Genomic DNA, 56,247 nt, shown 5'->3' with positions numbered 1-56,247 from the left:
CGGGCCGGATGTTCGTTTCACGGCGTCGATCTCGAAGCGGAGCACAACGCGATTCGCGGGGTGGTCTTCGCAGGTTTTTCGCTTCACCGAATGCGATCCGACAATGTAGAAAAATTTACCGTCGGTTGCGGCGCCCTCAGCGTCAAACTCCTCTGATGCGACGGGCAAAGAAAAAGGCCCGTCCGGCGTCAAATGTCCCTCGGTCAAGCGGACGAAAGCCGCCTCGCGTCCTTCGTCCGTCACGATGAGACAAAAATCCGGCGCACTGGGGACGCAAACAATGCCGCTGATGTTGGCTCGCTCCTTAGCCGTCGAAAACGTTGGCGGGGAAACACTCCAGGGAATAGGCGATTCCGGTGCGACGCGGTCTGCGGCGAAGGCAGCTGAGCAAAGCCAAGCGGCGGTCGCGGCAATTTGGTGGGCGGCGGCAATCATCGAACTCTCCAATAATGATGCAAAACTACCGCAAGACCAACCTACGCGCAGGAAGATATGTCGTCCACATGCAAGTGGGCGCCCTGCGTGGCGCCTGCGTTGCGAGGTCGCTAAACTGGCGCCGATGAAACACGCCGCGCCCCCTTTCTCGCCAAATCCGGATGACAAGGCGTCGGCGCGCGCGACTCCGATGATCGCGCAATATATCGAGATCAAGGCGGCCAACGCCGATTGCCTGCTCTTCTACCGCATGGGCGACTTCTACGAGTTGTTTTTCGAGGACGCGCAAACGGCGTCGCGCGCGCTGGGCATCATGCTCACCAAACGCGGAAAACATCTCGGCGAAGATATTCCGATGTGCGGCGTGCCGGTGGAGCGCGCCAATGATTATCTGCAAAAGCTCATTGCGCTCGGACACCGCGTCGCCGTCTGCGAGCAGATCGAAGATCCGGCAGAAGCGAAAAAACGTGGCGCAAAATCCGTCGTGCGGCGCGACGTCGTGCGGCTCGTTACGCCAGGCACGATCACCGAAGAGACGCTGCTCGATCCGGCGAAGCCCAACGCTTTTTTGGCGGTGGCGCGTTTGCGCGGCGAAGACGGCCGATGGCGCTATGGGCTTGCGAGCGTCGATATTTCGACGGGCGCGTTCACGGTTTGCGAATGCGAAGAAAATGGGCTTGGGGCCGAGATCGCGCGTCTGGAGCCGCGGGAAATCGTCGCGGCCGATACGCTATGCAGGCAGCCTTCGCTTTCAGCGCTCTTCGAGGCCGCCGGCGTTCCCGTCGCGCCGATCGGTCGTGAGATTGGCGACGGCGCCGACGCCGCGCGACGGCTGATGAATTTTTACGCCGTCGCGACGCTTGAGGGCTTCGGCGCATTGAGCGAGCCCGAACTCGCCGCCGCCGCAACCGCGATCCTTTATGTCGAGCGCACGCAAAAGGGACAGCGCCCGGCGCTCTCGCGTCCAACGAGCTTGCGCGAACTGACGACGCTCGAAATCGACGCGGCGACGCGCGCCAATCTCGAACTTACGCGGACGCTTTCCGGCGCGCGCGAGGGCTCGCTGCTGTCGGTCGTCGATCTCGCCGTCACGCCAGCCGGCGCGAGGCTTTTAGCGGAGCGAATTGCCGCGCCTTTGACGGACCCGCGAGCCATCATAGCGCGGCTCGACGCCGTCGACTTCTTCCTTGAAAGATCGGATTTTCGCGGCGCGCTTCGCGCGAAGCTTGCACGCGCCCCGGACCTTTCCCGCGCGCTGTCGCGCCTTTCATTAGAGCGAGGAGGACCGCGCGATCTCGCAAGCGTCGGCGTCGCGCTCGACACGGCGCGGGATATTGCCGGTCTCTTTGCTAAGTTCGATCTCCCACCGGAGATCGCGGCGGAAACGGAAGCGCTTTCTCAAGCCGATGCTGCGCTCGCCGGCCGGATAGCCGCGAGCTTGAGAGACAGCCTGCCGCTCGACAAGCGCAATGGCGATTTCATTCGTGAGGGCAGAGACGCCGAGTTGGACGAAGCGAGACGCCTTCGCGATGAAAGTCGCAAGGTGATCGCTGAGCTGCAAGGACGCTACGCCGAGCTCACTGATACGAAGCTGAAGATCAAGCACAATAATTTTCTCGGATTCTTTCTCGAAGTCTCACTGGCGCAGGGCGAGAAGCTGCTGCGGCCGCCGTTTGACGCGACCTTCACGCATCGCCAGACAATGGCTGACGCGATGCGCTTTTCCACGCGCGAACTCGTCGAGCTCGAAGCCAAGATCGCTTCGGCTGCCGACCGCGCGTTAGCGCGGGAATTGGCGATCTTCGATGCGCTGTCAGCCGAGGTTTGCGCGCAGGCCGAAGACTTGCGGCGCCTCGCCGAGGCTTTCGCGCGGCTCGACTTGTATGTCGCGCTTGCCGAAGTCGCGGACAAGCGCGGCTGGACGCGCCCAATGATCGACGCTTCGCTCGATTTTGAGATCGTCGGCGGGCGTCATCCGGTGGTCGAAGCCTCGTTACAATCGCAGGGCAAGGCCTTTGCTGCGAACGATTGTGATCTCGGCGGAACCGATGGCGGACGGATCGCGGTCGTCACGGGCCCGAATATGGCGGGCAAGTCGACCTATCTGCGTCAGAACGCGCTCATTGCGCTCCTGGCGCAGACCGGCTCTTATGTTCCCGCGCAGTCCGCCCACATCGGCGTCATCGACAGGCTATTCTCTCGAGTCGGCGCTTCGGATGATCTCGCCCGTGGTCGCTCGACCTTCATGGTCGAGATGGTCGAAACCGCGGCGATCTTGAACTGCGCGACGCCGCGCTCGCTCGTTATTCTCGATGAAATCGGGCGCGGCACGGCGACATTCGACGGGCTGTCGATCGCCTGGGCGACGATCGAACATCTACATGAAGTCAATCGCTCGCGCGCGATCTTCGCCACGCATTTCCATGAACTGACGCAGCTCGCGAAGAGACTGCCGCGCCTCGTCAATCTGACGATGAAGGTGACGGATCACGCCGGCGATATCGTGTTTTTGCACGAAGTGATCAAAGGCGCCGCGGACCGCTCCTACGGCGTGCATGTCGCGCAACTCGCGGGACTTCCAGCAAGCGTCGTCGCCCGCGCGCACGCCATCCTCGCAGAATTGGAAGCGGCTGATCGTCGCGCGCCGGTCGAAACATTGATCGACGATCTCCCGCTCTTTGCACGCGTCGCCGAGGCGCCGGCGCCGACGGACGCGTTGCGCGACGCGCTCAAAGAGATCGATCCGGATCAGATGTCGCCGCGTGAAGCGCTCGCGGCGCTTTATGAATTGAAGAAGAAACTTTGAAAGCGTCGCTTGCGCTTCGAAACGAAGCATAGAGGCTCGTGACTAAGTCGCAGACTGCGACGCCTTCGAAGACACACAATCCATCAATGAGTTCGTTGCGCTCTTTCGTCGACGCCAAGCGCGTCGAACGAAAGGCAAGGATCGTCTGCGCGCGGCGCTGTCTGCGGCATTGCTAGGCGTGTCCGCCTTCTATCAGGGACGGCGCAATTAAAACTACTCTGACGTGGAGAATGAAGCATGATTCTCGTGTTGGTCTTTGTGGGCGTCGCTTTGGCGACCTTTGGCGTGCTCTCATTGCTCGACGTGCAGTTTAGAGCAAGCAAAGTGACGGCGGTGACCGCCTTTCTTGGCGGGATGGGGATGGTCGTCGGCGCTGAAGCCGGATTAATCGGCTCCAGTTCATCGTTTTACAAAGCGCAACAAATACAGACGTCGGCCTGCGAATTGGACGGCGAGTCGGCATATCCCGAAAATCGCCGCTTCGATGCAAATCAGCTTATTCGCAAATACATTCTGGGTTGCATGGCGCGGTCGGGCTATGCCTGGACGACCGATCACGAGCATTGCAAGGAAGCGCCGCTCGCGACAAATCCTTTATGCTATCTACCGACCGGTCTTTTTGATCGTGCGGTGACGAGAGTCCAGGTTGCCTTCGAATGAGACAGGCGATGGCGTTCTCTCACCGCTAGGGAACGTAACGCGCGAAGATGAATTGCGTGTCGCCATAGCGGCGTTCGTCTTCGCGCACGAAAGATGGCGGCAAATCGATGTGCGCCTTGGCGCTTTCTTCGATGACGACGATCGCGCCCGGCGCAAGCCATCCGCCGTCAACAAGCGCGATGAGCGCGGGCGTCGCGAGATCTTTGCCGTAGGGCGGATCGAGGAAGGCGAGCGAAAATTGTTCGCTCGGCGGCGCCGCGCCGAGCTTGGTGGCGTCGCGGCGAAAGATGCGCGTGACGCCGCCCAGCCCAAGAGCTTCGATGTTTGCGCGCAATAAGGCGCGCGCCTCTGTTCCGTCGTCGACGAAAAGCACGCGGGCCGCGCCGCGCGACAAGGCCTCAAGTCCGAGCGCGCCAGCGCCGGCAAAAAGGTCGATGACATTCGCGCCGGTAACCGCGTCGTTGAAGCGATGCGCGAGAATATCGAAGACGGATTCGCGCAGGCGTTCGGAGGTTGGTCGGATCGCCTGCGAACGCGGTCCGAAGAGCGCCCGACCGCGCAGGGCGCCGCCGACAATCCGCATGGCCTAGGCGCCGCGTGGTTTGCGTGGTCCTTTGCGCGGCGCGCCGGCCCCGCCTCGAGCAGGACCGGTTCGGGGCGTCTTGCGCGGACCCGTCGAGGCGTCGCCTTTGCGCTGCGATCGCGCCCCGTCTTCGCCGCGGGAGGCTCGTGGTCCACTTGATTTGTTGTGTGCGGAAAATTTGTGTTTGCTGCGCGTCTTGTCGAATTTCGGCTCGTGGCCCTGACGCTCGGCGCCGTCGCGACCGGCGGCGCGATCGCGACGTGGCGAAGCGCTTTCGAAATGCGCAGCTTCATGATGGGCGCCGAGATCACGCGGTTTGCCGCGGTCCGAGCGTCGTTCGAATCTTTGCTCGTGACGCGGCGCTTCTTCGCCCCGCGTAGTTTGGCGTCGGCGCGTTGGGCGCTCGCTGCGCGGCTCTTCCCACTGCGGCGGCGAGCGACGCGCTTGCGTCGGCTGCCGCTCGTCTCGTCTCGTCTCGTCGCGCACGAAACGCTCTCCGCGTGTAGGGCGTTCGCCGCGCATCGATTCGAAGCGTCGCGCATTGCGCGATAAGCTCTCTTCTTGCGCCTTGCGTTGAACCGGCGTCACGCGTTCGACGGCGACGGCGCGGCCCTTGCGGTCGGCGACGGCGCCGCGCGTGACGCGCGCGCGCGGTCCGACATCGCGCCCTTCATCACGTTCCTTGCGCAGAGTCGAGAAATGTTTGCGCGAGCGCTTCTCGGCGCGCTCGCGAATCTCCTGCTGTTCCGCCGGCGTCTTCTCGCGCAGCGGCGCGGCGAAATCGGCGCCGGCGAGCTCGGCGAGCGATTTGCCCAATTGTTCTCGGAGCGTTTTAAGCCGAACCTCCTCGACCACGCCTTCCGCGAGATCGCCGAGCTGGAAGGGACCGTAGGACACGCGAATGAGTCGCGTCACATCGAGCCCCAGATGCGCCATGACGCGCTTGATCTCGCGGTTCTTGCCCTCAGTGAGGCTCATCGCAATCCAGGCGTTTGCCCCTTGCGTGCGTTCGAGCCGCGCCTCGATTGGCGCATAATTGACGCCCTCGATCGTCACGCCGTGGCGCAGTGAATCGAGCTGCGCCTGATCGATCGCGCCATGCGCCCGCACGCGATATCGCCGCGTCCAACCGGTCGCTGGCAATTCAAGCGTGCGCGCCAGGCCGCCGTCATTCGTGAGCAGCAGGAGCCCTTCAGTATTGATATCGAGCCGACCGACGCTGACGAGCCGCGGCAGATCTGTATGGCGTTCCTCGAGATAAGAGAACACGGTGGGACGGCCTTCTTCGTCGCGCGCCGTGGTGACAAAGCCCGCAGGCTTATGGAAGAGAAAGAGCCGCGTGCGCTCGCGCGCCTGCATCGGCGCGCCGTCGATCGTGATCTTGTCGCTCTCACGCACATTGAATGCTGGGCTTGTCAGCGCGCGACCATTGACGGCGACGCGCCCTTCAGCGATCCAGCGCTCGGCGTCGCGGCGCGAACAGACTCCGGCGCGCGCCATGACCTTGGCGATTCGATCGCCTTCGAAAGCTTTGTCATGGGGCGCGGGCTCAGGCGCGGCGCCGCGCTTCTTGGCGGGATATTTGGCGCGCGCGCTTTCGGAGTCGCGCGAGGCGGGCTTGTCAAAGCGAGGTTTGTCAAAGCGAGGCTTATCCGAGCGCGGCTTTGCTGGTCTTGCGTCTTCGCGCCCGACGGCATGAAGCGCCGGAGTTTCCCTGGCGCGGCGGCGTAAGGGCCGGTCGCCGCCGGCGGAGCCGGAGCGGGTATTTCGGTTCTTTTCGGTCATGGGTTCTGATAGCAGGCAGAAAGCGCCCTTTGAAGCGCGATCGCTTAAGAGATGGGTATGAACGCCGACGATCCTTTCAGCGCCGCCTTCGAGCAGGCGCGCGCTGCGGCGGCTGCGGGCGAAGTCCCGGTGGGCGCAGCGCTTGCGCGCAATGGCGAGGTCATCGCGGCCGCGGGCAACCGAACGTTGCGCGACCGCGACCCGACCGCGCACGCCGAGATGCTCGTCATTCGCGACGCCTGCGCCGCGATCGGCTCTGAGCGCCTGGTCGAATGCGATCTCTATGTGACGCTCGAGCCCTGCGCCATGTGCGCGGCCGCGATCAGCTTCGCGCGCATCCGGCGGCTCTATTATGCGGCGAGCGATCCGAAGGGCGGGGCGGTCGAACACGGGCCGCGGTTCTTCTCGCAGCCGACATGCCATCATCGGCCCGAAGTCTATGGCGGCATTCGCGAGAGCGAAGCGGCGCAGCTCTTGCGCGAATTCTTTCAGGCGCGACGCTAGCGCGCCGCGAAAAAGTGGAATCCGGTTTTTTGCTCAAAGCGCGCTCTGATTTAAGGGATGGAGCAGGATTCACGTTTGAAGCGGATCGCGTCTTCGATCCGCTTCAAACGATCCTGCTCCGAGCTTCTAGCCGCAGCGCCGCCTGCGCCAGCCCGTGGCGCAGCGTGTCGCGGCAGGCGTCGCCGGCGGCGAAAATGCGCGACGCTTTGAAGAGGTCAAGCGCGAGATATTGATGCACTTCAGGACGGATCAGAACGTCGGGCGGGCGCTCGGCGATCATGCGCGAGCTGATCGCGTTCATCATGATCTGGCTCGCAACGATCATCGTCTCGAAGGCGGAAGGCGCTCCCTTGCCGGTCTCGACGCCAAAATTGCCGGAGACGTCGACGGCGATGACGATGTCGGCAAGGCCCCAGAGATGATCATAGGGGAGCGGATTAACCAGTCCGCCATCGACGAAATAGCCATGATCGCTTGCGGCGGCGCGCACGACGCCCGGGATCGCCATCGAGCCCGCCACGGCGGGACGCAATGGCCCCGTGGCGAAAACCGCCTCGACGCGCCGGCGAAAGTCCGTCGCGATGACCTGCAGAGGAATGCCCAACTCTTCGAAACGCTCTGGCATGCCGTGAGGCCAAAAGGCCTGAAGAAAGCGCTCGCCATCGAACAGCAGCGGATGTGCGACGCGGGAAAGAAGGCGCTTACGTCCGCGGGCTCGCGCGTGAAGCAGCCGACGCGCCAGCCCGATGCGGTTCTTAAGAATGGCCTGGGTGTGGGCGCGCAGTTCCACGCCCGAGAAGCCTGCGGCATAGGCGGCGCCGATGATCGCGCCAATCGACGCCCCGGCGATCGCGACCGGGCGCACGCCCATTTCGTCCAGCGCTTCAAGCACGCAAATATGCGCGAGTCCGCGGGCGCCGCCGCCGCCGAGCGCAAGCGCGACGGTCTTCCCGCGGTAGAGACTCACAGAAATTCCTCCAGGACGGCGAGCGTCTCCGCGGGCGCTTCCTCCATCGGATAAAGGCCGGAGTCAACGCGCGCTTCGACGACATCGTCGCCCCATTCGCGCCACGCGGCGATAAGCGGACCGTTCGCGGGAAAAGTTACGTCGCCCGAAACGATAAGCGTCGGCATAGCGAGTTTGTCGCCATTTGCTTTATTGTCCGCAAGATGCTCGCGATCGATGGTCGCCCCGGCGCGAAAATCTTCGCAGAAGGCGTGAATGCGCGCTGGGTCGTTGAAGGCCTGGCGATAGGCGGCGAGGGCGTCTGCCCCGAATGCCTCGAGCGATTTCGCCTTTGTAGCGTTCATCAGCGCGTCATCGAGAAAGCCGATCGGATCGAGGCCGATCAGCTCTTCAGGCTTCGGCGCCTCAGATGCGAAGAAACGCGCCCGTCCGACGCGCTGCAAATCTCCGTCGCCGAAAGCATCATCGATCGGCGCGATATTGATGAGCGCAATCCGATCCAGCCGGCCAGGTTGATCGAGCGCGAGCCGCTGGCCGACGCGCGCGCCTCTGTCGTGACCAACGAGCGAGAAGCGCACATGCCCGAGCGACTCCATGACCGCGACAATATCGCCGGCCATTTCACGTTTCGTATAATTCTCGCCCTTTTCGCTCTCGGGAACGGCCGACCAGCCATAGCCGCGCAGATCCATCGCAACGACAGTAAAGCGTTTGGCGAGCGCCGGCGCGATCTTATGCCAGGCGACGTGCGTCTCGCCGAACCCGTGCAACAGAACCACGGGTCGGCCCTCGCCACGGACACGGGCGAAAATCTTTCCTGCCGGCGCGTCGATCCAATGCGAAGCGAAACCCGGGAACAGATGCGCGTGATCGGACATTCGTTACAACCATCTCCTCTAAAGCGAGCGTGTCTACGCGAACGTTATACAGTATCACCGTCGACGTCCTCGAAATATATATCGCTGATCGTCAAGGGACTATGTCACGAAGATCGCGCCTCTTGTTTGCTTGAAAAGGAAGCTGAAGCGCTCCAATGTTGAGTAAGGTCAAAAAATTTTTGAAGCAATACGCGCAACGAGGGAGAGAGACATGGCAAGCCAGATCGTCAATGAAGTCGTCGCCGCGAACAACGCTTATGCCGGCAGTTTCGGAAAGAAGAGCGAACTTGCGCTGCCGCCGGCGCGCGGTTTCGCGATCCTGACCTGTATGGACGCGCGTCTTGATCCCGCGAAATACGCGGGTCTCTCGGAAGGCGACGCGCATGTGATCCGCAACGCCGGCGGGCGCGCATCTGACGACGCGATTCGTTCGCTCGTGATTTCGCACAAGCTGCTCGGGACCAAGGAGTGGTTCGTCATTCACCACACAAATTGCGGCATGGAGCTTTTTTGCGATGAGGTCATGAGCGAGTTGTTGGACGACAATCTCGCGACGGCGAGTTTCGACGGCAAGAACTGGTCGAATCCGCAACATGGCGGCGGCTGCTCAGCCGGCCACTTCGTCAAGTGGCATACGATCAAAAATCAGGAGGAAAGCGTCGCGCAGGACGTCGCGCGCATCCGTTCGCATCCGCTCGTGCCGAAGAATATCCCGATCTACGGCTACATCTATGATGTGAAGACCGGCAAGATCAACGAGGTCGCGGAAGCGACGAAAGTTGGTAAGGCGGCGTAACGCGTCAGTTTTTCCCTGGATCCCCGATCGCGCTTCGCGCGTCGGGGATGACAGAATGCGTCGCGCAATGCCTTCACTGCGCGATTTCTATTCCACCGCGCCGCCGCGGGCGCGCCAGCCGCCGGTGCCCGGGGCGTAGTGGCAGACATCCTTCCGTCCTACGCTTTGCGCTTGCGCCAGGGCCTTGGCCGAACGCCCGCCCGCCTGACAAATAAGGACAACGTCGCCCTTCGGAAGCTTCGTCGGATCGAAACTCGAGAGCGGCATGTTCTTGGCGCCCGGCACATGGCCGGCGCCATATTCATGCGGCTCGCGCACATCGACGATGGCGCAGGATTTGTCCGCCACGATTCGGCAGAAATCTTCGTGCTCGATCGTTGGCGCCGCGCCGCCGCCAGCAAGTTTCGACAAGAGAGAGCCCAGGGTCATTTTCGTTCCTTTCTTCTCAGGCTTGCTTTTCGGCGTCGAACTGGGCGAAGGCGGCGAGCGCGTGGCTCGCATACATCACCGATGGTCCGGCGCCCATGTAGATGCTCATGGCGAGCGTCTCCATCACCTCCTCGCGCGTCGCGCCGCGCTGCGACGCGGCCTTGGCGTGGAAAGCGATGCAATCGTCGCAGCGCACCGCGACGCTGACCGCGAGCGCGATCAGTTCCTTTGTCTTTGCGTCGAGCGCGCCTTGCGCCCCCGCGGACATCGCCATCGCCGAAAAGGCTTTCATCACTTCCGGCGAGCCGCCGCGTAATTCCCTTATGTCGGCGGAGAGCTTCTTGGCGAGCGCCGCCCAGTCTTCAATCATCAGGCTCTCCTTGGGATTTCATCATCGCGCAAGACGACGTAGATCGCGGGAATGACAAGCAGGGTCAGCGCCGTCGACGAGGCGAGGCCAAAGACGAGCGAAATGGCGAGCCCCTGAAAGATCGGGTCCGTGAGGATAAAGGCCGCGCCGATGATGGCCGCCGCGGCGGTGAGGAAAATCGGCTTGAAGCGGACGGCGCCCGCTTCGATCAGCGCAGCGCGCAAGCTCATCCCACGCTCCCGCAAATGCCGAATGAAGTCGACGAGCAGGATCGAATTGCGCACGACGATGCCGGCGAGCGCGATGAAGCCGATCATCGAAGTGGCGGTGAAGGCGGCGTTGAACAGGAGATGCCCGATGACGATGCCGACGAGCGTTAGCGGCACCGGCGCAAGAATGACGAGCGGCAGTTTGAACGAGCCGAACTGCGCCACGACGAGGAGATAGATGGCAAGTAGCGCCACCATGAAAGCAGCGCCCATGTCACGGAAAGTGACATAGGTCACTTCCCACTCGCCGTCCCAGAGCAGCGTCGGCTGTGAATCGTCGAGCGGCTGGCCGTGATATTTGATCGTCGGCGGACCAGAAGGCCCCCAATCGATCTTGTCGATCTCGTTTTCGACCGCGAGCATTCCGTAAATTGGCGCTTCGAAACGTCCGGCGACCTCAGCGCTGACCATTTCGGCGAAGCGGCCGTTGTGACGGAAAATCGGATAGGAGCCGAGTTCGCGCGTCGCCTTGACGACGTCGCCGAGCTCGACATTGGCGCCCTGGCGCACCGTGCCGCCGGCGGGCAGCGGCGTCGACAGGATGCGTTCGCTCGTCGTCATCGCCGCGCGCGGCAAGGCGACGGAAATGTCGACGGGCTTGGCGCCGCCGCCCTTTTGCGAAAAGCCGATCTTCACCCCGCCGACCAGAGCCCCGATCGTGTCATAGACGGCGCGTTCCTCGACGCCGTGATATTCGAGCGCTTCCTGGTCGATCTCGAAGCGCAGACGTTCGGCGCGCTGGCCGAAGCTGTCGTCCGTATCGACGACGAAATCGACCGCATCGAAAGCCTTGCGCACTTTCGCCGCAAGATCGCGCCGCGACTGGGCGTCCGGACCGTAGACTTCGGCGAGAAGCGTCGACAGCACCGGCGGACCCGGCGGCACCTCCACGACCTTGATCGCAGTATGCGCGGGCGCCGGCAGGCCTTCGAGCTTCTTTCGAATATCGAGCGCAATCGCATGGCTTGGGCGGCCGCGCTCGCCTTTCGGCTGCAGATTGATGGCGAGATCGCCCATCTCGGGCGCCTTGCGCATGTAGTAGTGACGCACGAGGCCGTTGAAGTTGAAGGGCGCGGCCGTGCCGGCATAGGACTGAACAGAGGTAAGCTCTGGAATGTCCTTCAGCCGCTCGGCCGCAGCCGTCAGCACCCGATCCGTTTCTTCAAGCGAAGCGCCGCGCGGCAGATCGACGACCACCGCGATCTCGGACTTGTTATCGAAGGGCAGGAGCTTCACGCGTACGGTCTTTGTCACGAAGAGCCCCATGGAAAGGAGCGTCGCGACGCCAACGCCTATAAGAAACCGCTGCGAGCGCTTGCGGCCCTGTAGCAAGGGCGTCGCGACGCGCACGTAAAAATTGCCCATTGCGCCGCGTTCATGCGCATGGTCGACGCCGTCGCCGCGCTCCTGCTCGAACCGCTTGCCGGCGATCTTGAGCAGCAGCCACGGCGTAATCGTCATGGCGACAAAGAAGGAGAACACCATCGCGAGCGAAGCGTTTGCGGGGATCGGGCTCATATAGGGGCCCATGAGACCCGAGACGAACATCATCGGCAGCAGCGCCGCGACGATGGTGAGCGTCGCGACAATGGTCGGGTTGCCGACTTCCGCGACAGCCTCGACCGCCGTGTCGATCAGGCTGCGCGAGCCGCGCATATGCCAGTGGCGCACGATATTTTCGACGACGACGATCGCGTCGTCGACGAGAATGCCGATCGAAAAGATGAGCGCGAACAGGCTGACGCGATTGATCGTATAGCCCATCAGCCATGAGGCGAAGAGCGTGAGCAGAATTGTCGTCGGGATAATGACCAAGACGACGACGCCCTCGCGCCAGCCCACCATCACCACGATCAGCGCGACGATCGAGACGGTCGCGAGCGCGAGATGGAACAGCAGCTCATTGGCCTTTTCCGTGGCCGTTTCGCCATAGTCGCGCGTCACCGCGATCTCGATATCCTCGGGGACGATGCGGCCTTTGACGGCCTCGAGCCGACGCATGATCTCATCGGCGACGATGACCGCGTTGGCGCCCCTGCGCTTGGCGATGGCGATGCTGATGGCGGGGCGCTTGTCGAGACCGCCGGCGGCGTTGCGCGTCATCGTCCAGCTGCGCCGGTCTGGCTCGGCGGCGCCGACGCGCACGTCGGCGACGTCCTTCACATAGACCGGCCGCCCGTCTCTTGTGGTGAGCAGCAGCAGGCCGACGTCCGGCACGCCCTGAAGCGTCTGGCCGGCGACGACGGGCACCGCGCGATTGTCTTCGCGAAACGCGCCGACCAGGAAAGAACGATTGGCGTTGGTCAATTTGTCGATGAGCTGGTTGAGCGTTACCCCGTATTGCGACAGGCGTTCGGGATCTGGTTCGACGCGGATCTGATTGGGACTGCCGCCGACGATATAGCTTAGGCCAACGTCATTGACCTTGGTGAGATCGTGCTGCAATTCCTCAGCGACCTGATAGAGGCCGTTGTCGGTCCACCGATCGGCGCGCTCCGGCTTCGCCGAAAGCGTCAGCACGACGATCGCGACGTCGTCGATTCCACGGCCGACGATCAGCGGCTCCGGAATGCCTTTCGGCAGATCGCCGATATTGGCGCGTATCTTTTCGTGGATGCGCACCACCGCATTATCCTGCGGCGTGCCGACGTAAAAGCGCGCGGTGACGACCACATTATCATCGCGCGTCTGAGAATAGACATGCTCGACGCCGTTGACGCCCTTGATGATGTCTTCGAGCGGGCGCGTGATGAGTTCGATCGCGTCTTCCGCCTTATAACCGTTGGCCGACACCATGATGTCGACCATCGGCACGGAGATCTGCGGCTCCTCCTCGCGCGGCAGCGAACGCAGCGCGATCAGCCCGACAAGGATCGAGGCGAGCAGCAGCAGCGGCGTCAGCGGCGAATTGATGAAGGCGCGCGTCAGCGTTCCCGAAATGCCCGGGCGAAACTCTTCGCTCATGGCGTCGAGACCACGTCGCCGTCGTGAAGGCCGGAAAGAATTTCGACGTTGTCGCCGCGCCGCTCGCCAAGCTGCACGACGATTTCTTCGCCGGAGGCAAGGCGGACAAAGTCCACGCCGGCGCGACGATAGACGGCGGCGCGCGGGATGATGATCGTATCGCGCTTGCCCGTCGTGACATAAACGCGCGCGCGTTCGCCGACGAAATAATCGCCCAGTCCCTGGACGTCGACGTCGGCGATGACGCGTCCGCCCTGGATCTCCGGATAGACGATGCGCACGCGCCCCTGCTTGCGCTCGCCGCCCGCTTTCTCATGCAGACCACGCTCGCCAATCTCGACCTTGTCGCCGGCGCGCATGAACCGCGCATGGCGCTCGGGCAATTGCAGGCGCAGAATGTATTTGTCTTCGGCGATGGTCGCGATTGTTTCGCCAGGCATCACCACGCGGCCGACGGAGGCCGGAATAGTGAGCACGCGTCCTGGCCCCGGCGCGCGCACGGAGCCTTCCGCCGCCTGTTGTTCGATCACGCCGCGATCGGAACGCAGCGCCGCCAAATTGCGCTCGCCAACGTCGAGCGCCGTCTTCGCCTGATCGAAAAGCGCCTTTGTGTATACTCCGCGCCGAAACAATTCCTGCGCGCGGTCGAAATCATTCTGCGCCTTGTCGCGTTGCGCCTGCTGCGATTGAATGCGCTGATCAAGCGCCTGCATCTGCAGGAAGAGTTTCTGGTCGACGACCGTGGCGATCTCGGCGCCGCCCGCGACGTCATCGCCCTCTTTGATTTTCAGCGCGCTCACCGTGCCGCCAATGCGGGCCCGCGCCGTCAATTGATGCGCCGGTTCGACTGATGCGACGACCGCCTTGAGGTCCTCGACCGGGGCCACTCGGATCGTGACCTCTCCGGCCTCCGCCGCCGTGCAGAAAGCGAGTGCGGCAAGGAGCGCCGTCGGCGCGAGATGCAAGCAGCCAATTCGTCTCATGCGCCCATTTATATGCAAGAAACGTAAATTAGCAATAGCGAATTTAATGCCTGTGAGATCGTCAGCCCCAAAGCTTGCACCAGCCGCGCGCGCTGACCGGACCGCTCACCACGCCGCAGCCCGACGGCGGGTAGAAATAGGAGCAATTGGCGCAGCTTTGTCCGCCGTTCGGCGCGCCGCGATAATTGGCGGCCGCTTTGCTCGACTTCGCTTGCGCGGCGGTCGTCGCGTTAAGGCCCGCGACGACCGCTCCCAATATCGAGATCAATGAGCGCCGCGTGAGAGCGCGAAAATCAGCCATTCCCTCTCCCATGAAATTCCCTGTCGTGAGGCGCTTCTTTAAATTAGCTATAGCTAATATAGTATGCGAGGCCGTAGGCCAGAATGTGGCATTTCGCTCTCCCGCCGCGGATCGCCGGGCTTGACAATTATATTCAATATTCTTAATTTAGCGATCATGAATGTAAATCTGCTCCAGCTCGCGCCGAAAGCCGCGGAGGCCGAGAGCTTTCTCAAGGCGCTCGCCAACCGGCATCGATTGATGGTGCTATGCCAATTGCACGGGGGCGAGCTGTCGGTGACGAAGCTTCAGGAGGCGATCGGCCTCAGTCAGTCGTCATTATCCCAGCATCTCGCCCGCCTGCGCGAAGACAAGCTCGTCAAGACTCGCCGCGAATCGCAGACGATCTATTATTCCTTGGCCGATGGAAACGTCTCGCGGATTATCGGTCTGCTCTATGAGATGTTTTGCGCCGAGCAGTGCGGCAGGCCAGTTAAACCGCGGGCGCGCGCCAAATCGAGGGAGCTCACGCCATGAGAATTCGCCATGAGCATTGATCGAATCGTCATGGCCTTCGCCGGCTCCATGGTCCTATTGAGTTTGCTGTTGTCACAGTTGGCAAGTCCGTGGTGGCTCTTGCTCGCCGCTTTCGTTGGCGTCAATCTGCTGCAGGCGGCCTTTACGGGCTTTTGCCCGCTGGCGCGCGCGCTGAAGCGGCTCGGCGCCAAACCGGGCGCCGCTTTTTAAATTTCATAGATATTGCTGCGCGCCGAACAGCCGGCGCATTTGTAATGGCAACCTTGGTTCGCTAGCGACGAAGGGCAGACGGTGCTGTCGGATTGGATCGAAGAAACGCCTTCCTTGCGCAGCCTCGACGCCGCGACGAAGACGCTCCTGCGCGAGTCCGCGGTGCGTAAGCAAATACCGCGCGGCGCCGTTCTGTTTCGACCCGGCGATCCATGCGTGCAATTTCCGCTGATCGTCTCCGGCTCAGTACGCGTGCAGCGGGTGACCGAATCGGGGCGCGAGATCGTGCTCTATCGGGTCGGCGCGAATGAAACCTGCATTCTGACCACGGCGTCGCTACTTTCAGACGACGCTTACGCCGCCGAAGGCGTCGCCGAGACGAACGTAATCGCCTATGTCGTCCCCACCGATCGATTCAATGCGCTGATGAACGCTTCCCAAAGCTTTCGAGCGCTGGTGTTCGAGGGTTACAGCAAGCGTCTCGCTAATCTGATGTCCCGTATCGAGGAGATCGTTTGCACGCGCATCAATGTGCGGCTCGCCGAACGTCTTCTCGCCCTTCGCGACGCCGGCGACAAGATCGTCGCGACGCAGCAGGCGCTCGCCGCTGATCTCGGTACGGCGCGCGAAGTCGTCGGCCGCACGCTGAAGGCCTTTGAGCGTTCGGGCTGGGTAAAATTGTCGCGCGGCGGCGCCGAGATCGTCAATCTGGCGGCATTGCGCTCGCTCTGCGACGCGCAGCGTGACTAAGTCGCGGACATGCGCGCCGCGATCACGCATGTCATCGACAACGGCGTAACCGTCAGCGCGAAAACTTTGTGCGCGCAACGCGCGTGGAGGGACGTAAATGGCTCATATCGTTATCATGGGCGCGGGGATCGGCGGCGTCGCCGCCGCGATCGAAGTTCGCGAGGGACTTTCAAAGCAACACCAGGTCACGGTCGTTTCGGATCTTGAGAATTTCCAGTTCACGCCATCCAATCCATGGCTCGCCGTGCAATGGCGCAAGCCTGAGGAGCTCAAGGTGCCGCTCGCGCCGGTGTTCAAGCGAAAGAACATCGGCTTCATTCCCGTCGGCGCGAAGCGCGTTCTGCCCGCCGAGAATCGCCTCGAACTGGAAAATGGCGAGAGCGTCGCTTACGACTATCTCGTCATTGCGACGGGACCGAAGCTCGCTTTCGAGGAACTGCCTGGGCTCGGACCGCATGCCGGACATACGCATTCGATTTGCACGCTGCAGCATGCCGAGCTCGCGTCGAAAGCCTATGAGGAGTTCTGCAAGGATCCCGGCCCGATCATCGTCGGCGCGGCCCCCGGCGTCTCCTGCTTCGGCCCGGCCTATGAATTCGCCATGATTCTTTCCACCGATCTTCGTCGGCGCGGCATAAGGCACAAGGTGCCGATGACCTATGTCACGTCGGAGCCCTATATCGGTCATCTGGGTTTGGGCGGCGTCGGCGATACCAAGGGCATGCTCGAGTCGGCCTTCCGCGATCGCGACATCAAATGGATCGTCAACGCGAAGACGACCGCGATCGAACCCGGCCTACTCAAATGCGCCGAACTCGACGACCAGGGACAGGTCAAGAAAGAGCACGAAGTGCCGTTCAAATTCGCCATGGTGATGCCGGCCTTCAAGGGCGTTGACGCGCTGATGGGAGTCGAGGGGCTGGTCAATCCGCGCGGCTTCGTCATCATCGACAAGAATCAGCGCAATCCGAAATATCCGAATGTCTTCGGCGTCGGGGTCTGCGTCGCCATACCGCCTGTCGAGGCGACGCCGGTCCCGACCGGCACGCCGAAGACTGGCTACATGATCGAGTCGATGGTGACGGCGACGGCGCATAACATCGCCGCGCTCATCGCCGGGCGCGAAGCGAAGGAAGAAGGCACGTGGAATGCAGTTTGCTTGGCGGATTTCGGCGACAAGGGCGTCGCCTTTGTCGCGAAGCCGCAGATTCCGCCGCGTAACGTCAACTGGTCGAGCGAAGGGCGCTGGGTGCATCTTGCGAAGGTCGCTTACGAAAAATACTTCCTTCGCAAGGTTCGCAAGGGACAAAGCGAGCCTGTGTACGAGCGTTACATCATGAAGCTGCTCGGCATCGAACGACTGCGTCGCGCTCTGTCATAACCGGGCGCCCGGGCCATGCAATGCTAGGGATAAGTCGATGCGGACAAGGCCCTTAGGACGCGAGATCGCCATCGCGCTCGCTTTCAAGCTGATGGCGCTCGTCGCGCTCTACCTCATGTTTTTCGGTCCCGCGCATCGAATCAAGGTGACGCCGGCTGAGATGGCGGAGACGCTCTCCGCCGCCGCGCCGCGCTGACATCCTTCGGAGCTCAAAATGTTCGAACTCGACGTCGTCACTCTCTCGCGCCTCCAATTCGCGCTGACGGCGATGTATCACTTCCTGTTCGTGCCGCTGACGCTCGGACTTGCGCTGCTGCTCGCCATCATGGAAAGCGTCTATGTGATGACGGGACGAACCGTCTGGCGTGACGCGACGCAATTCTGGGGCACGCTGTTTGGCATCAACTTCGCCATGGGCGTCGCAACAGGCGTCACCATGGAATTCCAGTTCGGCACCAATTGGGCCTATTACTCGCATTATGTCGGCGACATTTTCGGCGCGCCGCTCGCGATCGAAGGTTTAATGGCCTTCTTCCTCGAGGCGACCTTCGTCGGATTGTTCTTCTTCGGCTGGAAGCGCTTAAGCAAGGTGCAGCATCTCATCGTCACTTGGCTTGTCGCGCTCGGCGCGAATTTCTCGGCGCTATGGATTCTCGTCGCCAACGCCTGGATGCAGAACCCGGTCGGAGCCGCCTTCAATCCGCAGACGATGCGCATGGAGCTCACCTCCTTCATGGAGGTGTTGTTCAATCCCGTCGCGCAGTCGAAATTCGTGCATACGGTCAGCGCCGGCTATGTCACGGGCGCGATGTTCGTGATGTCGATCGGCGCCTATTACGTCTTGAGGCGTCGCCATATCGAGATCGCTCGCCGGTCGCTGACGGTCGCCGCGAGTTTCGGGCTTGCGTCCGCGCTTTCAGTCGTCGTGCTCGGCGACGAGAGCGGCTATACCGCGGGCGAGAACCAGAAGATGAAGATCGCCGCGATCGAGGCGATGTGGGAGACGGAGCCGCCGCCGGCGTCCTTCACGCTCTTCGGCTTTCCCGACCTCAAGAACGAAACGACGAAAGACGAGATCAGAATACCCTGGGTCCTGGGACTGATCGCGACGCGTTCGCTGGATAAGCCCGTCGAGGGCGTGAAGCCGCTGGTTGCGCGCGCGGAAGCGCGCATCCACAACGGCATGGCGGGCTATCAGTGGCTCGCGAAAGAGGGCGGCCATCCGAACGCCGCGGTTCCTACCGAACTCGAATCCTCAATGCGCGACGTTGGCTATTCGCTGCTCGTCAAGCGCATTCGGCCGGACATCGAAAATGCAACCGACGCCCAGATTCACGAAGCGGCGCTGTCGACGATTCCCGACGTGCCAGTGCTGTTCTGGTCGTTCCGCGTCATGGTGGCGCTCGGCTTTTACTTCATCGCGCTTTTCGCTGTCGCCTTCTATCTCTCGAGCCGGCGACGCTGCGGAAAGCCCTGGTTCTTGCGCATGACGATGTATAGCTTGCCGCTGCCCTGGGTCGCCGCCGAACTCGGTTGGATCGTCGCCGAATATGGCCGGCAGCCGTGGATTATCGACGCGACGATGCCGACTTTCCTTGGCGTCTCCAACATCCCCGCATCGAATGTCGCGGCGAGTCTCGCTGCCTTCGTGCTGTTCTACAGCGCGCTGGCCATCATCGATATTGCGCTCATCGTCAAATATGTCTGTATCGGCCCGCGCTCGGAAGAGCCTCAACCTTCGGGCGCGCCCGTGCTTCCCGCATCGGCTCCCGCGCAAACGAGATAGGAAAGGCGAAAGCGATGTTCGACTATATGACGCTTCGCCTCATCTGGTGGGCGCTGCTTGGCGTGCTGCTTGTGGGTTTCGCCATTTTCGACGGCTTCGACATCGGCGTCGCCATGCTGCATCCCTTCGTCGCGCGAAACGACTTGCAGCGGCGCGTGACGTTGAACACGATCGGTCCCGTCTGGGAGGGCAATCAGGTCTGGTTCATCCTCGGGGGTGGCGCCGCTTTTGCCGCCTGGCCGCCGCTCTATGCCGTGTCCTTTTCCGGCTTCTACCTTGCGATGCTGCTGGTGCTGATCGGCCTTATTCTGCGGCCGGTGGCGATCACCTTTCGCGACAAGAGGCCGGAAAGCGGGTGGCGCGAGACCTGGGACTGGTTCTTCTTCATTTCAGGCCTTGTGCCCGCGCTGATCTTTGGCGTCGCCTTCGGCAATCTTCTGCAGGGCGTTCCCTTTCATTTCGACCAGGCGCTGCGCGCGACCTATGACGGCGGGCTCCTCGGCCTGCTCAATCCCTTCGCTCTGCTCTGCGGGCTCGTGAGCGTCGTGATGCTCGCGATGCAAGGCGCAGCGTGGCTGAGCGTGAAGAGCGAGGGAGAGGTCGCCGTCCGCTCCCGGCGATATGGCGCGCTCGCGGCGATCTTGCTTATCCTGCTTATCTCCGCGGCGGGAGCGTGGACCATGCTCGGCGTCGAAGGATATCGCATCGTCGGCGTCATCGACCATGCTGGGCCGTCCAACCCGCTGACGAAGTCCGTGACGCGAGAGGCCGGAGCCTGGCTCGATAATTATCGCGTCTATCCCTGGATGATCACGGCTCCCGTCGCCGCCTACCTCGGAGCGTTCCTTGCGGCGCTCGGCTTTGCGTTCTCGGCGAAAAAGTTTGCGCTTCTCGCCAGCAGCCTTTCCGTCGCGGGCGTCGGCGCCATGGCGGGCTTCAGCATGTTTCCCTTCCTGCTGCCGTCGTCGTCTCACCCGAGCCAGGGCCTAACGGTTTGGGACGCTTCGTCCAGCAAAGCGACGCTCTCTCTTATGCTCCTGGCGGTGATCGTCTTTCTGCCGATCGTCCTCGCCTACACGAGTTGGGTTTACTACGTGCTGCGCGGCGCCGTGAGCGAGGCGGCGATCCGTCGCGGCGACGACTATTATTATTGAGCGGGAGAAAGGCGAAGCATGTGGTATTTTTCCTGGATATTGGGGCTTGGGCTCGCCTGCGCCTTCGCCATCCTCAACGCCATGTGGCTCGAGCTCGACGACGACGACAGGCAAAAATAGACGGCCCGTGTGAGTTAGTCGCTGAGCAACTTCGCGCAAAGCGATAGGCTCGCAACGCTCGCCGCAGGAGGGAAGGAGACCGTCATGGAAGCCAATATCGGAAAGACCGATCGGATCATCCGCATCGTGGCAGGCCTGTTGTTGCTCAGTCTCGTTTTCATCGGTCCGAAGACGCTGTGGGGACTCGTCGGACTCATTCCGTTGGCGACGGCCTTCATCAACTTCTGCCCCGCCTATAAGCTTCTGGGCATGGACACGCTCGGCAAATAACCCGACAAGCAATTCCCTCGCGCACGGGCCACGGCGCGGTAAGATGCGGCCGACGCCAGGCGGCGCCGACCGCAGTTAGACGCTCAGCGGCGAAGCGTACACCTCAGATGAATGAAACGGCGATCACCTTTCACGCCCGCGGCATGCATTGCCACGGGTGTGAGCATGTCATCGAAGCGGCGATCAGAAAGCTCGCTGGCGTGCGCAGCGTCTCGGCAAGCTATCCGACGGAAACGGTCGTCGTCGACTATGACGTCGATACGACGAATTTCGCCGCCATCCGCGACAAAGTCGAGCAGAACGGCTACCGCGTCGTTTTGACCGAAGAGGCGAAGCGCCGGCGCTCGCCCTTTATGAGGCTGACGATCATTGTCGTCGCGCTCGCTGGACTCGCCGCGCTCATTCTTTTCGACACGCGCTGGATCAGCGCTGAGGGCGAGCCCGACATCGCCCAGCATATGAGCCTCGGCCTCCTCTTTCTTTTGGGGTTGCTGACCGGTTTTCATTGCGTCGGAATGTGCGGCGGCTTCGTCGTCAGTTACGCGGCGGCCGACGCGCGGGAGGGACGTTCGTCCTTCGCCTCGCACCTCGCTTTCGGCGCGGGAAAGACTCTGTCCTACACGACCATCGGCGCCGCCTTCGGCTGGCTCGGCGCCTTCGTCGCTTTCACGCCGATGCTGCGTGGCGCTGCGGGGGTCGCGGCTGGCGCTTTCCTCATCATCTTCGGACTTAATATGCTCGGCCTCTTCGCGCCGCTGCGCCGTTTCCGGTTCGGTCTGCCCGGCCCATTGCAGAACTGGGTGAACCGGGAGGCGAGCGGTCGACATCGGCCATTCGTCATTGGCCTCCTTAACGGGCTGATGATCGCCTGCGGGCCGCTGCAGGCGATGTATGTGATGGCGGCGGGAACGGGCAGCCCTGTCGAAGGCGCCAAGACGCTTTTCGTCTTCGGCCTTGGAACCTTGCCGGTAATTCTCGCCTTCGGCGCGCTGACGACGGTGCTTTCGGGCGCCGTCACCCATCGCCTGTTGACGGCGTCGGGCGTCATCGTCGTCGCGCTCGGCGCGGTGATGATCAATCGTGGCTTGATCCTTACCGGTTCCGGCGCCGATCTCGCGTCGCTGATAACGAACTGGCGGCGCCCCGCGCCCATTGAACTTGTTCCGCCGTCGCTGGAGGCGCCTGCCGCGCCAAAGACGCAGACAATCGAAATGGAAGCCAATGGACTCGGCTATAAGCCCACTCGCTTCACGCTGCTGCGCGGCGTGCCAGTCAAATGGATGATCAACGCGACGGAAGTGACCAGCTGCAATCACCGGATCGTCGTCCCATCCTTGAATCTCGAATTCGATATCAAGCCGGGGCGACAGACGATCGAATTCACGCCCGAAAAGACTGGCGTCATTCCCTGGAGCTGCTGGATGGGCATGTTGCGCGGCGAGTTCGTCGTCGTCGACGCGGCGCCAGCGACAGCGTCTCAGCAAACTGAGCCCGTCGCCTCGGAAATTCAGACCTCGCCCGTCACGACGCAAACGCCGTCAGCTCCGCCCGCCATTCAGACTTACACCGTGCGACGCGGCGATACGCTGCGCGCGATCGCCAAGCGGCTCTATGGCGACGAAAAGCGCTGGCGCGACATCGCCGCGGTCAATCCCTCGCTCAATCCCAACAAGCTGCGCGAAGGGCAAAACATCAATGTTCCCGGCGGCGCGTAGCCGTGACGATTCGTCTCGCGCATCCTGGCGCAACGCGCGTTACGCTCGTGAGGTCAAATGGAGGGGGAGGCCATGATCAGAAAATTCCTGTTCGCCGCGGCTTGCGGGCTGTCGCTCTTCGCTGTCGCGGCCATCGCCGGGAACGACGATGACGATACCGAGCATATGAAACATATGAACATGGAGCATATGAAGATGTCGCCGAAGATGAGCGACACGCGCCAGGAGGTCGATCTCCCTTCGCCGATGCGCACACATATGCTCTCCCACATGCGCGGGCACGCCGAAGCGATTGCCGAAATCCTCGCGGCGCTCGCCAAGGGCGACGGCGCTGCGGCGGCAAAAATCGCAGACGCGCGTCTCAGCATGGCGTCGCCTGGCGCGGCGGCCTGCAAGCCAAACGCCAAGAGCGGCGAATTCGGCGAAATGCCCGCAATGATGGCTTCGCACATGCCCGACGAGATGCGCGCGCTCGGTCTGACGATGCATGAGCAGGCGAGCAAATTCGCGCAGGAAGCCGCCAAGATCGGGCCCGGCGGTGACATGCGTCCCGCGCTTGCCGAATTGTCGCAAGTCGTGCAAGCCTGCAACGCCTGCCACGCCGCATATCGTCTCGACTAGCTTGCGTGGCGCTAGAGCGCGCTTGCGAAAAAGTGGACGCCGGTTTTTCGCGTAAAGCGCGCTCTAAATTTATGTGAACGATCACGTCATCTGGATTTGGGCGAATTCGCCCAAATCCAGCGTGATCTGGGAGCCGGCCGTGCGCATCGCGACTTGGAACGTCAATTCCGTAAGGCAGCGTCTCGCGCCGCTTCTCGCCTTTTTGCGCGACGCCGCGCCCGACGTTGTTTGCCTGCAGGAAACGAAGTGCGAGGATCACGCCTTCCCGCGGCTCGAAGTCGAAGACGCGGGATATAACGTCGCCGTCCATGGGCAGAAGGGGTTCAATGGCGTCGCGATCCTTTCGAAGTCGCCGCTTCAGGACATAACTCTAGGTCTGCCTAACTTCGATAGCGAAGCGCAATCGCGCTATATTGAGGCGGTGATCTCCGATGGCGCCGGCGGCGTCATGCGCGTCGCTTCAATCTATGCGCCGAACGGCAATCCGCCGGATACGCAAAAATATCTTTATAAGCTCGCTTTCATGGAGACGTTGACGCGCCATGCCGAGGCGCTGCTGCGCCTTGAAGAGGCGACGGTTCTTGCCGGCGACTACAATGTCATTCCTGAAGCGCGCGACGTCTATGAGGCGTCGGCATGGCTCGGCGACGCATTGTTTCTGCCACAGACTCGCGCCGCCTATCAGCGCCTGCTCAATCTTGGCTACGCCGACGCGCTACGCGCGACATCGGATGACGGCGGCCTTTATACTTTTTGGGACTATCAGGCGGGCGCCTGGCAGAAGAATAAGGGTCTTCGTATCGATCACCTTCTGCTCTCGCCGCAAGCCGCGGATCGGCTGTCGCGCGTCGAGATCGTCAAATCGATGCGCGCCGGCGACAAGCCTTCCGATCACGTCGCGATCTACGCCGATTTCGCCGCATAATCGAAAAGACCGAGCGCGCCGCCGCTGCGCCAGAGCACATAGAGCGCCACGGCGAAAATAACTGTCGCGAAAACCGCGCTTAGCGCGCCGCGCATTTTTGACAGACGTCGCGCAGCCGCAGCGCCGATCAATCCGCCGAACGCGCCGCCGAGAACAAGCGTTGCGGCGAGCTCCCAGTCGACGAGATCTGAATAGGCGTAATTTGCTGCGGTGGTCACCGCGAAAGCCGCCACTGCGACGAGCGACGAGCCGATCGCGTTCAAAATCGGCATGTCGGAGGCAAATATCAGCCCCGGCACGACGAGGAATCCGCCGCCGATGCCGAAGAAGCCAGAAAGCGCGCCGGCCGTCAGGCCGGCGGCGACGAGCCGCGGAAAGTTCTCGCGGTTGAGCCTTACGCCCGGATAGCCTGACGCGCCACGCCGGCGGAGCATCAGATAGGAGACGACGATCATCAACAGCGCAAAGAGCGCGAGCAGCTTCTCGCCATTGATGATCTTGCCGAGGGTCGATCCTGCGAAGGCGCCGGCGATACCGAAAAGCGCGAAGACGGAGGCGCAGCGCCACTTGATCGTTTTTGCGCGTTGATGATTAGCGAGACTCATGAGCGCATTGACGGCGACCGCCGCCGCGCTTGAGCCGATCGCGACATGCGGGTTTGGGACGCCCACTAGATAAACAAGTAGAGGCACGGCGAGCACCGAGCCGCCGCCGCCGACAAGGCCAAGCGTAAAGCCGACGATGCCGCCGCTAATCAAGCCTAGCACGGCCTCGAGGGGCAGAGCCGTCAGCATGTCGCTCCTTCGCTCACGTTAATATTAGCACTTGCTTATTTAGCTATAGCGCATATATCTGACGGCGCAAGCACGAAGACGGGGGCGTGCTTGAGCGCTGCAAATAAGGAGAGATCAATGCCGCAGGCGCCGTCCGTGAAGGGCTTCTTTGACGAGCCCACCAACACGATCACCTACATCGTCAGCGACCCGTCGAGTAAGCGTGCAGCGATCGTCGATCCCGTGCTCGACTACGATCCGGCGAGCGGCGTCGCCGAGTCGCATTCAATCGACGCCATTCTCGCGGAGGCGACGCGCGAAGGATTAAAGATCGACTGGGTTCTCGAAACTCACGCGCATGCCGATCATCTTTCCGCAGTCCAGATCGTCAAGGCGGCGACGGGCGCCAAGATTGGCATCGGTGAACATATCGACGAGGTCCAGAAGCTCTTCAAGCCGGTTTTCGCGGCCGATGATGTTAAAGCCAACGGCGCCGGCTTCGATCATCTCTTCAAGGATGGCGAGCGATTCAAGATCGGCGAGATCGAGGGCGAAGCGATCTACACGCCTGGCCACACGCCGGCCGACGTCGCTTACAAAATCGGCGATGCGGTCTTCGTCGGCGATACGCTGTTCATGCCCGACTATGGAACGGCGCGCGCGGATTTTCCCGGCGGCGACGCGCATGCGCTCTATCGGTCGATCCGGCGCATTCTTTCGCTGCCGCCGCAGACGCGGCTCTTCATGTGTCATGACTACAAGGCGCCCGGCCGAGACGTCTATGCCTGGGAGACGACGGTCGCGGAGGAGCGCGCCAAGAACGTGCAGATCAAGGACGGCGTCAGCGAAGAGGAATTCGTCGCCGGGCGCGAGAAGCGCGACAAGGAGCTTGACGCGCCGCGGCTGCTGCTACCTTCGATTCAGGTCAACATTCGAGGCGGCAAGTTTCCGCCGCCTCGAAGCGACGGCGCTCGTTTCCTGAGCATTCCGGTGAAGTTCAAAGGCGCCGCGGCGCGCGCCGGCTGAAGTTCAAACGTCAGTTGCGCTCGCGCAGATAGCCTTCGAGCATCGTGACTGCAGCTTTGCGGTCGGCTTCGCTTGCGGCGCTGAGCGCTTTCGCGTGCAATTCGACGATCCATTGATCGGGAGGGCCGCCCGCCGCATCCCGCGCCAGCGTGAGATACATCAGTCCGCGCGCGCGTTCCGGCTCGCCCCCGGCCTCGCCGGTGAATATCAAGCGGCCGAGCATCGCCTGCGCCTGCGGATGGCCCTTGCGCGCCGCGAGCTCCAACCAATTAACGCCCTGCCGGACGTTCTTTTTCACGCCCGCGCCTTCGAGATACATGCGCGCCAGATTGTACTGAGCGTCGGCGTTGCGGAAATAGGTCGCCGCATAGCGGAAGAGATCAAAGGCCCGATCGAGGTCCGGCTTGATCTTGGCGCTCGGCACGCCTTCGCGCAGATAAACGCCCACTGCGACAAAGGCGCTCGCCGCCATCGATCGTTCGCGCGGATCCGGTTCATCGTCGGCGTAATGGTCGACGATCTGCGAAAAATATTCGTAGGCCTTGGCGTCGTCTCGTATGACGCCGTCGCCATCGGCATACATCCGGCCAAGCTTCCACTGCGCCAGCGGCTCGCCGCTCTCAGCGGCGTAGCGCAGCGCGGCGACCGAGGTCGCTGCGTCGCCGGAATGATAGCTCTCCAGTCCGGCGCGCAAGGCCGCGCGAGGATCCTTGAAGATGGGGAGCGTTTGCGATTCGGCCTTGGCGTTGGCGCGAGGGGCGTCGAGCGCCGGCGCCGGCGCGACAAAGGCCATCACGAACATGCCCAGGCTGGCCGCGAAAAGGCAGATCGGCAATGTCGCCCGCTTATTTCGCCCAAGGACCGAAGACATATTCATATGAACAGTTGCGATCATAATGTTCCGACTTCCCCCGACGCCCGACGCCCAAGGCATACGCCAGCCGTCACCGCGATCAGCGAGAGGGAAAAAAGGAACCTGCGGTCAAAAGCGAAAACTTTTGACGCCTGTCTCCGCATCTCGAATGAGCTTGTGACACGAATACCTTAGCCCAGTGTTTGTGTCTGAAAAGGGGCTTCTACAGCGACAATCGTGGGCAACATGCTAATCTGATGAACTGTTGCAATCAGATCACATCACTGTTGCAAAAATGCCGCGACTGGGCATCGCGGCCGACGCGGCGTCCTGCCGCAAGCATATGCCAGATCGCCGATATTCAGCGCGTCGCGCTTGTGCTTTCATGCCAGACGAATCATTAGTTTCCCGCTCTAAGGAAATCCTGATGCAGTTTAGACGCCTCATGCTCGCAACGGCCCTCGTCGGCGGGAGCGCCGCACTGGCAACTTTCGCGATGGCGGCTGGGGACCCACAACGCGGTTCGGTCATCGCGAAGCGTTGGTGCGCTTCATGCCATGTGGTGGCGTCCGAACAGACGAGCGCCTCGGCCGACGCCCCGTCCTTCTTCGATATCGCCCGCCGCCGGACCGACAAAAAGAAGCTCGGCAATTTTCTGATGGATCCGCACCCGCCGATGCCCGACATGCATCTTTCGCGCAAGGAGATCGACGACATCGTCTCCTACATCCGCAGCCTCGACCCGCGCCCGCAGCCGCCGGCCGAGCCCGACGACAAAGACAAGGAGCTTCCCAAGAACGGGTAAGCTTTACGCCGTAGAGCGTCCGCGCTAGAGCGGGCAATGGCCTACATCGTCAAGGAAGCCTTCAAAACGCTGCAGGGCGAGGGCGTTAACGCAGGCCGCGTCGCCGTCTTCTGCCGCTTCGCCGGCTGCAATCTGTGGAGCGGGCGGGAAGAGGATCGCGCCGCCGCGCAGTGCCAGTTTTGCGATACGGACTTTGTCGGCTTCGAAGGCGAAGGCGGCGGCAAGTTTGCCGACGCGACGGCGCTTGCCGAACATCTGGCGAATCTATGGGGCGAGGGCCAAGACCGGCGCTTCGCGGTGCTGACCGGCGGCGAGCCGATGTTGCAGATCGACGAGGCGCTGGTCGTGGCGCTGCACGAGCAGGGTTTCGAGATCGCCATCGAGACGAACGGCACGCTCCCCGCCATTCGAGGGATTGATTGGATTTGCGTGTCGCCCAAGGCCGGCGCGCCGCTGGCGCAGAGCTCCGGCGACGAATTGAAGCTCGTTTTTCCTCAGCGAGGAGTCGACCCCGCCAATTATGAGCGCCTCGACTTCGGGCATTTTCTGCTGCAGCCCATGGACGGGCCGGATGTTTCGCGCAATACGGAGGCCGCGGTCAGCTACTGCCTGGCGCATCCGCGCTGGCGTCTGTCTCTGCAAACCCACAAGGCGATCGGGGTGAAGTGAGAAGTGTCGACTTTCGAGGTCTTTCGCGAATTCTATTTCGAGGCCGCGCACGCCCTTTATGATCCCGAGGCTCCGGAGGGCGGCAAATACCGCAATCTGCACGGGCATTCTTTTCGCGTGCGCGTCACGCTGCGCGGCGAGCGCACCATCGAAGAGGAATGGGTGATGGACCTCGGCAAGCTTGGCCGTAGGCTCGCCGAGCTGCGCGAACGCCTCGACCATTCATTTCTCAATGACCTTGAAGGATTGGGAAAGCCGACGCTCGAAAATCTTTGCGCCTATATCTGGCGCGACCTCGCGCCAACTCTGCCGGGCATCGCCGAAGTCGGCGTCTTTCGCGATAGCTGTTTCGAGGGCTGCGTCTACCGCGGCGACTGACGGCCATTTTTCCCGCGCGTTGGCGGGGTTGCGGCGGGTCTGCGGCGCATCGCCGCTATTGCGCAAGGGCGGCCCGGTCTCTACGGTTGAGCGCTCATTTTGTAAGAAAACGCCCACCAACGCGGCGACGTCAACGGTCCGCATTAAGCAAAGAGTGGGGAGCAAGGGACCCTGAGGATATGGCGAACAACAAAGTCATTACCGCCGACGAGGCGATTGCGCTCATTCGCGACAATGACGTCGTAACCACCACGGGCTTTGTCCAGAGCTGCATTCCCGAAGCCTTGCACGCCGCTTTGGAAAAGCGCTTCGTCGAGACGCAGCATCCGCGCGACCTCACGCTGATCATGACCGCAGGCGCCGGCGACTCCAAGGGCCTTGGCACCGGGCGCTTTTACCACGAAGGATTGCTGCGCCGGGTCATCGCCGCGAATTTTGGCCGCATGCCGAAAGTCGCCCAGGCGGCGCAGGAGAATAAGATCTGCGGCTACAACCTCCCGCAGGGCGTCATCTCTCAGCTTTACCGCGCCTGCGCCTCGGGCCAGCCCGGTCTCTTCTCCAAGGTCGGCCTCTACACCTATGTCGATCCGCGTTTTGGCGGCGGCAAGGTGAACGAGCGCACCAAGGAGGACATGGTCAAATACCACAACATCATGGGCGAGGAGTGGCTCTTCTATATCGCCACTAAGATCGACGTTGCTTTCATTCGCGGCACCTCGGCTGACCCTTCCGGCAATATTTCGATGGAGCGCGAGGCGCTCGTGCTCGACAATCTCGCTCAGGCCATGGCCGCCCATAACAATGGCGGGTTGGTGATCGCCCAGGTCGAGCGCATCGTCGAGCAGGGTTCGATCAAGCCCAAGGACGTGCATGTGCCGGGCATTCTCGTCTCGGCCGTCGTCGTCGCCGACCCGCCGGAAATGCACCGCATGAATTACGGCGTGATCCACAATCCGGCGCTTTCCGGAGAAGTCCGCGTGCCGGTCGAGAAGTTCGCCAAGATGCCGCTCGACGAGCGCAAGGTCATCGCGCGGCGCGCCAGCTACGAGCTGCCGCCGAACGGCGTCGTCAATCTCGGCGTCGGCGCGCCGGAAGGCATCGCCGCCGTCGCCAATGAAGAAAAGATGACGCCCTATATTACGCTGACGACGGAAGCTGGCGCGATCGGCGGCGTGCTCGCTTCGGGTTCGAGCTTCGGCGCCGCCACCAACGCCGACGCGATCATCCAGCAGAACCAGCAGTTCGACTTCTATGACGGCGGCGGTCTCGACATGACCTGTCTCGGCATGGCGGAGTGCGACCTGCAGGGCAACGTCAACACGTCGAAATTCGGCGGCCGTCTCAATGGCTGCGGCGGCTTCATCAACATCAGCCAGAACGCGCGGCTCGTTGTTTACGCCGGCACATTCACCAATGGCGGACTGCGCGTGGAGATCGCCGACGGCAAGGTCAACATTCTGCAGGAAGGCAGGAACAAGAAGTTCCTTAACGCCGTCGAGCAGATCACCTTCTCCGGCAAATTCGCGCTCAAGCGCAAGCAGCCCGTCTATTACGTGACCGAGCGCTGCGTGTTCAAACTCGTCGACAAGGGACTTGAACTGATCGAAGTCGCGCCTGGGATCGATATCGATAGGGACATATTGGCGCATATGGACTTCAAGCCCATCGTCGAACATCCCGAGTTGATGGATAAGCGCATCTTCATCGACGAGCCGATGGGGCTGCTCGCTGACCTCATCAATCTCAACATGTCCGACCGCGTCACCTACGACGCCGACCGCAATATCCTCTTCGTCAATCTCGAAGGCTGGCACGCGCGCACGAAGAAGGACATCGACGATCTGCGCAAGACGTTGATCGAGGCGTCAGACAAAGTCGGCAAGCGCGTCAACTCCGTCGTCAATCACGACGGCTGGAAGATCAACGAAGCGCTCTATGACGATTACGCCGAGATGATCGACTATATGAGCCAGCATTATTATCTGACGACGACCCGCTATGCGACGAGCGCCTTCGCGCGATTGAAGATGAAGGAGGCGCTCTCCAAGCGCGGTCTGCAGCCGCATGTCTTCGAGCGTCGCGAGGCGGCGGAGACCTTCCTTGAGGTCGTCAGCAAGGAAGAAGAGAAGGCGCCGGCGTAGGCTGGCGCTCGGACTACTGGCCGAGTTGACGGCTGCGTCCTAGGCGTTTGTCGGCTGAAAATAAATCAGGCCCCGTGGCGCGGAAGCTCACGGGGCCGTTTTTGCTCCTTAATCGGAAGCAGGTCTGGATTGTCCAGTCTGTGATCGGGCGCCCGATGCTTGGCCTTTGCGTTCGGCCGCCCGGAAGGATGTCAGATTGTTTCAGAGGATGGGCGGATCAAGCAGCTGACTTTGATCCCCCAGTGACCGGAACCAACGCCGGTCAATTGGTATGACCCGGTGGCGTCATGCTCCTCTCGCAACATTGTTGCTCGGTTCGGCCCACACAGGGGATTGCGGGCCTATCTGATCGCCTTCGCGTCGAGGTCCCGCCCGAGCGAGCCTGCCGACCATGCTGTCCGATCGACAGGTGCGATATGACGAAAGGATGAACCCGGTTTCGGATTCGGTCAAGAGCGTTTTCGTTCTCAAAAAAGCGGCAAGCAAGGTTGCGCACAGTGCATTTGACGTATATAGATATCTTTATATCTCACGGAGCAATCATGAAGGCCGTGGCCAAATTATCCCTCGAACCGACGCTTGCGGCGCTGAACGCAGCAGGAGAGGAGACGCGTCTGCGGCTCCTGGCGTTGCTCGCCCAATCGGAACTGACGGTGAGCGAGGTTGTTGCGATCCTGGGCCAGTCTCAGCCGCGAGTCTCGCGCCATCTCAAGCTCCTTGTCGAAGCGGGCCTCGTCGAGCGCCGCCGCGAAGGAGCCTGGGCCTTCTTCCGCCTGTCGCCTATGGGACCCCCAGGCGCCCTCGCACGGGCCATTGTCGGTTGGCTGGAGGCTGACGACGCGCTTCTCGCCGGCGACCGCGCGAGGCTTGCGCAGGTGCGCCAGGCGCGCGCCGAAAACGCCGCCCGCTATTTCGCCGCGCATGCGGAAGAGTGGGATCGCATCCGCGCGCTGCACGTCCCCGAGGAGCGTGTCGAAGAGGCGATGCGCGACGTCGTCGGCGACAAGCCGGTGCGCAACCTGCTCGATCTCGGCGCCGGCGCCGGCCGCATGTTGGAAATTTTTGCGCCGCAGGCCGAACGCGCCGTCGGCGTCGATCTCTCCTCCGCCATGCTTGGCGTCGCGCGCGGCCGGCTTGAAGAAACCGGCTTCAACAATGTGCAGCTGCGCCAGGGCGACATCTATGCGCTGCCGATCGAGCGCAATTCCGTTGACCTCGCCATCATGCATCAGGTCCTGCACTTTCTCGACGATCCGGGCCGCGCGCTGCGTGAGGCGGCGCGGGTGCTTGCGCCCGGCGGCCGGCTTCTCGTCGTCGACTTCGCGCCCCATCATGAAGAGACGCTGCGCGACACGCATGCGCATCGCCGGCTCGGCTTCTCGGACGCTGAAATCACTGGATTGCTGACGCAGGCGGGCCTTGACGTCATCCAGCGGCGCGAACTGGCGCCCGACGCGAACGAAGGCGCCAAGCTCACCGTGTTCTTGTGGCTCGCGCGCGATCCGCGCGTCATCGCCGATCCCATTCCCGCCGCTTCTTACGAGACAGCCTGATGTTTAACGCGCTTCATCCCACAGCGTCGCAAAATCAATTTGCGATCTCCTATGAATTCTTCCCGCCCAAAACGCCGGAGATGGAGACTCAGCTCTGGCAGTCGATCAAACGACTTGCAGCGCTGCGACCGCATTTCGTGTCCGTCACCTATGGCGCGGGCGGCACCACCCGCGAGCGCACCCATTCGATCGTCGCGCGCATTGTGCGCGAGACCGACGTAAAGCCCGCCGCCCATCTCACCTGCGTCTCCTCGGCGCGCGAGGAGATCGACGAAATCCTGCGCGATTATTGGGAGGCTGGCGTTCGCCATATCGTCGCGCTGCGCGGCGATCCGCCGACGGGCGTCGGCACGAAATTCGAGCCGCATCCCAAAGGCTACGCCAATTCGACGGATCTCGTGAGCGGCATTCGCCGGATTGGGGACTTTGAGATTTCGGTCTCAACCTATCCAGAAGGCCATCCGGAAAGCGCGTCGATCGAGCAGGACCTCGACGCGCTGCAGGCGAAAATCGATGCCGGCGCGACGCGCGCCATTACGCAGTTCTTCTTCGACAACGACATCTACTTCAGATTTCTCGACAAGGCGCGCGCGCGTGGAATTACGATTCCGATCGTGCCGGGCATCATGCCGATCCGCAATTTCAAGCAGGTCGCGGGTTTCGCGCAGAAGGCTGGGGCGAGCGTGCCGCGCTGGCTCGCCGAGCGGTTCGACGGACTGGATGAAGATCCGGAAACCCGCGCGCTCATCGCCGCCACGACCGCCGTCGAACAGGTGATGAGTCTGGCCCGCGCCGGAGTCAACGAATTCCACTTCTACACCAATAATCGCGCCGATCTCGTCTTCGCCATTTGCCACCTCCTCGGCGTTCGTCCCCTGCGTGAAAAGGCCCTTGCATGACCTTTGCGACATCTCACGGCCCAAATATCCTGAAAGCGCTCGAAGGGGCGGCCTCGCGCCGCATTCTCATTCTCGACGGCGCCATGGGCACCATGATTCAGCGCCACAAGTTCGAGGAGGCCGACTTCCGCGGCGCGCGCTTCACTGACCACGCCAAAGACCTGCGCGGCAACAATGATCTGCTGACGCTGACGCAGCCGGAAGCGATCAAGGCGATCCATGTCGCCTATCTCGAAGCCGGCGCCGACATGATCGAGACCAACACATTTTCATCGACGACGATCGCTCAAGCCGACTATGGGCTCGAACATCTCGCTTTCGAACTCAATTGTGAGGGCGCGCGCCTGGCGCGCGCGGCGGCTGACGAAATCGCGGCGAAAACCGGCGTGCGCCGCTTTGTCGCCGGCTCGATCGGCCCGACCAATCGTACCGCGTCGATCTCGCCCGACGTGTCGAATCCAGGTTTTCGCGCCGTCACTTTCGACGAGCTGCGCGCAGCCTATAAGGAAGCGGCGCTGGGACTCATCGAAGGGGGCGCCGACATACTGCTCGTCGAAACCGTCTTCGATACGCTGAACGCCAAGGCCGCGCTCTACGCGCTCGAAGATGCATTCGACGAAGTCGGAACGCGCTTCCCGATCATGATTTCGGGCACGATTACCGATCTCTCCGGCAGAACGCTCTCCGGGCAGACGGCGATCGCCTTCTGGAATTCGGTGGCGCACGCCAAGCCTTTTTCGATCGGCTTCAACTGCGCGCTCGGCGCGCGCGAGATGCGTCAGCATGTCGCCGACATCGGCCGCGTCGCTGACACGCGCGTCTGCGCCTTTCCAAACGCCGGCCTGCCGAACGAATTCGGACTTTACGACGAAAGTCCCGAATATATGGCTGAGCTCGTCGGAGAATTTGCGACCTCCGGCCTCGTCAATGTCGTCGGCGGCTGCTGCGGCACGACGCCCGATCACATCGCCGCGATCGCCAATGCCGTGAAAGGCGTCGCGCCGCGCGCCATTCCTGTCATCGAACCAATGTTGGGTCTGTCTGGATTGGAGCCCTTCGCGCTGACGAAGGACATTCCCTTCGTCAATGTCGGCGAGCGCACCAACGTCACCGGTTCGGCGAAGTTCCGTAAGCTCATCACCAATGGCGATTACGCCGCGGCGCTCGACGTCGCGCGCGATCAGGTGGCGAACGGCGCCCAGGTGATCGACGTCAATATGGACGAAGGGCTGCTCGACTCCGGGCGCGCCATGGTCGAATTTTTGAACCTGCTTGCCGCCGAGCCCGACATCGCCCGCGTGCCGGTGATGGTCGATTCGTCGAAATTCGAGGTGATCGAAGCGGGCCTCAAATGCCTGCAGGGCAAGGGCGTCGTCAATTCGATCTCGATGAAGGAAGGCGAGGATAAATTCGTCGCCGACGCGCGCAAAGTGCGTCGCTATGGCGCAGCCGTCGTCGTCATGGCCTTCGACGAAAAGGGCCAGGCCGATTCGCTTGCGCGAAAGACCGAGATCTGCGCGCGGGCCTACAAGATTCTCACTGAAGAAGTCGGCTTCCCGCCGCAGGATATCATCTTCGATCCAAATATTTTCGCGGTCGCGACCGGCATCGAGGAGCATGAGAACTACGGGGTCGACTTCATCGAGGCGGCGCGTGTCATCAAGCGCGACCTGCCGCATGCGCATGTGTCGGGCGGCGTGTCGAACCTGTCCTTTTCGTTCCGCGGCAATGAACCGGTGCGCGAGGCAATGCATTCGGTGTTCCTCTATCACGCCATTGGGGCGGGAATGGATATGGGCATCGTCAACGCCGGCCAGCTCGCGGTCTATGCCGAAATCGATCCAGAGCTGCGTGAATTATGCGAAGACGTTGTCTTGAACCGCCGCAAGGACGCGACTGAGCGGCTCGTTGAACTCGCAGAGAAATTCAAAGGCGCAGCAGGCAAAGCGCAGGAGAAGGACGCCGCCTGGCGGGAGCAGAGCGTCGGCAAGCGTCTCGAATATGCGCTCGTCAATGGCGTCACCGATTACATCGAGACCGACGTCGAGGAGGCGCGCCAAACGTCCGCTCGTCCGCTCGACGTCATCGAGGGTCCGCTGATGGCGGGCATGAATGTCGTCGGCGATCTCTTCGGCTCAGGAAAAATGTTCCTGCCGCAGGTCGTCAAATCGGCGCGCGTGATGAAACAGGCGGTCGCCTATCTCATGCCGTTCATGGAGAAGGAGAAGGACGCGCGCTCGTCCGCCGGCAAGATTTTGCTCGCGACCGTCAAGGGCGACGTGCATGACATCGGCAAGAACATCGTCGGCGTGGTGCTCGGCTGCAACAATTTCGAGATCATCGATCTCGGCGTCATGACGCCGGCCGCGAAGATTCTCGAGACGGCGAAGAAGGAGAAGGTCGATCTCATTGGCCTTTCAGGCCTCATCACGCCCTCGCTCGACGAGATGTGCTTCGTCGCCTCGGAACTCGAGCGCGAAGGCTTGGACACGCCGCTCCTCATCGGCGGCGCGACGACGAGCCGCGTGCACACGGCGGTGAAGATCAGCCCGAACTATCGTCGCGGCCAGGCGGTCTATGTCACCGACGCGAGCCGCGCGGTCGGCGTCGCCCAGGCGCTCGCTTCGGAGAAATCGCGGGGCGACTATATCGCTCAGACCCGCGCCGAATATGAGCGCGTCGCCGAGGCGCATGCGCGCGCCCAGGCGGATAAGCTGCGTGTGTCGCTCGCCCAGGCGCGCGCCAACGGCTTCAAGATCGATTGGGCTGGATATGAACCTGTGCGCCCGTCTTTCGCCGGCCCGCGCGCCTTTGCGAGCTATGACGTCGGCGAGCTTGTTCCCTATATCGACTGGACGCCGTTCTTTCAGACTTGGGAGTTCAAGGGACGCTATCCGTCGCTGCTCGACGATCCTGAGCGCGGCGAGGCGGCGCGCACGCTTTACGACGACGCCCGCGCCATGCTGAAACGCATCGTCGAGGAGCGCTGGTTTACGCCGAAAGCCGTCATCGGCTTCTGGCCGGCGAATTCAGTCGGCGACGACATCGCCCTCTACAGCGGCGAGTCGCGTAATGAGCGGATCGCAACGCTGCACACGCTGCGCCAGCAATTGCAAAAGCGCGACGGCAAGGCCAATCTCGCGCTCGCCGATTTCGTCGCGCCCAAGGACAGCGGCAAGGCCGATTATATCGGGGCCTTCGTCGTGACCGCCGGCGCGGAAGAAGAGAAGATCGCCGCGCGCTACGCCCGCGCCAATGACGACTATGGCTCGATCATGGTCAAGGCGCTCGCCGACCGCATCGCCGAGGCCTTTGCGGAACGCATGCATGAGCGCGTGCGCAAGGAATTCTGGGGCTATGCGCATGAGGAGAATTTCGCGCCCGAAGCGCTGATCGGCGAGCCCTACGCCGGCATTCGCCCGGCGCCCGGCTATCCGGCGCAGCCCGATCACACCGAAAAGGCGACGATCTTCGATCTGCTTAACGCCGAAAAGCGCACCGGCGTGAAGCTCACCGAAAGTTTCGCCATGACGCCGGCCGCTTCCGTTAGCGGACTCTATCTTGCGCATCCGAGCGCGCATTATTTCGGCGTCGCCAAGATCGAGCGCGATCAGATCGAAGATTACGCCCGCCGCAAGGGCATGAACGCCCGCGACGCCGAGCGTTGGCTCGCGCCGATCTTGAATTACGAGCCCGTCGCGGAAGCGGCGGAGTGATACGCAATTCGTTGTCATTCCCGGCAGGCCGCAGGCCTGACCGGGAATCCAGTGTCAACCCGGAAAGCTGTCATATCTGGATTCCCGATCGCTTCGCTTGCGGCGAAGCGTCGGGAATGACATCCGAGTTGATCAACGCGGATTCGTCATGACGGGCGCCTCGGGCGATCCTTACGATCTCGACCGCTTCGTCGCGGTGCAAAAGCCGATCTACGCGCAAGCGACGGCGGAGCTCGCCTCGGGCCGCAAGCGCAGTCATTGGATGTGGTTCGTTTTTCCGCAACTCGAAGGGCTTGGGGCAAGCGCCATGGCGCAGCGCTACGCCATCCGCTCGCTCGCCGAGGCGCACGCCTATCTCGATCACTCTTTATTGGGCGCGCGGCTTAAGGAATGCGTCGGACTCGTCAACAAGGCTGAAGGACGCAGCGCGCATGAGATCTTCGGCCATCCCGATGAGTTGAAGTTTCATTCGTCGATGACGTTGTTTGCGGCCGCCGCGCCTGAAGAGCCGCTCTTCGCCGAGGCGCTGCGCAAATATTTCGCCGGTCGCGGCGATCGCTTGACCCTCGCGAAATTAAGCGGATCCGTCGGAAATCCGTGTGGATGAAGTCTGTACGCCTTTCGCCAACATGCGCTGCGGGCTCACAAGGCTAAGTCGAAAACGGCGGCATCTCAATTTTGGCCTTGGGTTCGATCTCCGCTTGGCGCAACCGTAGAGAATTGAGGACCACGCTAACCGAAGACAGCGCCATCGCCGCGGCGGCGATCGTCGGCGACAAGAGCAGCCCAAAGGCCGGATAGAGCGCGCCGGCCGCGATCGGCACGCCGGCGGCGTTATAGAAAAATGCAAAGAACAGATTCTCGCGAATGTTGCGCATTGTCGTCTTGGAAAGCCGTCGGCCGCGGACGATGCCTCGTAAATCTCCCTTCAATAAAGTGACGCCAGCGCTCTCGATCGCGACGTCAGTGCCCGTTCCCATGGCTATGCCAACATCGGCGGCGGCCAAGGCGGGCGCATCATTCACGCCGTCTCCCGCCATGGCGACGATTCGGCCTGTTTCGCGCAAGCGACTTACGACCTTGCTTTTGTCTTCGGGGAGGATTTCGGCTTCGACCTCATTTATCCCCAAGCGCTTTGCGACGGCGCGCGCCGTCGTCCAATTGTCGCCGGTCAGCATCACGACAGCGACGCCATCGTCGCGCAGCGATTGGAGCGCCTCCAACGTCGTTGATTTGACTGGATCGGCGATGCCGATGACGCCGCAGATTTTTCCATCGATTGCGACAAAGATCGCAGTCGCGGCTTCTTCGCGCAGACGTTCGGCCTCGCTGTCGAGCGGCGTCGCGTCAATGCCGAGTTCTGAGAGGTATCGACGATTGCCGATCGCGACCGTTTGACCCTCAACCCGGCCAATAACGCCCTTACCAACAGGAGAATCGAAATCCGTCGCCTCCGTGAGCGCAAGGCCGCGCTCGGTCGCGGCCTGAACGATCGCCAACGCCAGCGGATGTTCGCTGGCGCGTTCAAGGCTCGCAGCCGTCGCCAACAGGCGATCCTCCCTGACCCCAACGATAGCGTGGATTGCGATTACGCGCGGCTTGCCCTCGGTGATCGTTCCGGTCTTGTCAACGACCAGAGTGTCGATCTTTTCCAATCGCTCCAACGCTTCCGCGTTCTTTATCAGCACGCCCGACTGCGCGCCGCGTCCAACGCCGACCATGATCGACATGGGCGTCGCAAGTCCGAGCGCGCAAGGGCAAGCGATGATGAGAACGGAAACCGCCGCTACAAGGCCATAGGTCATTCGTGGTTCCGGTCCCCACATCCCCCAGGCAAGAAATGCAAGAACGGCGACGAGAATGACGATAGGCACAAACCATCCCGCCACTTGGTCGGCCAGGCGTTGTATTGGCGCGCGGCTTCTCTGCGCAGACGCCACCATCTCGACAATCCGAGAGAGCACAGTGTCGCGGCCGACTTTCTCGGCGCCCATGATGAAGCCGCCCGTCTGATTGAGCGTTCCGCCAATGACCTTGTCGCCTGCATTTTTTGTCACTGGCATCGACTCGCCGGTGACCATCGATTCGTCGACTGCGCTACGACCCTCGATAAGTTCGCCGTCCACGGGGACCTTTTCTCCTGGACGCACGCGTAAGCGGTCGCCGACCTTCACATGATCCAACACAACTTCTTCGTCAGATCCGTCAGCGTTAAGTCGAGTCGCCATTTTGGGGGCGAGATCGAGCAAGGCGCGAATGGCGCCGCCAGTTTGCTCCCTGGCGCGCAGTTCAAGAACTTGTCCAAGTAGAACGAGGACGGTGATAACCGCCGCCGCCTCGAAATAGATCGGGACAGAGCCGTCCATGTTGCGGAATGCGGGTGGGAAAAGCGACGGCGCCAAGGTCGCGACGACGCTGTAGATCCAGGCGATGCCCGTCCCCATGGCGATCAACGTGAACATATTGAGGTTGCGGCTCACGAGCGACTGCGCGCCGCGAACGAAGAATGGCCAGCCGGCCCAAAGCACGACCGGTGTCGCCAATGTGAGCTGAATCCAATTCGACGCCTGTGGCGCGAGCCAATGATGAAGATTGAATAAATGGCCGCCCATCTCCAAGACGAACACCGGCGTCGTCAACGCCAGCCCGATCCAGAATCGCCTTGTCATGTCGATGAGCTCGGCGTTCGGTTCGGCTTCAGTCGACACGACAAGCGGCTCAAGCGTCATGCCGCAGATCGGACAATTGCCGGGTCCGATCTGGCGAATCTGCGGATGCATTGGGCAGGTGTAAATGACGCCAGCCGCATGGGAGAGGTCTTGATGCTCAGCGTCGATCATGCGCCCATCGCCAGCCGTTTGTGACTCCTTATGCGAGGCGCCACCATGTCCATGCTCGTGAGCCATGCGGCTATCCTCGTGCCGAATGATTTTCCAATATTAGATAGCTTACGCATTCGACAGCGCAACAACCCCACTATGTGGCGGACTCCCGACGCCGCGTTTTTGGAGCTATGCAGATCGGTGAGCTTTTGAGTTTTTCTTGCTCTCCATAGTAGGGTCTGCTGCGCGAGAGGACTTTTTGAGGAGGCGACCCTCATGCTGTCACGTCGATCTGCGCTGCTCTCCGCCTTCGCCGCCAGCGTCACCTTACCTCATCGGTCGTGGGCGCAGTACGGCTCGGTCGCCGTGGGGGAAAAACCGGAGACGGTTACGATCCTCCGCGTGCAGCGGCGCAACATCGAAGTGAACGGAAAATTGGCGTCGGTGCTCGGCATTCGCCAACCAGATGGCGCGCAGGGGCTTGTCACCGAAGTGGGAAGGCGGTTCCGCGTTCGCGTCGACAATGAACTCGATGCGCCAACCCTTATCCATTGGCATGGCTTGGCGCCTCCTTGGCGCCAGGATGGCGTGCCTGGCATTTCAGGACCGCCGATTTCGCCTGGCGCCAGCGCCGAATATGACTTCCCGCTGCGCTTTGGGGGCACGTTCTGGATGCATTCGCACGAAGGCCTACAAGAACAATCTCTGCTCGCAGCCCCGCTCATTATTCGCGACGGGCGCGACTCGCCAGGTCAGCAGGAAGCGACGATTATGTTGGCGGATTTTAGCTTCACTCCGCCCGCACAAATTTATGCGGAGCTGCGGAAGAAGCGCACCCCGCTCAGTTCCCGGTCTGCAGAGCCAGAAATGGTGAACGGAGGCGCAGTTCCGAGCCCGGACCTAAATGACGTGAGATATGACGCGTTCCTGGCCAACGATCGTACGCTCGCCGACCCCGAAACAATCCGCGTGGAGCCCGGCGAGCCGCTTCTGCTGCGCGTCATCAACAGCTCGTCAATGAGCGCTTTCCATCTCGATCTCGGCGCGCTTAGCGGCGCGCTTATCGCCGTTGACGGATCCAGCGTGCGCCCAATTGCGGGACAGCGCTTTCCGATCGCGGTCGCTCAGCGCCTCGACATCCTCATCAAAGTTCCGCGCAGTCACGTCAGCTTTCCCGTGTTGGCAATTTTGGAAGGCGAGCGTCGACAGACCGGCGTGATCCTTGTTGCAGGACGCGCTCCGGTAACCCGCATTCCAGAAAATGCGCCGACGCCATCGCTGGCGCTCACCCTCGACCTAGAAAGGCGGCTGCGCGCTAAGAAGCCGCTTGCCAAACGCAAGCCGGACCGGATTCACCAAATCGACCTGACCGGCGACATGAACGGCTATGTATGGTCGATCAACGGCGTCGTTTGGAACAAGGACGTCCCGCCGCTGGCTGTCGCGGAGGGCGAGCGCGTCGAGCTCGTGCTCAGGAATAAGACGCTCATGCCCCACCCGATGCATCTCCACGGGCACCAGTTCCAAGTGGTGGAGATCGACGGCAAGCGGTTTCCTGGAGCGGTGCGCGATACCATGCTAGTGACGCCTGGGAGCCGCGTTGTCATCGCATTCGATGCGAATAATCCCGGCTGGTGGGCTTTCCACTGTCATCTCGTGTATCATCAGGCCGCCGGCATGTTCACTACGGTGCGCTACATATGACGCCGCTGACCCGAGATAATTTCAAGTGCACGCTCGCTATAATGTGTCTTTGTGCGCGCGCTCGTTGTATGACCGAAAGCAATACTCGCGATCAGGCCTAGATAAAAAGCATAAATTTCAATTAGTTTTTAAAAAACTGGCGGAGAGGGAGGGATTCGAACCCCCGATACAGTTGCCCGTATGCCGCATTTCGAGTGCGGTGCTTTCAACCACTCAGCCACCTCTCCGCAGCCATGGGCCGCCGGAAATAGCATGCGCCACGAGCGAGGATCAAGTCGCACGCCCCCTCGCTTCCGAGCGTTTTGCGATGGCCCAGCGCCCGGACAATCGGATCATGGGCGTCGGACGATCAGAGAACGCGCGACGCGCACGGTGGATAAATATATACGCAGATTGACGTGTGGTGGAACGGCTGTCACGCTCGCATTATGGGCGCGACTCGAATCTTCAAATCCGGCAACAGTCTTGCTGTCAGAATTCCGCGCGACATCGCTTTCGATGAAGGCGCGGAGGTTGTCGTGCGGCGCCAGGGCGGAAGTCTCATCGTGACGCCGCTGCGGCTCACTATGGCGGATCTCGTCGCGCGGCTAAGGACCGCGCCGGCTCCCGCCTTGATGGCGCGTCCAGAATTTAAGCCGCCGAAGCGGCTTTTTGAGGCGGTCTAGCGCGTGGCGCGTTACCTCCTCGACACCAATGTCGTCATCGCCGCGGCGCGAGGCTTTCCCGGCGTGCTCGATCGGCTCTCAGCGCTCGAGATTGGCGACGTGGCGATTTCGGCGATCAGCCTCGCCGAAACGCTGGCAGGCGCCGCGGCCGCCGAGAGCAATGAACGGCTGGCCGAGAATATCGCGCTCCTTACCGAGAATTTGGACGTGCTGCCCTTCGATCGCGGCGCGGCCGACGCCTATGGGGCGCTGCTTCGGAAAGTTGACCCCAAGCGCCGTCGAACGCTCGATCGCATGATCGCCGCGCAGGCGCTTGATCTCAGCCTCACGCTGGTCGCGGCGAATACTGAGGATTTCGACGACATTCCGGGCCTTGCCGTCGAGAAATGGGCGTGAGCGCGGCTACTCGACGTCCTCGACCTTTTCTGGACCGCCCCCGTATATACGCTGCGCCAGCGAGGCCTGCATGAAATCGTCGAGTTCGCCGTCAAGGACCCCGGACGGCGTCCCCGACGTGAAGCCGGTGCGCAGATCCTTCACCAGCTGATAGGGCTGCAGCACATAGCTGCGGATCTGATGACCCCAGCCGATTTCGGTTTTCGACGCCGCGACCTTATTGGCCTCCGCCTCGCGCTTTTCGATCTCAAGTTCATAGAGCCGGGCGCGCAGCATGTTCCAAGCGGTCGCTCGGTTCTTGTGCTGCGAGCGCTCGGCCTGACAGGCGACGACGATGCCGGTCGGAAGATGGGTGATGCGGATCGCGGAATCCGTCGTATTAACGTGCTGACCGCCGGCGCCTGACGATCGATACGTGTCTATACGGCAGTCGGATTCATTGACGTTCACCTCAATCCTGTCGTCGACAACGGGATAGACCCACACGGAGGCGAAGCTGGTGTGGCGGCGGGCGTTGGAATCAAAAGGCGAGATGCGCACGAGGCGATGTACGCCCGATTCAGTCTTCGCCCAGCCATGGGCGTTGTGGCCTTTAACCAGAATGGTGCCCGATTTGATGCCGGCCTCTTCGCCCGGCGTCTCCTCGATGACTTCGACCTTGAATTTATGACGCTCGCCCCAGCGGGCGTACATGCGGAAAAGCATGCGCGCCCAATCCTGGCTCTCGGTGCCGCCGGCGCCCGAATGTACCTCGATAAAAGTGTCGTTGGCATCCGCTTCGCCGGAAAAAAGCGCTTCGATCTGGCGGGCGCGCGCTTGCTTCAAGACGCTTTTGAGCGCGTCGACGCCTTCTTTTTCAGTGTCAGGGTCGTCCTCGGACTGGCCGAGCTCGACGAGCGTCAGCGCGTCATCGAGTTCGCGCACAAGACTTGAGAGCGCGCCAATCTGCTCTTCAAGCTGGGTGCGCTCGCGCATAACTTTCTGCGCGGCTTCGGGGTCGTTCCAGAGCGCGGGATCTTCCGCCCGGACGTTTAGTTCGGCAAGACGACGTTGAGACGTATCGACGTCAAAGATGCCTCCTCAGCAGTCCGATGGACTGCTCGATGTCGGCTTTCAGCGCTAGCGGTTCGGCGCGCATGATCTTCCCAATGGAGTTGTTCGAAGCGGCCTTGCGCCGCAGTCGGCGCGGAAACTAGGCGTCAGGCGCACGCCTGTAAACCCCGCCAATTACGAAGCGAACGTCAAAAACTCCTGTCCGCGGGCCGATCCGGACGCCCCCCCCTCGGCCTTTGCTCCTCGCCCTCAGGCGCGCCCGCAAGACCCCAGCGACGCATGAGGAAAAGCGCCGTCGCCGAGGCCAGGACGCAAAGAATCGTGGCGTAAAGCGTGCCGTTTTCGGTTTCCGAGAAGAGCAGATTTCTGGTATTCATGCCGAAATAGCCAGTGACGAAGGTCGCGGGCAGCAACAGCATCGTGGTCAAGGTCAACACATAGAGCCGATCGTTAGTTTCCAGGCTCAGGAGCGCGTTAAGCTCGTCTTGCAGGAGGCGGGCGCGCTCTTGAAGGCTCGTCACATCCTGGGTCAACGCGCTTGCGTGTTGAACGAGCCGCGCAGCGGCGTCGCGCAGGTCGTTATCCCGCTGTTCGCCGACCTCCTCCTCGATGGTTTCGAGTCGCGCCACGGTCGCCGAAAGGCCGCTGATCTGACGCGCGAGGCGCACCGCGTCACGCCGCGCGGCGCTGAGCGCGGGCCGTGCTTGGCGGCCGCGCTGATCGATGATGCGGTCCTCGACGCGATCGAAGGCCGCGCCAAGTTCGGCCGCTTTTCGCGCCAGCCCGTCGATCAGCGCATCGGTCAGCAGTTCGAACAGATGGATCGGCGACGTAAGGCGCGCGCCGCGATTGACGGCGATGTGCGTCGCCTCGATGCTGTCCATCGGCAGGCGCCGCGCGCTGATGAAGAAGCTCGCGCCCGAAGCGAAGCGGACATAGTCGGTGCGCGACGTCGGCCCACCAAGGTCGCGCTCGTAATCGAGCAGGGCGCCGCTGACGATTCCCTCCGAATATTCGAGATGCTGGTGATCGACCGGATCGCAAAGCGAGTCGCGCGCGTCTTCGGAAAGCGCCGCAATGCGCGTCAACAGCGGGCGCGCGCGCACGTCGGCAAGGTCCATGTGCAGCCACAAGAAACCCTCGCGCGGGGCTCCGATGTTTTCGAAATCTTCGATCGTTCCGGGCTCGGCTTCGCCGGCCTCGTTAAACCGCACGAACCAAAGACATCCGGGAATGCCGACGTGCGGCGCTTGTGCGAGGCGGTCTAAGGTCATGGCTGCGCTCACTGGAAGACGTAAAAAACCGATCGAAAGATCACAGGCTTACGATAGCGCGGCGTCAATCCTCGGATAGCCGGGTCTTGCCCGGTCCGTGCGGCTCGACGACGGCGCCGAAATCATGCGGCTCCTTGCGCGCGCGACGAAGCGCCGCCTTCAAAAACTCGGTAAAGGCGTCGATGTCGCGCGCCTCGGTCCGATGATTGATAATTGCGGCGCGGATCGCCGGAACCCCATCGAGGATGGTCAGCGACGGCGCCGCTTCCCCGCGCTCATGCAGCTCCATGACGATTTCGCGCGCGAGAGACCCATCCTCATCGTCTTTGACGCCGAAGCAGACGATATTGAGCGTCACCGGCGCGCGCAGCACGAAAGCGTCCGATTGCGCGATCCACGCCTCGAGACGCTTCGCCATGCGGCAGGTCTGCTCGACACATTGGCCGAGACGCTTGGCGCCGAAGGTTTCGATGGTGAACCAGGCTTTGAGGGCGCGAAAGCCGCGCGAAAGGTCTGGGCCGAGATCGCAGGGCCAGGAATCGCCGGCCGCGAGGCCTCGCGGCGCGCGAGACAGATAGGCGGCGTTGGCGGCGAAGGCGCGCTTATGCGCCTCCCTGTCGCGCACCAGAAAGAAGCCTGCGTCATAAGGGACGTGTAGCCATTTGTGGAAATCGAAGGCGACGCTGTCGGCGCGCTCCAGCCCTTTGACCATGGGCTTGAGCGTGGGAGAGAGCGCAGCCAGCGCGCCGAAGGCCCCGTCGACGTGAAACCACATGTCTTCGCTGTGCGCGACGTCCGCGAGCCGGTCGAGACGATCGATCGCGCCGGTGTCGACCGTTCCCGCCGTGCCGACGATCAAGAACGGCCTGAAGCCCGCCGCGCGGTCGGCGGCGATGGCGTGACGAAGATCGGCGATCTTCATCGCTCGTCGCTCGTCAGAGGGAATGAGGCGCAGATGTCGTGCGCCGAGTCCGGCGAGCTCCATCGCTTGGCGGACGCAATTATGCGCTTCGCGCGACGCATAGGCGATAAGCTGGCCCGATTGCGCGCAAAGACCGTTGAGCCGCACGTCCCTGTCGCCATAGGCCTGGTCGCGCGCGACGAGCAGGCAAAGGAAATTGGCGATCGACGTCCCGGTGACGAAAATGCCGCTGGCGTCAGGCGGAAAGCCGAAGGCCTCGGCCATCCAGGCGGCGATCTGGCGCTCGACGTCGATCGCGATGTGATTGCGTCCGCCGCAGTTCGAATTCATGCCGGCGGCGAGCATTTCGGCGATCATTCCGGCCGGCGTGCCCGCCCCTTGCGCCCAGCCCATGAACATCGGGTGGGTGTTTCCGGTCGCGAACGGCTTGATATAGCGATCGAAATCCTCAAGCACGGCGGACAGGTCGCGTCCCTCTTGAGGAAGGGCGCGTTTGAAGCGCGCCCGCGCCTCTTCACTCGGCTCGGTCCAGACCGGACGCTCGCGGATCGCGCGCAGATAGTCGAGCATCGTGTCGAGCGCGCGATGGCTCTCGGCGCGAAATTCGTCCCAGTTTTCAGGGTCGAGATTGACCGGCATGCCCAGAGCCTCGCGCGCCGACGGCTCGGCAGAGGCGCAACGACGGTTGCGAAAGATCGCGCGAAGGCGTTTCACGCTTCTGCAAATAGCCGGGTTTGCAGGCCCGGCGCAACCTGCCCTATTTTTCGATGCTTACGGCCACGGAGCCGACATGCTCGACCTCGCCTTCGACCAGGTCGCCGGGGAGAAGCGGTCCGACGCCCGAAGGCGTGCCGGTGAAGATGAGATCGCCGGGCGCGAGCGCGACATTGCGCGAAAGCGCCGCGATGATTTGGGGAACGCTCCAAATGAGATCGCTGAGATCGCCCGCCTGGCGAAGGACGCCGTTGACGGAAAGCGAGATGCGCCCGCGCGTCGGATGATGGCCCATAGCCGCGACGGGGCGGATTGCGCCGATCGGCGCGGAATGATCGAAGCCTTTTGACATGTCCCACGGCCGGCCCGAGCTGCGCGCCGCCGTTTGCAGATCGCGCCGCGTCAGGTCGATCCCGGCGGCATAGCCGAAGATGCAGTCGAGCGCCCGAGCGGCGGATATATCGGCGCCCCCGCGGCCCAGCGCCGCAACCAGTTCGATCTCGTGGTGAAGATCGTGCGTCAGCGTCGGATAGGGAATCGTCGCGCCGCTCTCGACGATGGCGTCGGCGGGTTTGGTGAAGAAGAAAGGCGGCTCGGCGCTTGCATCCTTCGCCGGCTCCTTTCCCATCTCGCGGGCATGCGCAGCGTAATTCAGCGCAATGCAGAATATCCGCCGCACCGGAAATCGCCGCGCGTCTTGCGCGATGGCGACGCTTGGGCAAGGCGGCGGCGGAAAGATAAATTCAGCGGACATTGCTTTGCTCCGCGCTGCTCAGTCGAAATCGGCGGGGTCGAAGCTTCGCAGCGTGCCGCAGAATTCGCAGGTGACCCCGATGCGGCCGTCGTCGCCGATCATGTCGTGTCGCTCTTGCGGGGAGAAGCTCTTCAAGAGCTTGTCGATGCGCTCGCGCGAGCAGCGGCAGAATTCTTCGACCGCGCGTTCAGCGAAAACTTTGACGCCGCGCTCGTGGAAGAGCCGATAGAGCAGGCGCTCGCCAGATAGCGCCGGATCGACGAGTTCATGGTCTTCGAGAGTGGCGGCGAGCGCCTGGCCCTCGGTCCAATGATCATTTTCTTCTAAAAGCTCCTCCACGCCCTCAGGCGCGTCGCCTGGATGAAGGTCGCGCGCGCGCGCGCCGCCGGGCGGCAAATATTGCAGGAGCAGTCCGCCAGCGCGCCAGCTCCGGCCCTGCGGCGTAACGATTTCCGCGACGGCTAATCTGACAAAGGACGGGATCTGCTCCGATTGCCTAAAATAGATATGCGCCGCCTCGGCGAGGCTTTCACCTTCGAGCGGCACGACTCCCTGATAGCGCGCAGCGTCTTCCTCACGTTCGATGGTGAGCGCGAGATGGCCGCGTCCGAAGAGCGCCGCAGGCGAAGCGTCGCGCATTTCAGCGACCTGATCCGCGTCGAAACGCGCGAAGCCGCGCAGTTTCCCCGGCGCGTCATAGTCGACGACAAGCATGTCGACCGGACCGTCGCTGCGCGTTTGCAGCTGAAAACGGCCGTGAGATTCGAGGATCGAGCCAAGCAGCGCGGCGAGCGCCACCGCTTCGCCGAGCAGACGCGCGACCTGCGGCGGATAGGCGTAATGACTCAGGATGGAATTGACCGTGGGCCCAAGACGCACGACTCGGCCGCGCAGGTCGAGCGCTTCGACCGCGAAGGGCAGAACCCGGTCATCTTCGGAATGAAGCGCGACTGGCCGGCTTGGCGGCGGGTCCCCGCCTTGCGGCATCAGACCTGCCCCGGCGCGAGACACCAGCACAGCACGCCCTTCTGGGCGTGAAGGCGGTTCTCGGCTTCGTCAAAGACGACCGACTGCGGCCCGTCGATCACTTCGGCGGCGACCTCCTCGCCGCGATGCGCCGGCAGACAATGCATGAAGATCGCGTGCTTCGCGGCCGCGCGCATCAGTTTCGAGTCGACCTGATAAGGCGCGAGCGCCGCCCGGCGCTGCTCCTCGTCCGCATCGCCCATCGACACCCAGCAATCCGTAATCACGGCGTCGGCGCCCGCCACCGCCTCATAGGCGTCGCGCGTCATATTCATCTTCGCGCCATTGGCTTTCGCCCAGCTGACGAGCGCTTCCGAGGGCGCGAAATCCGCTGGCGTCGCCACATTGATCGTAAAGCCCAGGCGGCCTGCGGCGTGCACCAAGCTGGTGAGCACATTATTGGCGTCGCCGCTCCAGGCCACCGTCCGCCCTTCGATCGGGCCGAGATGTTCCTCGAAGGTCAAAACGTCCGCCATCACCTGGCAGGGATGCGACTGCTTGGTCAGCCCGTTGATGACCGGCAGATTGCCGAAACGCGCCAGCTCCATTAGATCATGGTGCGAGAGAATTCGCACCATGACCGCGTCGAGGAAACGCGATAGCACGCGCGCCGTGTCGGCGATGGTTTCACCACGGCCAAGCTGCATTTCGGCGCCCGTCAGCATGATCGTCTCGCCGCCGAGCTCGCGCATCGCGATGTCAAAGGAGACGCGCGTGCGGGTTGACGGCTTGTCGAACACCATGCCGAGATATTTGCCGGCCAGTGGCCGTTCGGTGGGCTCCGCGCCTCTCACGCGCCGCGCCTTGAGCGACTTGGCGAGATCGAGAATGCGGCGCAGCTCTTCGCCGGAGTGATCGGCAAGATCGAGAAAGCTGCGCGGCCGCGTCAGCGAATGGGCGGTCATCACGCGGCTCCGAGCTTTTCTGCGGGCGCGGCGAGCCTGGCGCAGGCGGCGGCCAGGCGGGAAGTCGCCGCCGCGATATCGCTCTCATCGATGATGAGCGGCGGCAACAGCCGCACGACATTGTCGCCGGCGAGCACAGTCAACAGGCCTTCGGCGCGCGCAGCGGCGGCGAAGTCGGCGTTTGGGATCTTCGTCTTGAGGCCGAACATCAGACCCTCGCCGCGAATCTCTTCGATGAGCGACGGATAGCGGTCCTCGAGTTCAGCAAGCCGCTGGCGCAGCAACGCGCCGAGACGCGCGACCCGCGCCATGAAGCCATCCTCGAGCACGACGTCGAGAACGGCGCCGCTCACCGCCGTCGCCAAAGGGTTGCCGCCGAACGTCGAGCCATGCGCGCCGAGCGTCATGCCTTTGGCCGCCTCACGCGTCGCGAGGCAAGCGCCGAGCGGAAAGCCGCCGCCGAGCCCCTTGGCGAGGGCCGCAATATCAGGCGCGACGCCGGCATGTTCGCAGGCGAGAAACTTGCCGGTGCGGCCGACGCCGCATTGCACTTCGTCAACAACGAGCAACAGCCCGCGCGCATCGCAAAGCGCCCGCAGCCGCGTGAGGAAGGAGGGCGCAAAAACGCGCAGGCCGCCCTCTCCCTGAATGGGTTCGAGCAGCACGCCCGCCGTTTCTTGCGTGATCGCCGCCTCGACGGCGTCGTAATCGCCGAATGGAACTTGATCGAAGCCGTCGACGGGGGGCCCGAAGCCGTCAAGATATTTGGCGTTGCCCCCTGCGGCGATCGTCGCGAGCGTGCGGCCATGGAAAGCGCCTTCGAAGGTGATCAGGCGATAGCGTTCCGACCTGCCGTTGACTGCGTGAAACTTGCGCGCGGTCTTGATCGCGCATTCCACCGCTTCCGCGCCGGAATTGGTGAAAAAAACGAGCTCAGCGAATGTCGCCTCGCAGAGCCGCTGCGCCAGACGCTCGGCCTGCGGGATACGGAAAAGATTGGAAACGTGCCAGGGCTCTTCGGCCGCGCGCTTTAAGGTTTCGACGAGATGCGGATGATTATGGCCGAGCGACAGCACGGCGACGCCCGCGCTGAAGTCGAGATAGCGGTCGCCGTTTTCCGCAGTCAGCCACGCGCCCTCGCCATGTTTGAACGTGAGATCGGCGCGCGGATAGGTCGGATAAAGCGCTGACGTCAAAAGCCCTGCTCCATGCTCCCGTCGGTGGTTTTGGAAGCTCGAAAAACAAAGCGCCGCCCTTTTGAGGGCGGCATCTGGCGGGATTTTAAGCGCCCCGCCCCGCGCGGTCAAATCCATGAAGCCCCGCGATCATGGGGCGTTGAAGCCTCGCGCGCCTGGAACAAAGTGAGTCCTGGAGACCACAGTCGCGGTGAAAGGCTGTTGAGAACGCCTGCGCGCGCTTGCCAGCGCGACTCGCGCGTGATTCAAAGTAAATAGTGAGTTTCTAGTCGGCGCCCGCGTCGTTGTTTGGGCGCGTTCTCTCGAGTGTTGATGCGCGTCACATCGCTGCTGGGCTTCAGGCCTGCGCTGCAGTCGGAAGAAACTCTGACCCGCGCTCGACCCGAAAGAATGGAGAAGCCTAATGTCATGGACCGACGAACGCGTCGAACTGCTCCGCAAGCTTTGGAGCGACGGCCTGAGCGCCAGCCAAGTGGCGGCTGAACTCGGACCCGGCATCACCCGCAACGCCGTGATCGGCAAGATCCACCGTTTGGGGCTTGCCGAGCGCGCCAAAACGGTGAGCGCGCAGCGTCCGCGCGTCGCCAAGGCGCCTCGCCAGATTCAGCCGCGTATGAACGGCGTCTCTTCGCATGGCAATTTGGCGCTCGCTTTTGCGCCTCATGCGCTCGCGTCGCCGCGGCTTGCGCCGGAAGAAGAAGTGGTCATCCCGATCTCGGAGCGCGTCACGCTCATGGAGCTGCGTGAATCCATGTGCCGGTGGCCGATGGGCGATCCGACGTCGCCGGAATTCCGCTTCTGCGGCGGCAAGTCGACGGTCGGCGGCGGCCCCTACTGCGCCTATCACGCGCGCGTCGCTTATCAGCCTGCGCATGATCGCCGCCGTGCGCGGGATCAGTTGAGGACGCAGCGCTACGCGTAACCGCCGCGGCGGTCCGGTCACTCCTGTCCGAAAGTCTCGTCAAAGGAATAGCCGGCCCCGCGCACAGTGCGGATCGGATCCTTCTCACGGCCGCGGATCAGCGCCTTGCGCAATCGTCCGACATGGACGTCGACCGTACGTTCGTCGATCTCCGCCGACATGCCCCAGACGCTGTCAAGCAGCTGCGCGCGGGTGAAGACGCGCCCTGGCTTTTCCATAAAATATTCGAGCAGCCGGAATTCCGTCGGGCCGAGGTGAATTTCGCGCCCCGATCGCCGCACGCGACGCGTGTCGCGGTCGAGATCAATGTCGCCCAGCGTCAGCCGTGACGCGACGCGCTCGGGCCGCGCCCGGCGGAGCAATGCGCGCACCCGCGCCATCAACTCTGGTGTCGAAAATGGCTTGACGACATAGTCGTCGGCGCCGACTGAGAGCCCGCGCACGCGCTCGCCTTCCTCGCCGCGCGCGGTGAGCATGATCACCGGCATGTCTTTGGCGTTGTCGCGGGCGCGCAGGCGTCGGCAGATCTCAAGTCCCGAAACGCCCGGAAGCATCCAGTCGAGAATGACAAGATCCGGCGGAGACTCGGCGAGCCGCAGCTCGGCTTCGTCACCGTTGTCGACATGCTCGACCTGATAGCCTTCGGCTTCCAGATTATAGACCAGCAAAGTTGCGAGCGACGTCTCGTCCTCAACCACGAGGATGCGCGGCGCGCGATCGCTCTTCCCACTACTGCGCTGTATGGCGGTATTTACTTCATTCATTGCGCCGCCTCGTCCTTCACGCCGAAGTCGGGGATGCGCGATTTTGGCCGCTCGGTGGGCATCGACTCCCCGGTGACGAGATAGACGACAGTCTCCGAGATATTGGTCGTGTGATCGCCGATCCGCTCGAGATTTTTCGAGCAGAACAGAAGATGCGTACAGAATGAAATGTTACGCGGGTCCTCCATCATGAAGGTGAGGAGATCGCGAAATACGGAATCCTCCAGCGCATCGAGATCCGAATCGTTCTGCCATACGGCGCGCGCACGTTCGGTGTCGCGCAAGGCGTAAGCGTCGAGCGCGTCCTTAAGCTGCATCGCGGCGATTTCATGCATCGATTTCAGGCCGACAATGGCGCGCGGCACACGCGCCTCTGAAACGATCTTGAGGGTTCGCTTGGCGATATTCTTGGCGAGGTCGCCGACACGCTCGATGTCGCCGGAGATGCGGATCGCGGCGATGCATTCGCGCAAGTCAACCGCCAGCGGCTGTCTGCGGGCGATGGTGAGGATGGCGTTTTCCTCGATTTCGCGCTGAAGCGCATCGAGCCGCGGATCGCTTGAAACGACGCGATGGGCGAGGTCGACATCGAAAGTCGACAGGGCGTCCATCGCTTCAGCCAGCATTTTTTCCGCCACGCCGCCCATTTCGGCGATGCGGCGTCCGAGCGCCTCCAGGTCGCGGTCGTAGGATTTAACAATATGATCGCTCATGAGCGCCGTCCTTGAGTCGCTGCTTAGCCAAAACGGCCCGTGATATAGTCGAGCGTTCGCTTTTCCTTCGGCTTGTTGAACACGTCGTCAGTCTCGCCGAATTCGATGAGTTCGCCGAGATACATGAAGGCGGTGTAATCGGACACGCGCACCGCCTGCTGCATATTGTGAGTGACGATCGCGATCGTGTAGCGGTTCGTAAGCTCGTCGATGAGCTCTTCGACTTTCGCCGTCGAGATCGGATCGAGCGCCGAGCAGGGTTCGTCGAACAGAATGACTTCCGGTTGTACGGCCACGCTACGCGCAATGCAGAGACGCTGCTGCTGTCCGCCCGAAAGGCCGAGACCGCTGGCGTGGAGCTTATCTTTCACCTCGTCCCAGAGAGCGGCGCCGCGCAGGGCCGCTTCGACCCGCGCATCGAGATCGGCGCGCGGCAGTTTCTCATAGAGCCGAATGCCGAAGGCGATATTTTCATAGATCGACATGGGGAATGGCGTCGGCTTTTGGAAGATCATGCCGACGCGCGCGCGCAGAGCATTAAGATCGATCGCAGGGTCGAGAATATTCTCGCCGTCAAGCAGCACTTCGCCCTCCGCCCGCTGTCCGGGGTAGAGGTCGTACATCCGGTTCAACACGCGCAGCAAAGTCGACTTGCCGCAGCCGGAAGGTCCGATGAAAGCCGTAACCTTATTTGTGTGAAGCGGCATGCTGATGTTTTTGAGTGAACGATCCGCCCCGTAATAGAAATCGAGACCGCTCACCGAAACTTTCGTCGGCGGCTCTTTCGGTGCTTGGACAGCGGCGTTCATTTCGATTTCCTCCGGCCGGCGCTTAACGTGCGCGCAGCGATCGATAGAGCGAGAACAGCGACGGTGATGAGAAGCGCGCCGGTCCAGGCGAGCTGCTGCCAGTCCTTGTAGGGCGAGAGCGCGAACTGGAAGATGACGACGGGCAGGCTCGCCATTGGGGCGGCCAGGTCGGTGCTCCAGAACTGATTGTTCAGCGCCGTGAATAGAAGCGGCGCGGTCTCGCCGGACACCCGGGCGATCGCCAGCAGCACGCCGGTGATCAGGCCCGCCTTGGCGGCGCGATAGGCGACTCTGGAGACGACATGCGCGCGGGGCGCGCCGAGCGCCGAAGCCGCTTCACGCATCGATCCCGGCACGAGCAGAAGCATGTCTTCTGTTGTTCGCACTACGACAGGGATAACGAGCAGCGCGAGCGCGACCGCCCCGGAAATCGCGGAGAAATGGCCCATCGGATGCACCAGCATGGTGTAAACGAAAAGGCCAACGACGATTGAGGGCGCGCTGAGCAGGATGTCGTTGATGAAGCGCACAACAGTCGTCAGCTTTGAATATCGGCCGTATTCAGCCATGTAGGTTCCCGCCAGCATGCCGAGCGGCGTGCCGATGGCGACGCCGATCACCGTCATGATGAGCGAGCCGAAGATCGCGTTGAGCAACCCGCCGTCACTGCCGGGTGGGGGCGTCATTTGGGTGAAGACTGCCGGGGACAGGCCGCGCAGACCCTCGTAAAGAAGCGCGATCAGTATCAGGAAGAGCCACGCCAGTCCGAACACCGCCGCGACCCAGCAGAGGGTCGTCGCTGTGGAATTGGCGCTGCGTCGAGATGCATAAAGCGACATGAGCGTCTCCTTACGCCGCCTTTTGCTCGATGCGCATCAACATGTAACGCGCGATCGCCAGAACGAAGAATGTGATGACGAAGAGAATGAGGCCGAGTTCGATCAGGGCTGACGTGTAAAGATCGCCGACGGCCTCAGTGAATTCATTGGCGATGGTCGCGGAAATCGTCGTGCCGGGCGCAAGTAGCGACCCGGAAATCTTATGGGCGTTGCCGATCACGAAGGTGACCGCCATCGTCTCGCCCAGCGCCCTGCCGAGTCCCAACATGACGCCGCCGATCACGCCGACGCGCGTATAAGGCATGACGACGTAGCGCATAACTTCCCAGGTTGTGCAGCCGATTCCGGACGCAGCCTCTTTCAACACCGGCGGCACGGTCTCGAAGACGTCCCGCGAGATCGAGGCGACGAAGGGCAGCACCATGATCGCAAGAATGAAGCCCGCCGTCAGGATTCCGATCCCGTAAGGCGGACCAGCGAACAATGTTGAGAATAGTGGAATGTCGCCGAACGCCGCGATCAGCGCAGGCTGCACATGAGATTGGAGAAACGGCGCGAGTACGAAGAGGCCCCAGATGCCGTAGATGATGGAAGGAATTCCGGCGAGAAGCTCGATCGCGGTGCCAATCGGGCGGCGAAAAACGTGCGGACAGAGTTCGGTCAAGAAGACGGCGATGCCGAGGCCGACTGGAATGGCGATCAGCATAGCGATGACCGAGGTCAGGATCGTGCCATAGATCGCCGGCAGGGCGCCGAAATTGTCAGTCACCGGATTCCACGCCTGCGAGACGAGGAATCCGAAGCCAAACGCCTTCATGGCCGGCCATGAGCCATAGACCAAGGAGAGAATGACGCCGCCCAGAATCACCAATACGGCGATCGCCGCCCCACGCGTCAGCTCGCGGAAGATACGATCGACGAGCGCCAATCGGACGAGGATGCGCGCTCGATCCGTTGCGACTGATGACGCCGTCGCCTGCTGCAACACGACTTCCGACATTTCCGAACCTGCCTCCCCGCCGGCTCCATTCGCATTTCGCCGACTCGGCTCGATCGAGAACATCCGCTCAACTCCCGGCGCTTTCGTTCGGCCAAAGGCGCCAATCGCAACCGACGGCCGCGCAAAACGGCCGTCGGATTTCACCAAGTCGTCGGTCAACCGCGTCAAAGCGACGACAGCGGCTTGCCGTCGGTCCCTTTAACGTTCGCCCAGGTCTTCTTGATGAGCTCGACGACCGCTTTCGGCATCGGAATGTAATCGAGCTCTTCAGCCATTTTGCCGCCATGGACAAAGGCCCAGCCAAAGAATTTCAACGCCTCGCCCGCGGCCGCCTCGTCCTTCGGCTCCTTGGGCAGAAGGATAAAGGTCGCCGCCGTGATCGGCCAGGCCTTCGCGCCAGGCTCGTTCGTCAGGATCTCATAGAACCCTTCGGCATGGGCCCAGTCGGCGCCTGCCGCCGCCGCCTGGAAGGAGTCCATGCTCGGCGCCACGACCTTGCTGTCCTTATTGATCATCTTCGTATAGGTCAGCTTGTTCTGCTTGGCGTAGGCGTATTCGACGTAGCCGATGGCGCCCTTGGTGTTGGCGACATTGTTCGCCACGCCTTCATTGCCCTTGGCCCCAATGCCGACCGGCCATTCAACCGAAGTGTTCTCGCCGACTTTCGACTTCCAGTCGGGGGAAACCTTCGAGAGATAATTGGTGAAGTTAAAGGTCGTGCCCGACCCGTCCGAACGATGGACCACAACGATCGGCGCCGAAGACAGCTTGACCTTCG

At 62.2% G+C, this 56,247-nt stretch carries 55 protein-coding genes and 1 tRNA gene (2 of these 56 cut by a window edge); 29 read left to right on the top strand and 27 right to left on the bottom strand.

The genetic code is table 11. The annotated features are described in order from the left end of the window. A protein-coding gene (locus FEV16_RS11000) for a DUF3616 domain-containing protein (protein ID WP_171015197.1) crosses the window boundary here: on the bottom strand, positions 1-243 show its 5' portion. The gene continues 597 nt to the left of window position 1, outside the view; the window shows 243 of its 840 coding nt (coding positions 1-243); it begins with the start codon at positions 241-243; its stop codon lies off the left edge, out of view. Positions 244-559: 316 nt separating this feature from the next. Between FEV16_RS11000 and mutS the strand changes: the two genes are divergently transcribed. Further along, a complete protein-coding gene (gene mutS, locus FEV16_RS10995; RefSeq protein WP_138167662.1) occupies positions 560-3,241 on the top strand; it encodes a DNA mismatch repair protein MutS in 2,682 nt (893 codons plus the stop codon). 237 nt (positions 3,242-3,478) lie between these two features. Further along, positions 3,479-3,901 carry a hypothetical protein gene (locus FEV16_RS10990; protein ID WP_138167661.1) on the top strand — a complete coding sequence of 141 codons (423 nt, stop codon included), beginning with the start codon at positions 3,479-3,481 and terminating at the stop codon, positions 3,899-3,901. A gap of 25 nt (positions 3,902-3,926) precedes the next feature. Here FEV16_RS10990 and rsmD read toward each other — a convergent pair whose 3' ends face one another. Both rsmD and FEV16_RS10980 read right to left on the bottom strand, forming a co-directional pair. After that, a complete protein-coding gene (gene rsmD / locus FEV16_RS10985; RefSeq protein WP_138167660.1) occupies positions 3,927-4,484 on the bottom strand; it encodes a 16S rRNA (guanine(966)-N(2))-methyltransferase RsmD in 558 nt (185 codons plus the stop codon). 3 nt (positions 4,485-4,487) lie between these two features. Next, on the bottom strand, positions 4,488-6,269 hold the full coding sequence (locus tag FEV16_RS10980) for a pseudouridine synthase (protein ID WP_138167659.1): 1,782 nt from the start codon (positions 6,267-6,269) through the stop codon (positions 4,488-4,490). A 57-nt stretch (positions 6,270-6,326) separates the two neighbouring features. Between FEV16_RS10980 and FEV16_RS10975 the strand changes: the two genes are divergently transcribed. After that, positions 6,327-6,773, top strand: coding sequence for a nucleoside deaminase (locus FEV16_RS10975; protein WP_246657278.1), 447 nt, complete (start codon positions 6,327-6,329; stop codon positions 6,771-6,773). Positions 6,774-6,876: 103 nt separating this feature from the next. On the opposite strand, the gene FEV16_RS10970 is transcribed toward FEV16_RS10975, so the two are convergent. Continuing rightward, the gene (locus FEV16_RS10970) at positions 6,877-7,740 is read right to left on the bottom strand and encodes a patatin-like phospholipase family protein (protein ID WP_138167657.1); all 864 of its coding nucleotides are present in this window, start codon (positions 7,738-7,740) and stop codon (positions 6,877-6,879) included. Further along, on the bottom strand, positions 7,737-8,618 hold the full coding sequence (locus tag FEV16_RS10965; protein ID WP_138167656.1) for an alpha/beta hydrolase: 882 nt from the start codon (positions 8,616-8,618) through the stop codon (positions 7,737-7,739). The genes FEV16_RS10970 and FEV16_RS10965 overlap by 4 nt, the downstream gene beginning before the upstream one ends. A 211-nt stretch (positions 8,619-8,829) precedes the next feature. Here FEV16_RS10965 and FEV16_RS10960 point away from each other — a divergent pair, with 211 nt between their 5' ends. Further along, positions 8,830-9,414 (top strand): carbonic anhydrase, encoded by a 585-nt coding sequence (locus FEV16_RS10960; RefSeq protein ID WP_138167655.1) that lies wholly within the window; start codon positions 8,830-8,832, stop codon positions 9,412-9,414. Positions 9,415-9,501: 87 nt separating this feature from the next. Here FEV16_RS10960 and FEV16_RS10955 read toward each other — a convergent pair whose 3' ends face one another. The 5 genes from FEV16_RS10955 to FEV16_RS10935 all read right to left on the bottom strand — a co-directional run bounded on the left by FEV16_RS10955 (position 9,502) and on the right by FEV16_RS10935 (position 14,730). Then, on the bottom strand, positions 9,502-9,843 hold the full coding sequence (locus FEV16_RS10955; protein ID WP_138167654.1) for a rhodanese-like domain-containing protein: 342 nt from the start codon (positions 9,841-9,843) through the stop codon (positions 9,502-9,504). Positions 9,844-9,859: 16 nt separating this feature from the next. After that, positions 9,860-10,213, bottom strand: a complete 354-nt coding sequence (locus FEV16_RS10950; RefSeq protein ID WP_138167653.1) for a carboxymuconolactone decarboxylase family protein — start codon at positions 10,211-10,213, stop codon at positions 9,860-9,862. Continuing rightward, positions 10,213-13,446 (bottom strand): efflux RND transporter permease subunit, encoded by a 3,234-nt coding sequence (locus FEV16_RS10945; protein ID WP_138167652.1) that lies wholly within the window; start codon positions 13,444-13,446, stop codon positions 10,213-10,215. Before FEV16_RS10945 ends, FEV16_RS10950 begins: the two co-directional genes overlap by 1 nt. Beyond that, positions 13,443-14,429, bottom strand: a complete 987-nt coding sequence (locus FEV16_RS10940; protein ID WP_138167651.1) for an efflux RND transporter periplasmic adaptor subunit — start codon at positions 14,427-14,429, stop codon at positions 13,443-13,445. The genes FEV16_RS10945 and FEV16_RS10940 overlap by 4 nt, the downstream gene beginning before the upstream one ends. A gap of 61 nt (positions 14,430-14,490) precedes the next feature. Beyond that, entirely contained in the window at positions 14,491-14,730 is a 240-nt protein-coding gene (locus tag FEV16_RS10935; RefSeq protein ID WP_138167650.1) for a high-potential iron-sulfur protein, read from the bottom strand. Positions 14,731-14,886: 156 nt separating this feature from the next. On the opposite strand from FEV16_RS10935, the gene FEV16_RS10930 reads away from it, so the two are divergent. From FEV16_RS10930 to xth, 12 genes are all read left to right on the top strand, one after another. Next, positions 14,887-15,246 carry a metalloregulator ArsR/SmtB family transcription factor gene (locus FEV16_RS10930; RefSeq protein WP_138167649.1) on the top strand — a complete coding sequence of 120 codons (360 nt, stop codon included), beginning with the start codon at positions 14,887-14,889 and terminating at the stop codon, positions 15,244-15,246. A gap of 9 nt (positions 15,247-15,255) precedes the next feature. Further along, positions 15,256-15,456 carry a DUF2892 domain-containing protein gene (locus FEV16_RS10925; RefSeq protein ID WP_138167648.1) on the top strand — a complete coding sequence of 67 codons (201 nt, stop codon included), beginning with the start codon at positions 15,256-15,258 and terminating at the stop codon, positions 15,454-15,456. Positions 15,457-15,537: 81 nt separating this feature from the next. Further along, complete coding sequence (locus FEV16_RS10920) at positions 15,538-16,206, top strand: Crp/Fnr family transcriptional regulator (protein ID WP_138167647.1); 669 nt, start codon at positions 15,538-15,540, stop codon at positions 16,204-16,206. 97 nt (positions 16,207-16,303) lie between these two features. After that, on the top strand, positions 16,304-17,587 hold the full coding sequence (locus FEV16_RS10915; RefSeq protein ID WP_138167646.1) for an FAD-dependent oxidoreductase: 1,284 nt from the start codon (positions 16,304-16,306) through the stop codon (positions 17,585-17,587). A 37-nt stretch (positions 17,588-17,624) separates the two neighbouring features. Next, on the top strand, positions 17,625-17,783 hold the full coding sequence (cydP, locus tag FEV16_RS10910; RefSeq protein WP_138167645.1) for a cytochrome oxidase putative small subunit CydP: 159 nt from the start codon (positions 17,625-17,627) through the stop codon (positions 17,781-17,783). An 18-nt stretch (positions 17,784-17,801) separates the two neighbouring features. Next, a complete protein-coding gene (locus tag FEV16_RS10905) occupies positions 17,802-19,373 on the top strand; it encodes a cytochrome ubiquinol oxidase subunit I (protein ID WP_138167644.1) in 1,572 nt (523 codons plus the stop codon). 14 nt (positions 19,374-19,387) lie between these two features. Next, positions 19,388-20,527 (top strand): cytochrome d ubiquinol oxidase subunit II, encoded by a 1,140-nt coding sequence (gene cydB / locus FEV16_RS10900; protein WP_138167643.1) that lies wholly within the window; start codon positions 19,388-19,390, stop codon positions 20,525-20,527. An 18-nt stretch (positions 20,528-20,545) separates the two neighbouring features. Next, positions 20,546-20,647: a cytochrome bd-I oxidase subunit CydX gene (gene cydX / locus FEV16_RS10895; RefSeq protein ID WP_018406347.1), complete on the top strand. Its 102-nt coding sequence runs from the start codon at positions 20,546-20,548 to the stop codon at positions 20,645-20,647. An 84-nt stretch (positions 20,648-20,731) separates the two neighbouring features. Next, positions 20,732-20,917 carry a DUF2892 domain-containing protein gene (locus FEV16_RS10890; protein ID WP_138167642.1) on the top strand — a complete coding sequence of 62 codons (186 nt, stop codon included), beginning with the start codon at positions 20,732-20,734 and terminating at the stop codon, positions 20,915-20,917. Positions 20,918-21,024: 107 nt separating this feature from the next. After that, entirely contained in the window at positions 21,025-22,632 is a 1,608-nt protein-coding gene (locus FEV16_RS10885; protein WP_138167641.1) for a sulfite exporter TauE/SafE family protein, read from the top strand. A gap of 72 nt (positions 22,633-22,704) precedes the next feature. After that, a complete protein-coding gene (locus FEV16_RS10880; protein WP_246657277.1) occupies positions 22,705-23,253 on the top strand; it encodes a cytochrome c in 549 nt (182 codons plus the stop codon). A gap of 139 nt (positions 23,254-23,392) precedes the next feature. After that, positions 23,393-24,178 carry an exodeoxyribonuclease III gene (xth, locus tag FEV16_RS10870; RefSeq protein ID WP_138167692.1) on the top strand — a complete coding sequence of 262 codons (786 nt, stop codon included), beginning with the start codon at positions 23,393-23,395 and terminating at the stop codon, positions 24,176-24,178. On the opposite strand, the gene FEV16_RS10865 is transcribed toward xth, so the two are convergent. Further along, positions 24,157-24,972 (bottom strand): sulfite exporter TauE/SafE family protein, encoded by an 816-nt coding sequence (locus tag FEV16_RS10865; RefSeq protein ID WP_138167640.1) that lies wholly within the window; start codon positions 24,970-24,972, stop codon positions 24,157-24,159. The two genes, xth and FEV16_RS10865, sit on opposite strands and share 22 nt — an antisense overlap. A gap of 117 nt (positions 24,973-25,089) precedes the next feature. Between FEV16_RS10865 and FEV16_RS10860 the strand changes: the two genes are divergently transcribed. Continuing rightward, positions 25,090-25,977: an MBL fold metallo-hydrolase gene (locus tag FEV16_RS10860; RefSeq protein WP_138167639.1), complete on the top strand. Its 888-nt coding sequence runs from the start codon at positions 25,090-25,092 to the stop codon at positions 25,975-25,977. 10 nt (positions 25,978-25,987) lie between these two features. Here FEV16_RS10860 and FEV16_RS10855 read toward each other — a convergent pair whose 3' ends face one another. Continuing rightward, entirely contained in the window at positions 25,988-26,872 is an 885-nt protein-coding gene (locus tag FEV16_RS10855) for a tetratricopeptide repeat protein (protein WP_138167638.1), read from the bottom strand. Positions 26,873-27,257: 385 nt separating this feature from the next. Here FEV16_RS10855 and FEV16_RS10850 point away from each other — a divergent pair, with 385 nt between their 5' ends. From FEV16_RS10850 to FEV16_RS10815, 8 genes are all read left to right on the top strand, one after another. Further along, on the top strand, positions 27,258-27,635 hold the full coding sequence (locus FEV16_RS10850) for a cytochrome c (protein WP_138167637.1): 378 nt from the start codon (positions 27,258-27,260) through the stop codon (positions 27,633-27,635). Between the two features lie 36 nt (positions 27,636-27,671). Continuing rightward, positions 27,672-28,304: a 7-carboxy-7-deazaguanine synthase gene (gene queE, locus FEV16_RS10845; RefSeq protein ID WP_138167636.1), complete on the top strand. Its 633-nt coding sequence runs from the start codon at positions 27,672-27,674 to the stop codon at positions 28,302-28,304. Between the two features lie 3 nt (positions 28,305-28,307). Beyond that, positions 28,308-28,682: a 6-carboxytetrahydropterin synthase gene (locus tag FEV16_RS10840; RefSeq protein ID WP_138167635.1), complete on the top strand. Its 375-nt coding sequence runs from the start codon at positions 28,308-28,310 to the stop codon at positions 28,680-28,682. A 179-nt stretch (positions 28,683-28,861) separates the two neighbouring features. After that, complete coding sequence (locus FEV16_RS10835; protein WP_138167634.1) at positions 28,862-30,823, top strand: CoA-transferase; 1,962 nt, start codon at positions 28,862-28,864, stop codon at positions 30,821-30,823. Positions 30,824-31,365: 542 nt separating this feature from the next. Then, a complete protein-coding gene (locus tag FEV16_RS10830) occupies positions 31,366-32,376 on the top strand; it encodes a metalloregulator ArsR/SmtB family transcription factor (RefSeq protein WP_138167633.1) in 1,011 nt (336 codons plus the stop codon). Beyond that, positions 32,376-33,275 carry a methylenetetrahydrofolate reductase [NAD(P)H] gene (metF, locus tag FEV16_RS10825; RefSeq protein WP_138167632.1) on the top strand — a complete coding sequence of 300 codons (900 nt, stop codon included), beginning with the start codon at positions 32,376-32,378 and terminating at the stop codon, positions 33,273-33,275. The genes FEV16_RS10830 and metF overlap by 1 nt, the downstream gene beginning before the upstream one ends. Further along, positions 33,272-36,991: a methionine synthase gene (metH, locus tag FEV16_RS10820; RefSeq protein WP_138167631.1), complete on the top strand. Its 3,720-nt coding sequence runs from the start codon at positions 33,272-33,274 to the stop codon at positions 36,989-36,991. The genes metF and metH overlap by 4 nt, the downstream gene beginning before the upstream one ends. Before the next feature lie 148 nt (positions 36,992-37,139). Next, positions 37,140-37,598, top strand: coding sequence for a DUF1810 domain-containing protein (locus FEV16_RS10815; RefSeq protein WP_138167630.1), 459 nt, complete (start codon positions 37,140-37,142; stop codon positions 37,596-37,598). A gap of 43 nt (positions 37,599-37,641) precedes the next feature. Here the strand turns inward: FEV16_RS10815 and FEV16_RS10810 are convergent, their stop codons facing one another. Continuing rightward, positions 37,642-39,897 (bottom strand): copper-translocating P-type ATPase, encoded by a 2,256-nt coding sequence (locus FEV16_RS10810; RefSeq protein ID WP_138167629.1) that lies wholly within the window; start codon positions 39,895-39,897, stop codon positions 37,642-37,644. A gap of 192 nt (positions 39,898-40,089) precedes the next feature. Here FEV16_RS10810 and FEV16_RS10805 point away from each other — a divergent pair, with 192 nt between their 5' ends. After that, entirely contained in the window at positions 40,090-41,517 is a 1,428-nt protein-coding gene (locus FEV16_RS10805; protein ID WP_138167628.1) for a multicopper oxidase family protein, read from the top strand. 137 nt (positions 41,518-41,654) lie between these two features. On the opposite strand, the gene FEV16_RS10800 is transcribed toward FEV16_RS10805, so the two are convergent. Next, positions 41,655-41,744 (bottom strand) — tRNA-Ser (locus FEV16_RS10800). A gap of 201 nt (positions 41,745-41,945) precedes the next feature. On the opposite strand from FEV16_RS10800, the gene FEV16_RS10795 reads away from it, so the two are divergent. Both FEV16_RS10795 and FEV16_RS10790 read left to right on the top strand, forming a co-directional pair. Further along, positions 41,946-42,182 carry an AbrB/MazE/SpoVT family DNA-binding domain-containing protein gene (locus tag FEV16_RS10795; protein WP_138167627.1) on the top strand — a complete coding sequence of 79 codons (237 nt, stop codon included), beginning with the start codon at positions 41,946-41,948 and terminating at the stop codon, positions 42,180-42,182. Between the two features lie 3 nt (positions 42,183-42,185). Continuing rightward, a complete protein-coding gene (locus tag FEV16_RS10790; protein ID WP_138167626.1) occupies positions 42,186-42,578 on the top strand; it encodes a PIN domain-containing protein in 393 nt (130 codons plus the stop codon). A 6-nt stretch (positions 42,579-42,584) separates the two neighbouring features. On the opposite strand, the gene prfB is transcribed toward FEV16_RS10790, so the two are convergent. The 7 genes from prfB to FEV16_RS10755 all read right to left on the bottom strand — a co-directional run bounded on the left by prfB (position 42,585) and on the right by FEV16_RS10755 (position 50,422). Next, a protein-coding gene (gene prfB, locus FEV16_RS10785; RefSeq protein ID WP_138167625.1) for a peptide chain release factor 2 occupies positions 42,585-43,716 on the bottom strand; the annotation gives its coding sequence in 2 pieces (ribosomal slippage) (positions 42,585-43,646 and positions 43,648-43,716; 1,131 coding nt in all). A gap of 103 nt (positions 43,717-43,819) precedes the next feature. Beyond that, a complete protein-coding gene (locus FEV16_RS10780) occupies positions 43,820-44,905 on the bottom strand; it encodes a CorA family divalent cation transporter (protein WP_138167624.1) in 1,086 nt (361 codons plus the stop codon). 64 nt (positions 44,906-44,969) lie between these two features. Further along, positions 44,970-46,466, bottom strand: a complete 1,497-nt coding sequence (locus tag FEV16_RS10775; protein WP_246657276.1) for a pyridoxal-dependent decarboxylase — start codon at positions 46,464-46,466, stop codon at positions 44,970-44,972. Positions 46,467-46,584: 118 nt separating this feature from the next. Beyond that, positions 46,585-47,295, bottom strand: coding sequence for a fumarylacetoacetate hydrolase family protein (locus FEV16_RS10770; RefSeq protein WP_138167622.1), 711 nt, complete (start codon positions 47,293-47,295; stop codon positions 46,585-46,587). An 18-nt stretch (positions 47,296-47,313) separates the two neighbouring features. Continuing rightward, positions 47,314-48,282, bottom strand: a complete 969-nt coding sequence (locus FEV16_RS10765; protein ID WP_138167621.1) for an Hsp33 family molecular chaperone — start codon at positions 48,280-48,282, stop codon at positions 47,314-47,316. Next, positions 48,282-49,226 carry an ornithine carbamoyltransferase gene (gene argF, locus FEV16_RS10760; RefSeq protein ID WP_138167620.1) on the bottom strand — a complete coding sequence of 315 codons (945 nt, stop codon included), beginning with the start codon at positions 49,224-49,226 and terminating at the stop codon, positions 48,282-48,284. Before argF ends, FEV16_RS10765 begins: the two co-directional genes overlap by 1 nt. Then, complete coding sequence (locus FEV16_RS10755) at positions 49,226-50,422, bottom strand: aspartate aminotransferase family protein (RefSeq protein WP_138167619.1); 1,197 nt, start codon at positions 50,420-50,422, stop codon at positions 49,226-49,228. The genes argF and FEV16_RS10755 overlap by 1 nt, the downstream gene beginning before the upstream one ends. A 403-nt stretch (positions 50,423-50,825) precedes the next feature. Between FEV16_RS10755 and FEV16_RS10750 the strand changes: the two genes are divergently transcribed. Further along, positions 50,826-51,344: a GcrA family cell cycle regulator gene (locus FEV16_RS10750; protein WP_138167618.1), complete on the top strand. Its 519-nt coding sequence runs from the start codon at positions 50,826-50,828 to the stop codon at positions 51,342-51,344. A 17-nt stretch (positions 51,345-51,361) separates the two neighbouring features. Here the strand turns inward: FEV16_RS10750 and phoB are convergent, their stop codons facing one another. The 6 genes from phoB to pstS all read right to left on the bottom strand — a co-directional run. Then, positions 51,362-52,108, bottom strand: coding sequence for a phosphate regulon transcriptional regulator PhoB (gene phoB / locus FEV16_RS10745; RefSeq protein WP_138167617.1), 747 nt, complete (start codon positions 52,106-52,108; stop codon positions 51,362-51,364). Beyond that, on the bottom strand, positions 52,105-52,821 hold the full coding sequence (gene phoU, locus FEV16_RS10740; protein ID WP_138167616.1) for a phosphate signaling complex protein PhoU: 717 nt from the start codon (positions 52,819-52,821) through the stop codon (positions 52,105-52,107). The genes phoB and phoU overlap by 4 nt, the downstream gene beginning before the upstream one ends. Positions 52,822-52,844: 23 nt before the next feature. Next, the gene (gene pstB, locus FEV16_RS10735; RefSeq protein ID WP_138167615.1) at positions 52,845-53,630 is read right to left on the bottom strand and encodes a phosphate ABC transporter ATP-binding protein PstB; all 786 of its coding nucleotides are present in this window, start codon (positions 53,628-53,630) and stop codon (positions 52,845-52,847) included. Continuing rightward, complete coding sequence (pstA, locus tag FEV16_RS10730; RefSeq protein ID WP_138167614.1) at positions 53,627-54,469, bottom strand: phosphate ABC transporter permease PstA; 843 nt, start codon at positions 54,467-54,469, stop codon at positions 53,627-53,629. Before pstA ends, pstB begins: the two co-directional genes overlap by 4 nt. Before the next feature lie 10 nt (positions 54,470-54,479). Continuing rightward, positions 54,480-55,469, bottom strand: coding sequence for a phosphate ABC transporter permease subunit PstC (gene pstC, locus FEV16_RS10725; RefSeq protein WP_138167613.1), 990 nt, complete (start codon positions 55,467-55,469; stop codon positions 54,480-54,482). Positions 55,470-55,633: 164 nt separating this feature from the next. Next, positions 55,634-56,247 carry the 3' portion of a phosphate ABC transporter substrate-binding protein PstS gene (gene pstS, locus FEV16_RS10720; protein ID WP_138167612.1) on the bottom strand. The gene runs 433 nt beyond the window's last position, so only the last 614 of its 1,047 coding nucleotides appear in the window; the start codon falls outside the window, past its right edge; its stop codon occupies positions 55,634-55,636.

This window comes from Methylocystis sp. B8 (assembly GCF_005771425.1).
Classification (GTDB): domain Bacteria; phylum Pseudomonadota; class Alphaproteobacteria; order Rhizobiales; family Beijerinckiaceae; genus Methylocystis.
The sequence above is the reverse complement of the archived record's forward strand: the minus strand, read 5'-3'. Positions and strand labels throughout refer to the sequence as shown.

Bases quoted from the DNA above. Each gene is read 5' to 3' on its own strand.
- mutS (WP_138167662.1), top strand. From the start codon at position 560: ATGAAACACGCCGCGCCCCCTTTCTCGCCAAATCCGGATGACAAGGCG.
- FEV16_RS10990 (WP_138167661.1), top strand. From the start codon at position 3,479: ATGATTCTCGTGTTGGTCTTTGTGGGCGTCGCTTTGGCGACCTTTGGC.
- rsmD (WP_138167660.1), bottom strand. From the start codon at position 4,484: ATGCGGATTGTCGGCGGCGCCCTGCGCGGTCGGGCGCTCTTCGGACCG.
- FEV16_RS10980 (WP_138167659.1), bottom strand. From the start codon at position 6,269: ATGACCGAAAAGAACCGAAATACCCGCTCCGGCTCCGCCGGCGGCGAC.
- FEV16_RS10975 (WP_246657278.1), top strand. From the start codon at position 6,327: ATGAACGCCGACGATCCTTTCAGCGCCGCCTTCGAGCAGGCGCGCGCT.
- FEV16_RS10965 (WP_138167656.1), bottom strand. From the start codon at position 8,618: ATGTCCGATCACGCGCATCTGTTCCCGGGTTTCGCTTCGCATTGGATC.
- FEV16_RS10960 (WP_138167655.1), top strand. From the start codon at position 8,830: ATGGCAAGCCAGATCGTCAATGAAGTCGTCGCCGCGAACAACGCTTAT.
- FEV16_RS10955 (WP_138167654.1), bottom strand. From the start codon at position 9,843: ATGACCCTGGGCTCTCTCTTGTCGAAACTTGCTGGCGGCGGCGCGGCG.
- FEV16_RS10950 (WP_138167653.1), bottom strand. From the start codon at position 10,213: ATGATTGAAGACTGGGCGGCGCTCGCCAAGAAGCTCTCCGCCGACATA.
- FEV16_RS10945 (WP_138167652.1), bottom strand. From the start codon at position 13,446: ATGAGCGAAGAGTTTCGCCCGGGCATTTCGGGAACGCTGACGCGCGCC.
- FEV16_RS10940 (WP_138167651.1), bottom strand. From the start codon at position 14,429: ATGAGACGAATTGGCTGCTTGCATCTCGCGCCGACGGCGCTCCTTGCC.
- FEV16_RS10935 (WP_138167650.1), bottom strand. From the start codon at position 14,730: ATGGCTGATTTTCGCGCTCTCACGCGGCGCTCATTGATCTCGATATTG.
- FEV16_RS10930 (WP_138167649.1), top strand. From the start codon at position 14,887: ATGAATGTAAATCTGCTCCAGCTCGCGCCGAAAGCCGCGGAGGCCGAG.
- FEV16_RS10925 (WP_138167648.1), top strand. From the start codon at position 15,256: ATGAGCATTGATCGAATCGTCATGGCCTTCGCCGGCTCCATGGTCCTA.
- FEV16_RS10915 (WP_138167646.1), top strand. From the start codon at position 16,304: ATGGCTCATATCGTTATCATGGGCGCGGGGATCGGCGGCGTCGCCGCC.
- cydP (WP_138167645.1), top strand. From the start codon at position 17,625: ATGCGGACAAGGCCCTTAGGACGCGAGATCGCCATCGCGCTCGCTTTC.
- FEV16_RS10905 (WP_138167644.1), top strand. From the start codon at position 17,802: ATGTTCGAACTCGACGTCGTCACTCTCTCGCGCCTCCAATTCGCGCTG.
- cydB (WP_138167643.1), top strand. From the start codon at position 19,388: ATGTTCGACTATATGACGCTTCGCCTCATCTGGTGGGCGCTGCTTGGC.
- cydX (WP_018406347.1), top strand. From the start codon at position 20,546: ATGTGGTATTTTTCCTGGATATTGGGGCTTGGGCTCGCCTGCGCCTTC.
- FEV16_RS10890 (WP_138167642.1), top strand. From the start codon at position 20,732: ATGGAAGCCAATATCGGAAAGACCGATCGGATCATCCGCATCGTGGCA.
- FEV16_RS10885 (WP_138167641.1), top strand. From the start codon at position 21,025: ATGAATGAAACGGCGATCACCTTTCACGCCCGCGGCATGCATTGCCAC.
- FEV16_RS10880 (WP_246657277.1), top strand. From the start codon at position 22,705: ATGATCAGAAAATTCCTGTTCGCCGCGGCTTGCGGGCTGTCGCTCTTC.
- FEV16_RS10865 (WP_138167640.1), bottom strand. From the start codon at position 24,972: ATGCTGACGGCTCTGCCCCTCGAGGCCGTGCTAGGCTTGATTAGCGGC.
- FEV16_RS10860 (WP_138167639.1), top strand. From the start codon at position 25,090: ATGCCGCAGGCGCCGTCCGTGAAGGGCTTCTTTGACGAGCCCACCAAC.
- FEV16_RS10855 (WP_138167638.1), bottom strand. From the start codon at position 26,872: ATGATCGCAACTGTTCATATGAATATGTCTTCGGTCCTTGGGCGAAAT.
- FEV16_RS10850 (WP_138167637.1), top strand. From the start codon at position 27,258: ATGCAGTTTAGACGCCTCATGCTCGCAACGGCCCTCGTCGGCGGGAGC.
- queE (WP_138167636.1), top strand. From the start codon at position 27,672: ATGGCCTACATCGTCAAGGAAGCCTTCAAAACGCTGCAGGGCGAGGGC.
- FEV16_RS10835 (WP_138167634.1), top strand. From the start codon at position 28,862: ATGGCGAACAACAAAGTCATTACCGCCGACGAGGCGATTGCGCTCATT.
- FEV16_RS10830 (WP_138167633.1), top strand. From the start codon at position 31,366: ATGAAGGCCGTGGCCAAATTATCCCTCGAACCGACGCTTGCGGCGCTG.
- metF (WP_138167632.1), top strand. From the start codon at position 32,376: ATGTTTAACGCGCTTCATCCCACAGCGTCGCAAAATCAATTTGCGATC.
- metH (WP_138167631.1), top strand. From the start codon at position 33,272: ATGACCTTTGCGACATCTCACGGCCCAAATATCCTGAAAGCGCTCGAA.
- FEV16_RS10815 (WP_138167630.1), top strand. From the start codon at position 37,140: ATGACGGGCGCCTCGGGCGATCCTTACGATCTCGACCGCTTCGTCGCG.
- FEV16_RS10810 (WP_138167629.1), bottom strand. From the start codon at position 39,897: ATGGCTCACGAGCATGGACATGGTGGCGCCTCGCATAAGGAGTCACAA.
- FEV16_RS10805 (WP_138167628.1), top strand. From the start codon at position 40,090: ATGCTGTCACGTCGATCTGCGCTGCTCTCCGCCTTCGCCGCCAGCGTC.
- FEV16_RS10795 (WP_138167627.1), top strand. From the start codon at position 41,946: ATGGGCGCGACTCGAATCTTCAAATCCGGCAACAGTCTTGCTGTCAGA.
- FEV16_RS10780 (WP_138167624.1), bottom strand. From the start codon at position 44,905: ATGACCTTAGACCGCCTCGCACAAGCGCCGCACGTCGGCATTCCCGGA.
- FEV16_RS10775 (WP_246657276.1), bottom strand. From the start codon at position 46,466: ATGCCGGTCAATCTCGACCCTGAAAACTGGGACGAATTTCGCGCCGAG.
- FEV16_RS10770 (WP_138167622.1), bottom strand. From the start codon at position 47,295: ATGTCCGCTGAATTTATCTTTCCGCCGCCGCCTTGCCCAAGCGTCGCC.
- FEV16_RS10765 (WP_138167621.1), bottom strand. From the start codon at position 48,282: ATGCCGCAAGGCGGGGACCCGCCGCCAAGCCGGCCAGTCGCGCTTCAT.
- argF (WP_138167620.1), bottom strand. From the start codon at position 49,226: ATGACCGCCCATTCGCTGACGCGGCCGCGCAGCTTTCTCGATCTTGCC.
- FEV16_RS10750 (WP_138167618.1), top strand. From the start codon at position 50,826: ATGTCATGGACCGACGAACGCGTCGAACTGCTCCGCAAGCTTTGGAGC.
- phoB (WP_138167617.1), bottom strand. From the start codon at position 52,108: ATGAATGAAGTAAATACCGCCATACAGCGCAGTAGTGGGAAGAGCGAT.
- phoU (WP_138167616.1), bottom strand. From the start codon at position 52,821: ATGAGCGATCATATTGTTAAATCCTACGACCGCGACCTGGAGGCGCTC.
- pstB (WP_138167615.1), bottom strand. From the start codon at position 53,630: ATGAACGCCGCTGTCCAAGCACCGAAAGAGCCGCCGACGAAAGTTTCG.
- pstA (WP_138167614.1), bottom strand. From the start codon at position 54,469: ATGTCGCTTTATGCATCTCGACGCAGCGCCAATTCCACAGCGACGACC.
- pstC (WP_138167613.1), bottom strand. From the start codon at position 55,469: ATGTCGGAAGTCGTGTTGCAGCAGGCGACGGCGTCATCAGTCGCAACG.